Origin of the sequence: Sorangium sp. So ce124 (assembly GCF_051525235.1) — a bacterium.
Classification (GTDB): Bacteria; Myxococcota_A; Polyangia; order Polyangiales; family Polyangiaceae; genus Sorangium; species Sorangium atrum.
The window spans coordinates 6,013,165-6,070,126 of record NZ_CP150312.1 but is presented as its reverse complement, the minus strand read 5'-3'; the positions used below and the strand labels follow the sequence as shown (position 1 = coordinate 6,070,126).

The following is a 56,962-nucleotide window of genomic DNA, read 5'->3' as shown; positions in this document are numbered from 1 at the left end:
GGCGGCGCGGGGCCCGCGCTCGATGCCTCTCCCTTGGCCGTTATGTTTGCGGTAAATAGGCTGCCTCATGCCTCGCCCGCGCGGAGCGCTCTTCTCCGGTCTACGACATGATTCGGCCTTCTGGCGCCGCGCCCTCACCGCGGGTGTCACGCGCGGGCCGGACCCCTTGGTGCGCCATAGCCCTCCGCTCTTCGGCGTGATCTTCGCGGCCGCGCTCCCCGAGTTGCGCCGGCGCGTCGAGGAGAACCTCCGCCGCGTTCGCGGGCCGCGGTCGCGCCTCGTCGACCTGCTCGACAGCAGCGCGGTGTTCGCCGCCTACGGAAGCTGCATCACCGAGGCGCTGCTGCTCGCGAGCGATCGCGGGTACACGGTGGTGCGGCGCTCCCGGGGCGTCGAGCACTACCACGCGTGCGCCGCGGCAGGCCGGGGGGTCATCATCGTCACCGCGCACACCGGGGGCTGGGACATCGCCGGCCAGATCCTCGGCGTTGTGCATCCGGCGGGCGTCATGCTGGCGATGCAGCGGGAACGGGACGCCGAGGCGCGCGCGATCCAGGATGCGGCGCGGCAGCGCGCTGGTGTCCAGGTGGTCCACATCGGCGAAGGGCCGCTGGACGCCCTGCCGCTCCTCAAGCACCTGCAGCGAGGAGGCGCCGTCGCGATGCAGATCGATCGCGTGCCGCCCGGGATGCGCAGCCGGGAGGTCACCTTCCTCGGCGGCCGCTGGCGAGCGCCCGAGGGGCCGATCGCGCTCGCCGCGATGAGCGGCGCGCCGATCTTGCCCGTGTTCACGCACCGCCTCGGCTTCCTCGATTACGAGGCGGTCGTGGCGCCGCCGATCCGGCTCGCCCGCCGGGCGACCGAGGAGGAACGGGACGCGGCGGCGGCCGAGATGATGGGCGCCCTGGAGCGCTTCGTCCGGGCTCACCCGACGCAGTGGTTCCACTTCTCCGGCGACGGCCCGGTCGCGCCGGCGGAGGGCGGGGCGGGTTGAGCTGAACAGCGGAGAAGAGCGCAAGTGGACCGATGAGCGCAAAGCACGCAAAGGAGGAGAGGAGGATACGAACCGAAAGAACGCCGGAGACATCGAGAGCAGAGATCCCTCTCCGTCTCCTCTTGACGCCTTTCTCTCTTGTTCCGGGGGCGCCTTGCGCGGCGCGGGCGCTGCTCTACAGCGGCCCTTCGGTCAGCCCGTGGACGAATTGCCTCACGCGCGGGTCGTCGCTCGCCTTCGCTTCTGCGGTGGTGCCGTCGAAGATGAGCCGTCCGCGGTAGAGCATCCCCACCCGGTCGGTGACCGTGAGCAGCCGGTCGAGATCGCTCGAGACCATCACCACGGTCGCGTTCATCGCCCTCTGCTCGGCGCGGAGCAGGTCGAAGATGCGCTGCGACGTGACCGGGTCGAGGCCGGCCGCGGGCTCGTCGTAAAGGACGATCTCGCCGCGCGCGATCGTGGCGCGGGCGACGCCCACGCGCTTCTTCTGGCCGCCGGACAGCCCCGCCGGCGTCCGCGCCTCGAAGCCCGCGAGAGACACCGCGCGGAGCCGCTCCGCGACCCGCTCCTCGATCTCGTCCTCGCTGAGATCGTAGAGGCGGCGCAGAGGGAACGCGATGTTCTCTCCGACCGTCATGTAGTCGAACAGCGCGTTGTTCTGGAACAGCATCCCGAACTTGAGGCGGAACGTCTGGAGCTCGAGCTCGCTGAGCGCGTGGACGTCCTTTCCATCGACGAGCACGCGCCCGTGATCCGGCCGCAGGAGCCCGGTGATCATCTTGAGCAGCACGCTCTTGCCCGAGGCGCCCGGCCCGATGAGCCCGTAGAGGCAGCCGGCCGGCACGTCGAGGTCGACGCCACGGAGGACCGGCATGCCCCCGAAGCTCTTCGTCAGCTGCTCGATCTGGATCATCGGTCGCGTGGACACGGTCGCCGGGGAGGGGCGCGCCGGCCTCGTCGTTCGGAGGGGGAGGGGCGCGCCGGTCTCCTTTACTTGAACGTCGTCCGGGCGACGTCGAGCCGCGGGTGCGACGGGAACGACATCCCGCGGATTTGCCCGGAGATGCACGATGCGATGCTCGGGTTCGACGGGCTCGTCGTGACGGTGACCCCCACGGCGCGGCCGTTCTGCACCGCGGCGCAGACGTTCACCTCCATGCTCGACGGCACGTTGCACGCATTCAGGTACGTGCCGCGATTCAGGACGTTGCCGTAGGCGCCCGCCGTGAGATCGGGCGCGCCGTTGTTGCCGATCTTGTACTCCTCGACGTAGCGCGCCTGCGCCGCCTCACAGCTCAGGCCGCCGCCGAGCGTCGGGTAGCTGCCGCCGCCGGCCGGCCGCGCCCCGCCCCCGGCGCGCCCCGTCTTGCCGCTGCCGAGGCCGGCGTCGACCTCGATCGCGACGCGGTCGGTGGCGCCCTGCACCGCGAGCTCCTGCTCCTTGTGGCTGCGCTCGCGGTACCACCAGCCCGCGCCCGCGGCGAGGATGACGCCCATCAGGGCCAGGCCGAGCAGCGCCTTGTACTGCGTGCCCTGCTTCTCGGCCGACACGACGGCGTCGAGCGCGCGCTTCTCCTGCACGATGTCCCGGTTCAGCTTCGCCTGCTCGGCGAACGGGGCGAACTCCTCCCAGTCCTGGATAGCGCGCTCCTCCGCGGAGAACGTGTCGCGCAGCACCTGATCCCCCGTGAAGGAGCCGGACGCGATCTGCTGGAGCAGCTCCACGGACGAGAACGGCCCATGGTCCATGCCGTCCTTGATGACGACGTACCGCGGCCGCGGATCCGACTCGAGGGCGGCCTTGAGATCCGCGAGCTTGCGGGTCGGATCGTTGCCGTGCAGGCGCTGCGGCTGGTTGACCGGGATGGCGACCGCGAACGGTCCATCCCCGGAGACCGCCTGGATCCTCGGCACGGACGGCGCCGACGGGACGCGCGCTTCCTCCTGGTGCCCGGTCGGGGGCATCATCGAGAGGTTGACGTCGACCTCGAACTCGCCGTCGGCATCGAGGTGCGACGTGTCGGCGCTCGGGGGCTGCTCCGACGCGGTCGGGACGATCTGATAGAGCGCCTGCGCGAGGGCGGCGAGATCCGCCGGGCGGTGCTTCGGATCGGCCACGAGCGACTTGCCGAGCACCGTTTCCAGCGCGGGCGGCAGGTCCGGGATCACGTCCGCCGGACGCCGCATCCCGGGGCCGACGCTGCTGTTCGTGAGCATCTCGTAGAGGATGGCCCCGATCGCGAAGACGCTCGCGCGCGCGTCGCCCTCGTTGCCCTTGCGCTCCTCGGGCGCCAGGCAGGCGCGGTCGCGCGGCAGGAGCGGAGGGGTGTGGGCGAGCTCCTCGATCAGCTGGATCGTGCCGTTCGCGCCGTGACCGAGGCACGAGGGGTGCACGAACATGGTCCGCCCCTGCGCGTGCAGCTCGTGCAGCTGGGTGCAGAGCGGCACGGCGAGGCCGATGGCCTCGCGGATGTCGAAGCGGCGACCGGTCGCGCGGCGCGACTCCATCTCGGCGCGGAGCGTGCCGGCGGGGATGGACATTCCGGCCGGCAAGGGTGTGAGCAGGGGCTGAACCTGAGAAGACATCGGGGACGAACACTACGACAACACGCCGGGTCCGCTCAACGCCGCACCGCAACGTTGCAGTGTCGACGTGCAGCGAAGCCTGGCGCGCACGTGGGACGAGCAGTGACGGCGTGCGCTTGCGGCGTCAGCGTCCGTCAGCGCGCGTTCAGCGCGCGTTTGCGCTGGTCTGCGCCCGCTGGTGTCGGTCAGCGTCTGTGCGCGTCCGTCGGCGCGCGTTTGCGTACGTTTGCGTGCGTCTGCGTCCGGGTGCGGCGGCCGGCGTCCGTCAGCGCGCGCTGGTGTCGATCTGCGCCCGGGGGCGCTCAGCGGTCTCGGGCGACGGAGTCCGCGCCGAGCGCCAGGACGTGCCCTGCGAAGAAGCGGAGCAGGTCGGTCTCGCGCGACTTCGGCCAGCGCGCGTGGTTGATGGCGCCCTTCTTCGCGGAGCAGCGGTTCCGGAGCGCGCAGTGGGGCTCGTCCCTGCTGGCCTCGTCGAGGCGCAGGAACGAGGTGTTCGCGGAGAGCGCGTCGCGCGCGCGCAGCCATCGCTCGACCGACTCACACGGGAACATGTCGTCGCACGCGCGGTAGACCGCCATCGCGGGCGGGGGAGGGCCGGGGCACGCCCACTCGGCGGGCGGCGCGTCGCTGCCGAAGGTGGCGAACGCCGCGACGCGGTCCGCGCGCATCATGGCGTACGTCGCCGCCATGTGGCCGCCGTAGGAGCCGCCGAGCGCGTAGATGCGCCGCCTGTCGACGAGCTTCTTCTCGATCAGCTGGTCGACGAAGGCGTCGACGGTCACGACGTCGACGTTGCCCTCGCCGGTGAACTCGACGTCGAACGGCGCGGTCGCCGTGTACATCTTCGTGCCGCGCTCGCGCTCGGCCTGGCTCGGCGCCTTGAACGCGCGGCCCTGGGGCGCGAGCACGATGAAGCCCGCGTGGGCGGGGTCGCCGGTCAGGTTCCACGTGGCGCCGAGCTTGCGCAGGCCCGTCTCCTTGTCGACGCTCGTCGGGTTGTCGCCGTCGGCGTGGAAGAAGACGATGAGCGGCAGCGGCGCGCGCGTCTCCACGCCGCTCGGCGCGATCACGCAGGCGTAGCGGGGCGATCCCTCGGCGTCGCGCGTCTCCAGCACCTGGGCGCCGCGGCACGGCGGCCTGCCGAGCGTCTTGCGGAGCTCTCGTCCGGGGCGCCCCTGCTCGGCGACGCAGCTCCCTTCGCTGGGCGGCCTCGCCGCGGGCGGCTTCGTCGGCGGCGCGGCCGCGCTGGCCGGACCGGCCGCGCGGGCGCCGGCGTCCTGCCGGGCCGCCGAAGGCCGCGGCTGCCCGCCGTCGGCCGCGGCTGCGCCGGCGTCCTGCTCGAAGACGCCGAGAAGGTCGCCGCCGTCGACCCCCGACGACGGCGTGGAGCACGCGGCCGCGAGCCACGCCGCGGCGCCAGCGAGCGCGGCGGCGAGGAGGATCCGGCCGCGCAGGGGGACGGGGAGGTCGAGCGTCGAGGTGCGTCGCGGGCGGGTGCCGGGTCGAGGTCGAGGCACGCGCGCACTCTAGTACGACGTCGGTGGAGCTCCGCCCGGGATTTCTCCTCGGATACCGCCGGTGAGCTCCGGGATCGCGCTTGCGCGATGCGCCGCGGCGCTGCCGGCGACGGGCTCGGCTGTACTGCTGGCAGCGAGCCGATCGCGCGCGCGGCAGTGGCGTCCCTCGGCAGCCCCGAACGGCTAGAGCGACCAACGGGTTGAAACCGCCTGAAAAGCGCAGAGTTTCGAACAGCCAAGAACGCCACAAGACGCCAATATATTGTGTTATTCATGGCGTCTTGTGGCCTCTTGGTGGCTCATTTCTCGCCTGAACAACGTGATCGGTGTCCTCGCGCATCGATCACGTTGGAGTCCCGAGGAATCAACAGAAGGGAAGAGAAACCGCAAGGGGCGCAAGGGGAAGGAAAGATAATATCTCGTCTCTGGTCCCTTGCGCCCCTTGCGCCCCTTGCGGTTTCTCTCTTTCCCGCATTCCTTGCCCTTGGAGCTTGCTTTCTGGCAGCTCGGCAGGGCCTCGCAACTCATTGAGTCCAGGCAACCTGGCACCACGAAGAACCGCTCTTTCGGCACGTGGAGCCGCGCGAGCGTCGCTCCCACGAACTCTGTCGCTGGTCCGTACTCCTCAGAGGTCCCGTTGTCGGCGACATCACCCGTGAAGCGGACGAGAGCGATCGGGATCCCATCCTTCACGAGAGCATCGAGGTTCATCTCCCACGCCTCACCGAGCACGCGCCGCCGGCGCTGGCCCTGCGTTTCGCACGGTCCGCGCACGTGGAGATCTGAGATGTGCAGGACCCGCAACCTGTGCTCGTGCTCATGGGCCATGCTCGCTCCGACGAGGGTCGCAGGTCCGGCAGATTGGCCCCTTGTCTGGATACGGTCAGAAAGGGCAGGCGGCGGGTCGCAGGGGAGGCAGGAAGTGTCACCGGAGGTGATCGGCGCGAGTTGGAATGAGGCGAGGCGCTCCCGGGAGGCGATCGAGGTAAGAGGCCTTACTCCGAAACGCCGCCAGGAGGCGATCGGCGCGAGTTGGAATGAGGCGAGGCGCTCCCGGGAGGCGATCGAAGTAAGAGGCCTTACTCCGAAGCGCCGTCGGGAGGCGATCGGAGCGAGCTGGAATGCGGCGAGGCGCTCCCAGGCGGCGCCTTGAGTCGGCTGAGCGCGCGGCGAGCGTCGATCCCGACCGGCTCATGGACCGCTCATGAAACATCAGGCCGTGCCCGACGTGACGCAGCCGCGGACGGTCTCGATCGCGTTGCCCGCCCGCCGGTGCGTCGGCTCCGTGCCCGCCGGGGACGAAATCGCGACGGCAGGCCCCGCTGCCTTGCAGGGAGGCCCTTCATGGCTAGGCTGTCCGCGGCCCACCCATGACGCTCTTCGATATCCTCGTCGGTGCCGCGATCGCGGCGGTCCTTGCTTTCCAGGTCTACGTCACCGTGCGCGTCTTCCGGAGCCGCGTCTACGAGCCCAAGCAGAAGGTCTGGCAAGCGCAGCTCGTCTGGCTCCTGCCGATCATCGGCGCCGGCCTGGTGTTCACGATCCTCCAGGAGGAGGACCGGGCCCACCGCGACGCCTCCTCCCATCTCCGGAGCTGAGCCGGCGCCTCCCGGCCGCGCGGCTGCCTCGGGCCACGTGCGGTCGCGTTGAACGGCCGGCCTCGCTCCCTTCTCCGTCCTCTACGCCCATCTGGTCACCCCGGCCCCTCCCCAACGCGGGGGGACCGGTGGACCTGGGACGATCGAACAGGAAAATTAGGTTTCACCCTTCGGTCCAGCGGCCCCGTGCGCTATGGCTCAGGGAGCATGGCGGACGACGTCTTCGGCATCGTCGGGACCACGCAGGCGGGTAATTTCCACGTCGAGCAGGTGGTCGCGGAGGGAGGGTTCGGCGTGGTGTACCGCGCGCTCCACGCCGGCTTCCGCGCGCCTGTCGCCTTGAAATGCCTGAAGGTGTCCGAGGCGAAGACCCCGCGCGAGCGGCAGCTCTTCCTCGAGAAGTTCCGCGAGGAGGCCCAGCTGCTCTTCCGGCTCTCGGCCTCGATCCCGGAGGTCGTCCGCCCGCTCCACGTCGACGTGCTGCACCTGAAGCGAGGGGAGTTCGTCCCCTTCCTGGCCCTCGAGTGGCTGGAGGGCGAGTCGCTCGACAAGGTCATCGATCGACGGAGGCTCAAGGGAGAGCCGCCGATCCCGCTCCACAGGCTGATGAAGATGATGCGCCCCATCGCGCAGGCGATCGCGCGCGCGCACCGCTTCCCGAGCCCGAACGGCACGGTGTCGATCATCCACCGCGACCTCAAGCCCGAGAACATCTTCATCACGACGCAGGAGGGGACGGAGCGCCTCAAGATCCTCGACTACGGCATCGCGCAGGCGAAGACGCTCGCCGAGCAGGCGGTCGGACGGGTGACGAACGGCGACCCGCTGAACGCGTTCTCCCCGGCGTACGGCGCCCCGGAGCAGTGGGCGCCGAAGCGGTTCGGGCAGGCGGGAACTTGGACCGACGTCTGGGGTCTCGCGCTCACCATGGTCGAGGCGCTCGTAGGGCGGCAAGTGATCGACGGCGAGGCGCAGGCGATGATGGGGACGGCGCTGGACGTGAAGCGCCGGCCCACGCCCCGGGCCGAGGGCGCCAACGTCCCGCCGGAGGTCGACGCGGTGTTCGAGCGCGCGCTCGCGGTGAGCCCGCGCGACCGCACGCGCGACATCGAGGCCTTCTGGACGGAGCTGGAGGCGGCGATGGGGCTCCCGTCGACGTTCGGGCGGACCTCCGCGCAGGACGACGCGTACTCCGTCCCGCCGCCGCCGCCGTCGTCGATGCGCGCGGCCCCGCAGGTCAAGCGCGCCGCGCACGTGTGGCTCGACACGCCCAGCGACGCCGGGTCGCTCGAGCTCGATCTCGACGTGGCCCCGGCCTCGATGCGCGCGCCGAGGGGAGGGCGCCGCGAAGGTCCTGCGAGCAGCGTGCGCCCGCCGCCGCCCTCGGATTCGGCCGGGCTCGAGATGGACCTCCCCGAGGCGCCGCAGAGCCCGCACAGCAGAGGCGTGGGCGCGCTCGTCCCGGAGAACGTGCCGACGAGCGCGCGAGGTCGCGCCGGCTTCGCGGAGGCGACGCCCGTGGGCGCGCTCCCGCGCGGCGGCGGGATGGAGAGCGCCGCGCCGAGCATGCTCGCGCGCGGGGGCGGGATGGGCGGGATGGGCGGGATGATCGAGAGCACGCCGCCGCTGGAGATGGCGCTCAGCGTCGCGCCGCGCACGACGACGTCGGTAGCGCCGGCCGCGGTGCGCTCGCTGTCGGACATGCCGTCGAGCAGGTACCGGCCGACGGCGCGTCCGCCGGCGGACGCGCGGCCGCGCCCGCCGGATCCGAAGCCGCTCACCGGGCCGACGCTCCTCCAGCAACTCGCGCTGCCCGTGGTCTGCATCGTGTTCGCGTGCGTGGTCACGGTGGCCGACCTCATCATGAAGCAATCGGGCGAGGCGCTGAGCTTCGGCCCGGTGCGCTCGTTCTGGGTGGCCGGCGTGCTGCTCCTCTTCGGCGTCGGGCTGTTCTTCTGGCGCATGCTCGGAGATGCTGGAGATGCCTGAGCTGACGCACGGGAGCGCCGCCGCGGGCGAGCGCGCCGATCAGAGCGTGTCGGCCCGCTTCACGCGGCTGATGAACGCGTCGACCTCGCGGTGGGGCGTGCTCACCGATCCCCCGCTCGTGGCGCTCGCCTCCGGCGTCTTCCTGCTCGTCTTCCTCGGGGCGCTCGGCCGCGACGCGGGCCCCGAGGTCGCGCGCGCGCTCGGCGTCCTCGTGTTCGCGCCGATCTCGGTCGCGCTCGTCGTCAGCGTGGCGCTGCGCGGCGCGCGTCGCGCGGTCGTCGCGTGGCTCGCGCGCCAGCCGTTCCCGGTGGAGAACCTGAACGCCGTGCTGAACGGCCTGGGCGAGGCGCTGGAGGTCACCTTCGTCGGCGCGGCGCCGGAGGCGGCGGAGCTCAACGTCGAGCTCGACAAGGTGCACCCGGACGCGTTCGTGACGGGGGGGGTCGAGGACGCGCGCACGCTGGACATCCGCATCGGCGTCGTCGACTCGAAGCGCAATCCGGCCGCGACGAACCACCAGCGCTACGCGCGCGTCCGCGAGCTCGTCGAGCGCGTGCTCGTGCCGCTCGCGGAGCGCTACCCGATCCAGGTCGTCCGGGTGAAGTGAGCGCGCGCCGGACGCGCGCTTCCAGACGGCGGGGCGCCGCCCGAGGGCTCGCGCGGGCGCTTGCCATGCCGCCCCGTTCCCCTGCTATCGTCGCGGCTCATGACCGCCTCGACCTCCGAGAAGCTCCTCTCCGATCTGGAAGCGCGGGGCATCACCCGCGCGAAGATCGGCGGGTTTGACATCGACGGCATCCTCCGCGGGAAGTACGTCTCGCTCGAGAAGCTGAAGAGCGCGCTCAAGGGCGGCTTCGGCTTCTGCGACGTCATCTTCGGCTGGGACATCGCCGACGTCCTCTACGACAACGCCAAGGTCACCGGCTGGCACACCGGCTACCCGGACGCGCACGCCGTCCTCGATCCCAGCACGCTGCGCGACATCCCGTGGGAGCCGGGGACCGTCGCGATGCTCGCCGACTTCCGCGACGAGCGCGGCGGCCCGCACCCCGCGTGCCCGCGCTCGCTCCTCCGGAGCGTCATCGCGAAGGGCGAGCGGATGGGGTTCTCGGCGAAGTTCTCGTGCGAGTTCGAGTTCTTCCTCTTCGAGGAGACGCCGCGCTCGCTGCACGAGAAGCGGTTCGCCGGCCTGACGCCGCTCAGCCCCGGCATGTTCGGCTACTCGTGGGTCCGCGAGGGGCAGAACAAGAAGCTCATGGCCGCCATCCTCGATCAGATGCAGGCCTTCGACGTCGAGATCGAGGGCCTGCACACCGAGACCGGCCCGGGCGTGTACGAGGCGGCGATCCGCTACGACGACGTGCTCCGCGCCGCGGACAAGGCCGCGCTCTTCAAGGTCGCCATGAAGCAGATCGCCCACGAGCACGGCCTCGCGGTCACGTTCATGGCGAAGTGGAACGCCGAGCTCCCCGGCTCGAGCGGGCACCTGCACCAGAGCCTCTGGAAGGACGGCCGCAACGTCTTCGAGGACGCGTCGTCGCCCGATCGGATCCCGGCGGCGCTGCGCCACTACGTCGGCGGCCAGATCGCCCTGATGCCCGAGCTCACGGCGATCTACTCGCCGACGATCAACGCCTACAAGCGGTACGTGCCCGGCGTCTGGGCCCCGCTCACCGCGAGCTGGGGCGTCGAGAACCGCACGGCCGCGATCCGCCTCATCGGCCTCGGCACGCCCGGCGCGCGCGTCGAGTACCGGCAGACGGCCGCGGACATCAACCCGTACACCGCGATGGCCGCGTGCCTCGGCGCGGGGCTCTACGGCATCGAGCACGGCGTCGAGCCGCCGGCGCAGGCCTCCGGAGACGCGTCGTCCGCCGAGTCCTCGCGCTTGTCGCTGCCCCGTACGCTCGCCGACGCGACCCGGATGCTCGCGGGCAGCAAGATGGCCCGCGAGATCCTCGGCGAGAAATTCGTCGAGCACTATGTCCTGACGCGCGACTGGGAGGTGCGGCAGTACGAGCGCGCGGTCACGGATTGGGAGCTGAAGCGTTACTTCGAGGCGGTGTGATCATGAGCCAGTTCACGGTTTGGAGCTTTCCCACTCGCATCCTCTTCGGCGCCGGCGTCGTCGAGCAGACAGGCGCCGAGGCGCGCCGGCTCGGCGCTGCGCGGGCGCTCGTCGTCACGGACAAGGGCGTCGTCCGCTCGGGGCTGCTGGAGCCCGTCGCCGCGTCGCTGCGGAAGGAGGGCCTCGAGGTCGCCGTCTTCGACGACGTCCTCGGCAACCCCATCGAGAAGAACGTGCACGACGGCGTCGCCGCGTTCCGCGCGGCCCGCGCCGATCTCGTCGTCGCCCTCGGAGGGGGCTCGCCGCTCGACGTCGGCAAGCTCGTGCGCCTCGGCGTGAACCACGATCGGCCGCTCGTCGACTACGACGACGCCACGGGCGGCGATCGCTTCATCACGCCCAACGTGCCGCCGATGCTCGCGATCCCCACGACGGCCGGGACCGGCAGCGAGGTCGGCCGCTCGGGCGTCGTGACGCTCGACGTGAACCACCGGAAGACGGTGATCTTCTCGCCGCACCTGCTCGCGAACGCCGCGCTGCTCGATCCGGTGATGACGCGGTCGATGCCGGCCTTCCTCACGGCGGCGACGGGCTTCGACGCGCTCACCCACTGCATCGAGGCGTACGTCGCGAAGGGCGATCACCCGATGGCCGACGGGATCGCGCTCGAGGGGATCCGCCTCGCCGCCGCGCACCTCGCGCGGGCGGTCACGCACGGCGACGACCTCGAGGCGCGCGGCGGCATGATGAAGGCGGCGATGATGGGCGCCGTCGCGTTCCAAAAGGGGCTCGGCGCGTGCCACTCGCTCGCGCACCCGCTCTCGAGCGAGTGCGGCCTGCACCACGGCCTCGCCAACGCCCTCTGCCTCCCGCCGGTCGTCGAGTTCAACGTCGCCGCGGCCGCGCCGCGCCTCGCGCGCGTCGCGGCCCTGCTCGGCGCTCCCGAGGACGCCGCCGCGTGCGCCGACGCCATCCGCGCCCTGCGCGCCCGGATCGGGCTCGCGGCCGGCCTCGAGAAGGCGGGCGTCCCCCGCGACAAGCTCGACGCGCTGGCCGATCTCGCCGCTCAGGACGCGTGCCACACGAGCAACCCGCGCCCGTGCTCGCGCGACGATCTCCGCCATCTTTACGAGGCCTCCTTCGCGAGCTGATCGCGCGCGCATGCCCCGGGCGCGCCGCGCGGCTCGGGGCGGACGCAGGCTCGACCCGAGCGCGTCGCCGCGGAAGGATCGCGCCGGCGAGCGCTCACCGTGACGGGATCATGGTCATTTCCCGGCGTCCAGCGGGCCGTTGGGCGTCGGGCTACCGCTGGCCGACAATGGATAAATGCGGTACCAGGGGTGCACGATGACCGTCACCTCCACCGAGCGCACCGCGCGTCCAGCGACATGCCAAATGTTCGAGACGCCGCTCATCGAGCGGTTTTCGCGGATCCATCCGATCACGCCGTTCGTCTTCTGGCTGCCGGTCTACAGCTATCTGGGCGTCCGCGCCGCCCGGCATGGTGTCGGCCTCCTGACCGGGCTCGGGCTCGTGCTGGTCGGCCTGTTTCTATGGACGTTGGCCGAGTACGTCCTGCACCGATACGTGTTTCACTACGTCGGGCCGCGCCTGTGGCAGCGCCGGATGCACTTCGTTCTCCACGGGGTGCACCATGATTTTCCGCAGGATGCCGACCGGCTGGTGATGCCGCTCGGCGCGAGCATCCCCCTCGGCATCGCGTTCTACACGCTGTTCCGCGTCGTCTTTGGGCCTGTTCCGGCGGATCCGCTGTTCGTCGGCTTCGGCCTCGGATACCTGGCGTACGACGGGACGCACTATGCCATTCATCACTTCCGGATGAGCTCGCGCTGGGGGAAGTGGATCAAGCGCCATCACATGGTCCATCACCACACGGGAGAAAATGCCCGGTGGGGCGTGTCGTCGCCGCTCTGGGACTGGATCTTCGGCACGATGGGCACGTCGCAGGCGGGAAAAGGCAGCTGAGCCGGAGAGCGGCGCGCTCCGGAGCGCGCCGGTGCCGATCATCGACAGGGTGGGAATGCGCCCCGAGCGCGGCAGGTTGAGGGGCCATGAATCGGTCGCGCCCGGATGCTCGCGCCTGCGCGGGAGATGCTGCGCAGCGGCGCCGCGCGGGGCCGCGCGGCCGCGACAGCGTGGCGCACGCCCAGGCTCAGACGCGCGGCGGATGGATCGGCGCGACGCGCGGACCGAGGAGGTCGCGGCGCATCGGGGGCTTCACGGCGACGAGGTCGTGCCGGGAGGAACGAGCCCTGCCGCGGGCGATGCGCTCGCCGCAGGCAGTCGCCTCATGGCGCCCGCATCGAAGGTGCGGAGCGTGTTGCGCCCGCAGTAGGGGCACAACCACGCCACGTCGAACCGGTCGAGGTGAGCGTTGATGCTGTGCGCCGGCGCGAGCTCCTTGTCGGCTTCACCGGCGGCCGACCGGCCGCGGGGACTCCGGGTGGCCCACCCGGCGGTGACGTGCCGGTGCTCGTCCAGGGTGGCTGACAGGCTTGCCTGGCACTCGCAAGGAGTGGAGATGAGAAACCGACTCATGCGTGACCGTCCTTCGTAGATGTTTCCGTAGACCTTGCTGGCATGCCGCGTCGCGGCGTGGCTGTGAACCGAGACGACCGAGACGAGACGAACGAGAACCGAGACGAACGAGAACCGAGACGAACGAGAACCGAGACGAACGAGAACCGAGACGAACGAGAACCAAGAACCGGCGACGAGGAAAGAAGCGCGCCCTCATATAAAGGTTGGTCAGTTTGAGCTCAAGGGGTGTTAGCCTGGGGCACGGTTGCCCTGGTGTAGCTGAGGAAGGGGAGTCCATGACCGTTCGACGTGCACCTCGTGAGCGCGAGACGCCGCCCTCGGGCAGGTTGCAGGTCGTCGAGGCCCGCCGGCCTGGGCCGCGCTCGGTGCGCGGCTTCAGGATCCTGCTCGCGCACGACGCCCGCGCCGCGACCTGCGACGCGCTCGCCCGTGCGATCGAGGGTGCGCTGACGAACGTCGAGATCGTGGACGCCTCGTCGATCGCCGACGCCCTGCTCGCGTCGGCGACCGAACGGTTCGACGCGTGCCTCGTCTGCCTCGATCTTCCGCCGGCCCCGCTCGGCGGCGCGCGCCTCGCGAGCGAGCTCGTGGACAGCAACCACCCGGTCGTGCTCGTCACGCGGAGCCTGCGCTGGCTGCCGTCGGACAGGCCCATCCTGCACGAGCTCCCCTGGATCCCGCCGGACGCGGGTACGATCGAGATCTCCAGCGCGATCGCGGCGGCGACCAGCGACTGCGACAGCGCCATCCGCGCGCGCTCGCCGCTGCCGGGTGAGGCGCTCGACGCGCCTGCGCTCGGCGCGCGCGCGCGCCGGTAGCGGCGCGGCTGGGCCGCCAACGGCGCGGCTGGGCCGCTGGCGGCGCGGCTTGGAACGAACGTGGAGCGCGCGCCGAGCCCCGGCGGCCGTCGAACCAGGCGAAAACGTGAAGGCGTGAAGGCGTGAAGACGTCGGGATCGAAAACGAAATGAAGGGGTTGCTAAGCGGCCTCGGATTCGGTAGAAGCTTCCTCCACCTCGCGCGGGACTAGCTCAGTTGGTAGAGCATCAGCTTCCCAAGCTGAGGGTCGCGGGTTCGAATCCCGTGTCCCGCTCCGAGGATCGCCGACCCCCTTTTGCGCTGGCGATCCTCCTGCACTTCGGGTGCTTCGAGGTTGATGGGCGGCTCGCGTTGGAGCGCCGTTGCAAACGGCGCTTCGTGATCGAGTGGCGTCTCGGACGGCGCTTCGTGCCGAGCTCCAGCGACGGCGCTCGCTGAGCGGAGGCCGCGCGCGCGGCTGGGCAGCGCTCGCTGCGCGAGACGGACGCTCTCTGGGGGCGCACGACGCTCGAATGGGGGCCGATCCCGCTGCGCGGACAGCGGTGCCCGACAGCATGGGGAACACCAGGAGGTGTTCATGAAGGATGGCCGGCGCATCGCGCTGAACGCGGCGCTGATGCTCCTGAAGCAGGCGATCATGGCCGTCCTTGGCGTCGTGTTCGTCGGCTATCTCGCGCGGAAGGTGGGGGTCGCCGCCTGGGGGGAGTTCCAGGCGTCGCTCGCGATCGCGGGGATCGTCACGATCGCCGCCGGCGTCGGGGTGAGGGGATATCTGGCCCGAGAGGTCGCCGTGAAGCCCGAGCTCGGGCCGCGTCACCTCGGCGCAGCGCTCGCCATCAGGGGCGTGACCGGGACGGTGGTGCTCGGCGCGACCGTGGCCGTCGTGCTGGCGACGCGCTCGGGGCTCGGCGCGCAGCTCATCGTGCTCGCCGCGGCTTCCCAGCTCGCGACGCTGCTCTACTCGACCATGTGGCTCTCGTTCGAGGCCCACGAGCGGTTCCAGTACATCCTGTACGCGGAGCTCGGCGCGCGGCTGTTCGTCATCGCGCTCTCGGCCGCCTTGCTCGCGCTCGGCTTCGGCGTCGTCGCTGCGGCCGCGGCGTTCCTGCTCGGCAACGTGCTGGAGCTCGCCATCACCTCGCACTATCTCCGCTCCCGCCTCTACCGGCCCGAGCTCACGACGCCCCCCGCCGAGCTCTGGCAAATCGCGAAGCGCAGCCTGCCGATCGGCGCGCTCGGGGCGCTCTCGAGCGCGCTGCTCCAGATCGACCGCGTCATGCTCCGCGCCCTCTGCGACGAGAAGGCCGTCGGGGTCTTCAGCGCCGCCTGGGTGCTGAGCGAGAACTTCAGGATGCTCCCCGACGTCCTGCTCGGCGCCGCCTTCGCGGCGGGCATGCGCCTCTACGTCCAGGATCGCGACGCGTTCGGGCGCCTCTACGGCGGTTGCATGCTCGTCGCCGCGCTCTTCGGGCTGCCCGTCGCCGCCGGCATCTTCCTGCTCGCGCCAGACGTCATCCAGCTCGTCTATGGAGGGGCGGGCGACTACGCCCCGGCGGCCGACGTCCTCCGGATCCTCGCGTGCGGCGTCCCCGTGACGTTCGCGTTCCAGGTCGTGACGCTGCCGCTGCTCGCGGCGAAGCGCGAGGTCGCGATGGTGAAGCTGCTCGCGGCGGCGCTCGTCGTCGACGTCGCGCTGAACCTGCTCCTGCTGCCTCGCTACCGCGCCATGGGCGCCGCGTGCGCGACCCTGGCCGTGAGCGCCGGCGCGCTGGTCGCGTCGTGGGGCATCTCCGCGCGCTGGGCCCACGTCGTGCAGCTCGGCCGCATCCTCGCGGTCCTCGCCGCGACCGCGGCCATGGTCACCGCGGCCTACGTCGCGCGCGTCCTCGCGGGCATGTGGGCGTCGATCGCGGTGGGCGTCGCTGTCTACGCCGTCCTCCTCCTCGCGTTGCGCGTCGTCTCCTTCCGTGAGCTGCGCGCGCTGCTCGCACGCCGCGTCCGCGCCTCACCGGCCACCGTGGCCTGACCTGCGTTCCATCGCGGGCGGGCCCGGCGCTGCGCGCGCTCCTCTGCGCCGCTGTGTGGAACACGGGGCCATCGAGTTTTCCGCATTTTCCGCGGGGAGCAGCGCTCGCCGCGGCTCTCTGCGGCTGCCGACATGCGCTCTCATCCGGCGGGATCCACGCAGGACCGCGCGACGCCCATGGCTCGGAGGTGACGGTGCCGCGGCACTTTCCGTGGCATGCAGCGTGAATAGCGAAGGCGCGATGTGGCGGCGCGGGCAAGTCCGGGGGCTGGCCGGGGTGGGGCGACTCCGGCAGTGGATGGCGCGGCGGCCGTCCTCGCTTCGCGCGTTCGGGATGCCGGCGCGGAGCGAGGGGGGCGCGGCAGAGCTGCCGTGGAGGGGTCGAGAGATGGACCTGCCCATGGGCGACGGCGGCTATGCGTTGCTCGCGCGCCTGTCTGCAGGCGGCATGGCGGAGCTGTTCCTCGCGTGCCGGCGCGGGCCGGCAGGTATCGCCCACCCCGTCGTCGTGAAGCGCCTTCGGCCCGAGGCGAGGCGCGATCCGTCGATCGTGCGGATGTTCCTCTGGGAGGCCTGGATCAGCGCCCGGCTTCAGCACCCCAACGTGATCCGGTTCCACGACTTCGTCGTTCACGAAGGACGCCATCACCTCGTGATCGAGTACGTCCCGGGCTGCGATCTGGCCGCTGCGGCGCGCTCTCTCTTCGCGGAGGGGCGGCCGTTCCCGCTCGAGGCGGCCATCGAGATCGGCCTGGGCGTGCTGCGGGCGCTCGGGCACGCGCACGGGCTCCGCGACGACGGCGGGAAGCTCGTCGGTCTCGTGCACCGCGACGTGAGCCCGCAGAACGTGCTCCTCTCGCTCGAGGGGGAGATCAAGCTCATCGACTTCGGCGTCGCGCAGATGACGGCGATGAGCAGCGCGGAGGACGCCGGCCCCTTCGGCTCCCCGTGCTCGTCCGACGACGCGGCCCCGTCGAGCGGCGGCGGCACGGTGAAGGGCAAGCTCGGCTATGTGGCGCCCGAGCAGCTGCGCGGGCAGAGGGTCGACGCGCGGGCCGATCTCTTCGCGGTCGGCGTGATCCTCTTCGAGCTGCTGACGGCGCGTCGCCTGTTCCACCGCAAGGACGACGGCGCGACGATGGGCGCGGTGCTCTCCGGCGAGGTGCCGGCGATCGCGCCGCTCCGCCCCGCGTGCCCGGCGCTGCTCGAGGAGGCGATCCGGCGCGCGCTCGCGCGCGATCCGGAGGGCCGCTTCGAGACCGCGGCGCAGATGGAAGAGGCGCTCGCCGAGGTGCTCGCCTCGCTGCGCCGAGCGCCGAGCGGCGGCGACGAGCCGAGCTCGAGCGAGCGCGGGCTGCTCGCGGGCCAGGAGATCGCCGCGCTCGTGCGCGAGGTCGCGAGCGGGCGCGATCGGCACCGGTCGCTGCTCGTGCGGGGCTGCAGGCGATCCGCCGGGTCTCGCGGGCGCACGGGCGCGCGGCGGACCGCCGCGGGCCGCTCAGGGGACGATCGCGGCGAGGTGACGCCAACGCTGCGCGGGACGGACGCGCGCCCATGCGCGCCGGAAGAAGGGAGCGAGCGCAGCGAGGCCAGGAGCGCCGTCACGCCGCACTGGAGGGACGCGCGCCCGCTGCGGCGCGTTCGACTCCTTCCCTGGCTCGTGATCGCGGCGGTGACCTTCGCCGCCGGGGCGCTCGCGGGCAGGGCGATCGGCGCGTTCGACGGCGGCGTTGCGCCGGCGAGCGGCGGCGCGCCCCGCGAGTGACGAGCGCTCCAAGGCCGGCGCCGCAGCGCGGAGAGCCGTGAGCCCCCGGAGATCTCCATTCGGCGCCGCTGTTGTGAGTCGTCGAACGAGAACGGCCGTTGGCGTTGGCGCGGGTAGCGACGGGCTCGCTAGCCTTGTCCGCCCTGATGCCCGTCCGGAATCTCCTGAGCCGTTCCCTCCCGATCGCTGCGCTGGCCGTCTCCCTCCTTGCCAACTCCACGAGCGGGAGCGCGCTGCCGTGCACGGTCGCCGGTGATCCGGCGGAGCCGACGGAGCTCGGCGCGGCCATCGAGCGGCAGCCCGTCTGTGTCGGCTCGACGGTCGCGAGCGCAGGCGAGCTCGGCGACGTCCTGTACTACCGCAGCTCGGTCGGAGAGCGCGGTGAGGTCTCCGTCGGCTATTACGCGTTCTTCTCGGAGGAGCGGCCGTGGGGCAACAACTGGCTGACCTGGACCGTGCTGCCCGCGCTCGCCGTGGACCTCGTCTACACGCACGCTCTGCTCTTCGCTCCGGGAGTCCAGCGCGCCGTCTACGGCAAGGGCGATGTCGAGGGGTTCAGGATCGTCTACAGCGTTGGCGACGGGGGGCGGCTCACCGCAGAGCGCGGCGCAGCGGACGGCGGCGATCACGGCGATGTGCGGCTCGAGCGCGCGGATCTGCTCTCGGTCGATCCCGAACGCCCTACCGTCTACTCGCGGTGGTGGAGCCACCAGCTCGGCGGGCGGGGCGCGGGGCCGGGCGATCTCGTCTATCACCGCTGCTACGGCGCGGGCGCCATCCGGCCGCTGCCGCCGGACGTCGCGCTCGATTTCCGCCTGGATCGGCGCGCCGCGCCGGCCCGCGTGGTGCCCGCCGCCGCGCTGCTCGGGCAGCTCTCTGCCTCGCGGCGGGGCGAGCCCGTCGATGGCGGGAGCGATCAGGGCCTCATCGTTCGCCGGCCGATCGTCGCGTTGTAGATGGCGAGGATGACGATGGCGCCCAGGATCGACGTGAAGAAGCCGCCGCTCGACTGATACGACGGATAGAGCCCTATCGCCCGGCCGATGAAGCCGCCGAGCAAGGAGCCGGCCACGCCCAGCAGCGCTGTGACCACGAAGCCACCCGGGTCGCGGCCAGGGGTCAGCAGCTTGGCGATGACGCCGACGATGAGGCCAAACAGGATCCACAACAGCACGGACATGGTTCGCTCCTCTCGACACCGCGTGACGCCGAGGGCCGTCCTCCCGCGTCGACGCGGAGGCCAGCGTCCAGCGTTTCGCCCGGCGCCAGCGTCTGCGCCAGCGTCTGCGCCAGCGTCTGCAGACGACGTGCCGCGCGCGGTGAGCTACGTTCGCACCGCCATGAAGCGGAGACCCGGTGGCCAGCGTGAACTGCGTCGCCATCGAGCGCGCTGCGCTGGGCATCGGCTGTACATCGGCGCGCGGCGGCGCTGGCTGGATCGAGGATCGCGGCGCGCTCGGCGCGCTCCCGGCGTGGGGTGAGCGCTTCGTTCGCACCGCGCGCCTCGGCCCTCGCCGTCGGTCTGCTTCGCGTCGTTCCTCGAGCGCTCCGAGCCCGATCCGGGCGTCGCGTGAGCGGGCGCGGGCGCGTCGCCCGCGCCCGTCGGCCCGCCGTGCCCCGGGGCGTACCCGGCGTGCGGCCCGGCTGGGGCGTTCACCGCGGCGGTCCCGCAGGGCAGGTGGGGTCCGGCTCTGGCGCGCGCGCCGGCCATGCGCGTCCCTCGGCGGTCGGGGGCGCCTCGCCCTCGCGCTCCGGCGATGGCGAGGTGAGCGTGGCGAGCGCCGCGCCTGCAGCGTTGAAGAGCAGGCACAGCGATCCGCCGAGCACAGTGGCAGCGACGGTGCCGATCACGACCGGCGCGAGGCGCCCGCGCCGGCGCCGGCGGAGCGCGACCAGGCTCCGCGATCCGCAGGGGCGGTGCGCTCGAAGCAAGGAGAGCGGCTCGATCGCCGCGTCGAGCGCCGGTGCGCGCTGGGCGCTGGCCGGAGCGTGCGCGGGAGGTGACGGCTCGGCGGGCGGGGGTGCCGCGTCCACCGGCGGCGCGCCAGCCGGCGCGGGGGGCGAGGCCGTCTCGACGAGCGCAGCCGGGGGACAAGGCGTGGAGCGGTGGCCGACCCACGTTAAAGCGGACGACTCGTCTCGCTGCGCGGTCGGCGGAGAGCCGGGGCGCTCGAGGTGCGCGCTCTCCGGCAGAGACGGCGAGCGATGGCCCACCCACGTCGAGGCTCCCGCCGAGCGCGCCGTGGCGGCGTCGTCCGCGGAGGACCTCCGGCGCGACGAGGACGGCGTCGCTGGGCGCGCGCTCTCCGAGGGGCGCGGAGAGCGGCTGACCGCGGCGTGCTCGTCGGCGGCGGAGCGCGCCCGGCGAAGCGCGATGTGCCCGAGCGCCTCGCGCAGCGCGCGCGCGCTCTGCGGGCGGTCCTCTGGATTTTTGCGCAGGCACTGGAGGATAAGCGCCTCCAGATCGGGATCGAACGCCGGATGAAGCGCGCTCGGTCGGGGCGGCGGGGACTCGACGTGCGCGGCGGCGAGCGCGACGGGCGTCGGGCGCTCGAAGGGGAGCCGCCCCGTGGCCATCTCGAAGAGCAGCACGCCGCACGCGTAGACGTCGCTCCGCGCATCGACAGGCTGCCCTGCGGCCTGCTCCGGGCTCATGTAGGCCGGGGTTCCGATGACGAGCCTGCCGTTGTCCTCGTCGGGCACGGGGAGCAGGGGCGAGCCGCCGAACGCGCCGGATCGGTCGTCGTGGAGCAGCTTCGCCGTCCCGAAGTCGAGGAGCTTCACCTGCTCGAACGGCGCCCCGTCGTCGTCGACGCGGGGCACCAGGCGGATGTTCTCGGGCTTGACGTCGCGGTGGATGACGCCCGCGTCGTGCGCGTGCTGCAGCGCGGAGCACAGCTGGCGCATGATCGAGACGATGCGCTCCGGGGGCAGGATCGGGGCGGCGTTCAGGAGGTCGATGAGGTCCTCGCCGTCGAGGTGCTCGGTGACCAGGTACCAGAGGCTGGGCGGCTCCGCCTCGTGTCCGCCGGCGCTCGCGCCGAGCGCGCCGTGTAGGCTCACCGGCTCGCAGCCGAAGTCGAGGACGCGCACGATGTTCGGGTGATCGAGCCGGCTCGCCGCGAGCGCTTCGACATGGAACCTCAGCACGGCGTCTCCGGCGCGGACGCCGCCGGAGCGCGACCTCTCTTCGGAGCGCGACCTCTCGCTCACGCCGCTCGATCCTCGGTGGCCGGCGCCCTCGCCGCGCGGCGACGCGGCGACGCGCGTCGTGCAGACGCGGTGGCTCGCTCTGCCGCTCACGCGCGGCGCGGCGACGCGCTCGTGGATGACCTTCACCGCGCACGCGCGCCCGAGCCCGAGGTGCCGCGCCCGGTAGACGCGCCCCATCGCGCCGGCGCCGATCATGTGCTCGACGAGGTACCGCCCCCCGAGAAGGCGTCCCCTGAGGAATCGCTCCGAGGACGGGAGTCCCGCGTCGAGGGGCGCGGAGGAGCGGAGGCAATCCATGGCGCGTTCCACGCAGCAGAATGGGTGCCATCGCGCTGTGCGGACGGTTCACAGGGGCCGCGAGGCGGAGCGTCGGGCGCGGCCGCGCCGCGGGCGCCCTGCGCCGGCGCTCGCGGCGCTGGGCCGAGCGGCCAGCACGCCGCGCGCGTTTCGCGAGCGAAAGCGCCGCCTGCGCCCGTGCAAGGGCGCCGCGAGGGCTGATTTGTTCCGTTGTCGACGGCGTGTGATAGCGTGGCGCGCGAGGAGGCCTGAGTGCTCTTGAGACGATGCGTTCCGTTCGCTGCGGCGCTGTTCCTGCTGCTCCCGACGGGCGAGGCACTTGCGCAGTCGGACCAGGACAGAGCAGCGGCGCGGTCGCTGGCCACGCAGGGCGCCGAGGCGTTCACGTCCGGCCGCTTCGAGGAGGCGATCGATCTGTTGGGTCGCGCCGAGGCGCTCGTGCACGCTCCGACGCACCTCCTGCTGATCGCGCGCGCACAGGTGCGCCTCGGCCGGCTCGTCGCTGCGAAGGAGACCTACTTGAGGATCGTCCGCGAGGAGCTCCCGCCCACCGCGCCGTCTCCGTTCAAGAGGGCACAGCAGGACGCGAGGGAGGAGCTCGCCGCGATCGAGCCCAAGATCGCGTCGCTGCGCATCGCGCTGGAGGGCGCCGCCGGCCGGAAGATCGGCGTGAAGCTGGACGGCCAGCCGGTCGCGGACGCGCTGCTCGGCGTGCATCGCCCGATCGATCCGGGGAATCACGTGGTCACCGTGGCTCCGCCGGGCCTCGCGCCGATCGAGCAGGGGGTCACCATCGGCGACGGCGAGCGGAAGGAGCTGAAGATCCCGGTCCCGGAAGGCCCCGCCGTGGTCCCCCCGCCGGGAGGCTCGGTCGAGGGGCAGGGCACCTGGGGCGGTGGGCAGACCGAGGTGCCCCCTGTCGCCCCGCACGGCACCCAGGAGCGAAAGACGAACGCGGCGATGCTGGGCGGGGGCATCGCGGCCACGGCGCTCGGGCTCGGCGGTGTCGTGATGGGCTCGGTGTTCCTGGCCAAGAGCAGCGGTACGCAGAAGGAAGCGAACGATCTCAGCGCCTCGCGCGGGTGCGAATCGCAGAGCGGCGTCGGCGCGGAGTGCGGCCCGTTGATCCAGGCCAAGATCAAGTCGCTCGACTCCGATGCTGCGTCACAGCAGACGATCGGCGCGGCCGGCCTCATCGGGGGTGGCGTGCTGCTCGCCGGCGGCGTGACGCTGCTCGTGCTGGAGCTGACGTCCAAGCCGGAGCCCACGAGCTCCGCCTGGATCGCCCCCTACGTGACGCCGACCGGGCTCGGGCTGCGCGGCGCGTTCTGATCCGAGCGCTCTGCGCGGCGCGGGCGTCAGTAGCCGAAGTCGCCCGGTACCCCCGGCTTTTGCGGCTTCTGGGGTGACGTGCTCGGCTTCGTCGACGGGGCCGTCTGCGGCGGCCTCGTGACTGGCAACGGCTTCGTCTGGGGAGGCTGTGGGCGCGGCGGGAGCGGCTTCACCTGGGCCGAGGAGGCCGTCGGCGCCGCGACGTGCTCGGCGGTGACGGACGGAGCAGGCTCGGCGACCGTGGCGCTCGCGGTGACGATCGGCTCGGTCGGCGGGGCGGTCGGCGGTGCGGGAGGAGGGGGCGAGGGCGCCGGGATGGCGGTCGCGCCGACAGCGCTCGGATCCGCGCTGGCCGCGCCCGTCGTCCCGCTGTGTCCGAAGGCGAGCCAGACGGCGACGCCCGCGCCGAACAAGCTGGCCGCCCCGGCGATCGCGGCGAGGAGCGGCATCCTGGAAGCCGGGCGCGTCGAGCGGCCCGTGACCCCTGACGAGGCGCCCCACGAGTTCGCGGTCAGCTGCGGCGTTTGGCCCATGCCGGGCACCGCCGTCCCATGCTGGCCACCCCATGGCGGCTCGGTGCGGGTCGGCGGAGGTGTGGTCGTATCGGGCTGGGACGGCAGCGACAGCCGGGGGAAGGACGTCCGTCCCGTGGTCAGCAAGGCCAGGCTGGGCCGCGCTGCGGCCCAGGCGAGGAGCGTGTTCTTGAACTCCGCGCAGCTCTGGAAGCGGCCCCCCGGCTCGCGCGCCATCGCCTTCTGGATGATCCCGGAGAACTCGGCGTCGAGGTCGGGCACGAGCTGCTGGGGCAAGGGGGCCGGCTCGAGCACGATCTTGAAGAGCAGCTCGTTGAACGTCGCCGCATCGAACGGCACCTGACCGGTCGTCGCCTGAAAGAGCAGAACGCCCATGGCGTAGATGTCGGTCCGCTGATCCACGGGGCTGGAGCCGCGGGCCTGCTCGGGCGACATGTAGTACGGCGTCCCGACCACCGCGCCCGTGCGCGTCATGCTCATCTCCGAGCCGGCGAGCTGCGAGAACTTCGAGACGCCGAAATCGAGCACTTTCACGAAGTTGCTGAGGCCGGCCTTCGACGGGATGACGAAGATGTTGTCGGGCTTGAGATCGCGGTGGATGATCCCCGCGGCGTGCGCGGCGCCGAGCGCCTCGAGCACCTGCACCATGATCGGCACGGTGATCTCGGGCCCGAGCCGCCCCATCCGCTCGATCTTGGCCCCGAGGGTCTCTCCCTCGAGGTACTCCATGACCATGTACCGCGTGCCGTCCGGCAGCACGCCGAGGTCGAGCACCTCGCAGATGTGATCGGAGCCGATGCGGGCGGCGGCCTGGGCCTCGCGCTCGAAGCGCGCGACGGACTCGGCCTGGCTGGAGATGTTCGCGTGCAGCAGCTTGATGGCGACGCGGCGCCGGATGCGCAGGTTCTCGCCTTCGAAGACCGCGCCCATGCCCCCCTGGCCGAGCAGCCGGACGATCCGGTACTTGCCGTCGATGATCTCGCCGACCAACGGATTCATGACAGCGTTCCCGGTCCGGAGAAGCAAATCACGCCGCCAGGCTAGCACGGTCGCCTGAGCCCGGCCTACGCCCTCGCAGGGCGACGACGGGCGTCGCCTTCACCCGCCGCCGTGCGGCGTGGACACCCCACAGGAACAGCGATGGCGCGAGCGCGCGGCCGCCGGAGCGCCCGATAACCAACGCCCTGCCCCCGCGATCCCCGGGCCGGCGCAGGGGATCTTCGTGATAACGTCGCCCACGTATGCCGGTTTACGAGCTGTCCGTCGATGGTGCGCTGGTTCGCGAGGCGGAGAAGATCGTCTCCCTCGAGGGCCGCGCGTTCCCGACGCTCGTCATGCGCTGGGAATCGCGCCTCTTCGACCAACCTTGGCTCACGACGCTGGTGCTCGATTACGTGATCGCGTTACCGCCGCTCATCGTCGGGCAGGCGACGTTCAACGAGGTCAGGATTGCCGCGTTCACCGGGGGCGCCGGCACGAAGTTCATGTACTTCGGCACCGAGATGAGCGCGAGCGTGCCTCGCATCGCGCCCGAGATGGAGAACACGATCGCCCCGACCGCGCTCTACCAGGAGTTCCGCCTGGACGAGCAGACTTGCCCGATCCCCTACCTGAAGCTGATCCAGGTCAGTCCGCGCATCTACGGTGAAGGGCTCCAGAACTACTACTCGCCGCCGATCAAGGTCGAGCGCTACGACGGGGTGGCGTCGCCGGAGCACATCGCGGACTTCTTCCCCAAGGTCGTCGCGAACCTCGATCCGGTGAAGGGGACGACGCTGGTCGATCCCGCGCAGGGCTTCTGGACCGGCGCGCGCTTCCTCGGCGCGACGTCCATCGCCATCGTCCGACAGGGCCGCGTGGTCGGGCTGCACCGCCGCACCGGCAAGACCGACAAGGACCCGATCCCGCCCGAGGTGAAGCGGCGCGATCCCCGGCTCGACGTGCGGGCCGACTGGGTCGCCGTGGACGTCGGCGCGGCGTCGACGGCCGTCGCCGTCCGGGGCGAGCGCGGCGGCGCCGAGTTCGTCCGGATCGGCGCCGACGCGCCGGTCCGGGTGTCTGCCGACAACGAGAACCCGAGCGAGGTCGCGTTCGAGGCGCTGGCCCGGACGACGAAGGCCTGGCGCGATCGGGTGATCCTGCCCATGACGCGCTGGGGCGACGTGCTCGTCGGGCATGCAGCGCGCGACATGCGCCTCCGGCCGGGCGCCGACGTCCATGAGCGCGCCGCTGCCTCCCTGCCGGCCCTCCCGCTCCTGCGCGAGCGGACCGAGCGCGGCGAGCCGTTCCGCCTCCGGGGCAGGAGCGACCCCGACACAGCGGAGGCGCTGAAGAAGCCGGCGCTGCCCACCATCGACGAGGAAGGGATCGGCGCGCACGACCCGTTCGATCCGCTCGAGCTCTACGCGTACTACGTCGGCCTGCACCTGAACCAGCGCTCGCGGGGGCTCTCCACGCGCTACGCGATCACGATGCCGACGGGCTGGTCGCCCGAGCGCCGCGAGAGCGTGCTCATCGCCTTCCGCCGCGGCCTGTTCAGGAGCCTGCCCGCGGGCCTCTGCGAGTACCACGACCTCGACGGCCTGCAGGTCGTCGACGGGGGGCCGTCCGCGATCGCCTATGCGGTCCAGGCGTTCCGGATGTTCGGGATCCAGCCGCGGGACGGCGGCGTCCCGTTCTGCGTCGTCGACGCAGGGGCCAGCGAGGCGGGGCTCGCCTTCGGCATCCTGCGGAGCGCGAAGGCGCACGAGGCCGCGCAGGGGCTGGAGCGGATGGTCGAGTACCTCGAGCCCACGGCGATCCCCTGGCTCGGGGGCGAGCGGCTCCTCCACCGGATCGCCTACAGGGTGTACTCGTCCAGCCAGGCCGCGATGCTCGATCACCGGATCCCCTTCGAGCGACCGCCCGAGGAGGACCCGATCGACGGCGCGGAAGATCTGCTCGTTTCGTCCCCCGATGGGCGCGCCAACGCGTGGGCCCTCAAGGAGCTGCTGCGGCCTCTCCTCGAGGGGGGGCCGAGCGCGGCGGTCGCGGAGCGGCTCTCGCTGGTCGGGCTCGACGGGGTGCCGGCCGTCGTGCCGCTCTCGATCGATCGCGGAGCGCTGAGCGGCGCGATCGACGCGTGGTTCCGGGACGGGGTCGAGGTGGTCCGCCGGCACCTCGAGGGCGCGGTGGCCAAGATCGGGAGGGAGCCGGATCCTTACCAGGGGCTCCGGATCCTGCTCGGCGGGCGCCTCGGGATGAACCAGCGCTTCGCGGAGCTGCTCGCCGGCGTGCTGCCGGCAGGCGTGCAGGTGCACCGCTTCAAGGAGCCGGACAAGGCCAACCTGGGCGCGCCCACCGTGAAGATGGCCGCCGCGCTCGGCGCGCTGTCGCTCCGGTTCGATCGGATCGGGGCCACGCTCCGCGCGGAGAAGCGCGACGCGTTCCGCTACCGCGTCGGGCGCGCCCGCCACGGGCAGCTCGCCGACGTCCTGGATCCGTCCGTCGACTACGACGTCTGGCGGGAGGTCGGCGCTTGCTTGAAGCCCGAGGTCGAGCTCCTGTTCATGGCCGCCGACGACGAGGGAGAGGTCGCGGCGGACGATCCGCGCGTGCGCCGCGCGGTCTGCGCGCTCGGGCGCGGCGCCGTCGGACAGCGGCTCTATGTCCGTGCCGTCGGGCCGGCCCGCGCGGAGGTCAGCGTGGGGCCGCCCGGCGGTGAGCCGGCCTCCGGCGCCGTATGCTGGACGGTGCACCTCGAGAGCGGCGCCGCAGAGAAGACCGGCGGCTGAGCGCATGGGGGCTCCGCGGCTTCACGTGCCACACGACGATCTCGATCCCGAGGGACGGGCCTACGCCGGCGCAGCGCCGGGCGGCCTCGCCGAGGTCCATCCGGCCGAGGGCCGGCAGGCCGAGGCCCGGCTGGCCGCGCACCTCGCGACGACGAGCGCGCTGTGCGGGGCGGCCTCGCTCGCGGAGGCTGCTCCGCGCGTGCTCGCCGCGCTGATCGACCACCTCGGCTGGGACGTCGCCGCGCTCTGGCTCGCGGAGCCGGAGCCGAGCGCCGCGGGCGACGCGCCGCGATCCGCGGCGAGGGCGGGCGCGCTCCGCTGCGTCGAGGCCCGGTCGGCGGCGCACGTCGATCGCGAGGCGCTCGCGGAGGTGCTCCGCCTCGGGCCGACCCTCGCCGCCGAGTCGGATCTCGTCGGCGAGGCCTTCCGGCGCGGCTCGCCGGTGTTCCGCGCCAGCGCGGGCGTCGTCGACGTCGGCGAGCATGCCGCGCGCGCGCCGGACTGGGAGCGCGCGGCGTGCGCCGTCCCGATCCCGTGCGGCCCCCGCGTCGCCGGGGTGATCGAGCTGAGGAGCCGCACCCCGCACCGCGGCGACGAGCAGCTGCTCCGCGTCCTCGCGTCCGTGGGCAGCCAGATCGGGCAGAGCATCGAGCGGTGGCGCGCCGAGCGGGAGGGCGCGCGCGCCGCGGGCGAGCTCCGCGCGCTATTCCACGCGATCCCCGATCTCTGCTTCCGCCTCGACGCCGAGCTGCAGATCGTCGACTTCAACCAGCCGCGGCTCTCCGAGCTCCACGTCGCGGCGGAGGCGCTGTCGGGCAAGCGCATGGCCGAGGTGCTCCCGCTGGATCTCGGGGAGCGGCTCGAGCGGGCGAGCCAGGAGGCCCACGAGGCGGGCGCCGTCGTCGCGCTCGAGCACGCCGTCGCGAGCGCCGGCGGAGAGCGGCACGTCGAGGCGCGGGTGATGCCGTTCCTCGAGGGGCACGTCCTCGTCCTCGTCCGCGACATCACCGAGCGGCGCCGCACCGAGGAGGCGCTCCGGCAGCGCGAGGAGCGCTCGCGCGAGTCGCAGAAGATGGAGGCGCTCGGGCGGCTCGCCGGCGGCATCGCGCACGACTTCAACAACATGCTCATGGTGATGCTCGGCTACGGCGAGCTCCTCATCCGCCGCCTCGGGCCCGACAGCGCGCTGCGGCGCGACGCCCTCCAGGTCACGAAGGCCGGGGAGCGCGCCGCGGCGCTCACGCGGCAGCTCCTCGCGATGAGCCGCCGCAAGGCGCTGCAGCGCGAGGCGCTCGACATCAACGCGGTGGTGCTCGACATGCAGACGATGCTGCAGCGCCTCATCGGCGAGGACATCGATCTGCAGACGAACGTCGACCGGGATCTCGGCTCGATCAAGGTCGACAAGAGCCAGCTGGAGCAGGTCATCCTGAACCTCGTCGTGAACGCGCGCGACGCGATGCCGAGGGGCGGCAAGCTCGTCGTCGAGACCTCCCTGGGCGAGCCAGGCGAGAGCCCGGCGGCGAGGTCCTTCGCGCCGGCGGAGCGGGACGACGACGACGCGCCCGCCGCGGGGGGCCCTCCCTACGTGGTGCTCTCGGTGACCGACAGCGGCAACGGGATGGATCACGACACGCTCTCGCACCTGTTCGAGCCGTTCTTCACGACGAAGGCGCGAGGCAAGGGCACGGGGCTGGGCCTCGCCACGGTGTACGGGATCGTGAGCCAGAGCGGCGGGCTCATCGAGGTCGAGAGCGAGCCCGGGCGCGGCACGACGTTCCGCGTCTACTTCCCGCGCGTCGAGGAGCGCGCCGAGGTGGCGCCCGCCCGCGCGCGGCCGTCGCCGGCGGGCGGCGACGAGACGGTGCTCGTCGTCGAGGACGACGACGCCGTCCGCAAGCTCATCGTCGATGTGCTCGAGCGGCGCGGCTACGGCGTGCTCTCGGCCGCGAGCGGTGAGGAAGCGCTGGCGGTGCTCGCGCGGGAGGGAGAAGACGCCGTGGACCTCCTGCTCACCGATCTCGTGATGCCGGGCATGAACGGCCGCGAGCTCGCCGAGCGCGCCGTCGCGATCCACCCGCGCGCCCGCGTGCTGTACATCTCCGGCTACGCCGAGGACGTCCTCGCGGGCGCCGAGCCCGATCGCGAGCTCGCGCTGCTGCAGAAGCCGTTCACCCCCGAGACGCTCGCGCAGCGCCTGCGCGACCTGCTCGATCGCCGCTAGTCGCGGCGAGGGCCGGTGGTCACCGCCCGCCGCGATCGAGGACGTCGCTCTCGGGCGCCGGATCGGCGATCCCGAGCGGCGCCGGCGGCCGACGGCGTCGCAGGTAGAAGAAGTCGCGCTGCGCCGGCTCCGCGACGTACTCCTCGGGCTTGAACTGCACGTCCGGGATCAGCGCCGAGCTGGCGCGCGGCCCCGCGCCGTCCGCGCCGCGGGCGTACAGGAGGAAGCGCGGGTAGGCGTGGTTGACGTCGAGCTCCGCCACGTCGTGCGCGCCCGCGGCCTTCATCCCGCGGGCGAGGCTGCGGGCCGTGACGGCCTCGCCGAGCCCGTAGAAGAGCAGCTTGCCCGTCGCGTCGACGCCGAGCGCCGAGCGCCGGATCACCGTCTCGCCGCTCACCGTCGCACCCCAGTCCCGGTTCGAATCGTACAGCGCGTGGTGGAGCTCGCCCTGCTCGACCAGGCAAGGCGGCGTCTGCCGGTACGCGGCCATGCGGGCCTCGCCGTCGCGCAGCTCGGGCCAGGTCCGGATCCGCACCGCGCCGCTGCGGTAGAGCGCGATCGTGCACGCCCTGTCGCGCGGCGGCAGGAACGTGTCGCCGTCGAGCATCATCCCGTAGTGGCCGTGCATCGCCTTGAAGCCCCCGTTGAAGGCGGCGACGAGCTCCGCGGCGTGGCCTCCTGGCACGAGCCCAGGGCGCCGCTCTGCCGGGATGTCCGGCGAGAACGGCTCCTTGGTGCCCGCGACGAGCCGGAGGTCGACGCGCCCGAGATCGATCGCCACCACCGCGATGGCCGCGAACACGCGCTTCGGGTCGGGGTGCACGACGCTCTTCCAGAGCACCTGAGCTTCGCCGGGCCGGGCGGCGCTGTCGGCGATCGGCGTCCAGACGCCATCACCGGTGGCCGCGACCTCGGGGAAGGGCGGCTGGAACGAGGCGGGCGACGTGACCGGCTCCGCCTCCGGGCCCTCGGCGCTCTTCACGGCCTCCGCGGCGACGGCGGCGGGCGGGGGCTCCCAGAAGGTCTTCGGCGCCGCGTGGCGGTAGATGGCTCGGTTCAGCCGATCGGCGACGCCGTAGGCCACGTCCTCGGCCCACGCGACAGGCGCAGGACCGACCACGGCGCGCACGCCGTCGGCGAGGGCCGGGCCGAAGCCGCGGACCTCGTGGATGCCGTACCAGAGCGCCTCGACGGCGATCGCGCAGATCGCCGCGCAGCGTAGCGCGCGCTCGGGCAAGCCAGCGCGGGATCGCCGCCTGCGCAGGGACCCGCTCGCAGGAGGGGGCGAAGGGTTGTCCAAGGCGATACCGAGGCTACCCGATCGCGCGGGCAGCCCCAAGTTTCGGGCTTCGAGCGAGCGCCGCGGCGCTCGTTACGGCTGCCCGTGCGCCATCGTGCGAGGGCCGTCCTTGAACAGGATCTCGATCTTGCCCCGATCGATGACCTTCGCGACCACGCCGTCGCCGAACTTGCTGTGGTGGATCAGCTCGCCCTCGCCGAAGGTCAGCGTGACGCGGTACGGCTTGAACGCGCCGGACGGCTGCCCCGCGATGGCGCGCTCCCACGCGAGCGTCTGATCGCGCTCGGCGCGCTGAGCGGCCGTGAGGCGCTCCACGCCGCCGCGCGGCGAGCTCGACGCCGCCCGCGGCTCGCTGCTGCTCCGAGCGGAGGCGCGGGCCGCCGCGCGGCTCTCCCGTTCGCTCTTCGGCTGGCGGTAGAGGTGGTGCGACATGCAGGTCTTGCACTCGACCTTCTTCACCACGTCGCCGACCATCGCGATGATCCGATGGGTAAGATCGAGGCGGCACTTGGTGCACCAGGCGTCGACTTCGCCGCCTGTCCTAAGCTTTTTCGTCGTCACTTCTCCTCACGGCGCCGGTCTCGCCCGGTCTCTTTGCTTCGGTCTTTGACGTTCACCTGAGCGGTGACCTCCGGCTTCGGCAACCCGGTCCTCGGCTCGTCCTGGCTGTCGTCTCGCTTCGCCGCTTCGTTGGGGATGAAGCGGATCTCGGTCTTGATCTCGAAGGAGAGCTTCGTCAGCACCTTCGTGATCTCGTCCGCAAACTGGGTGTGCTCGAGCACGTCCCGGATCTCCTTCGCGACGACCCGGTAGAGACCGTTCTTGGTCTCGTCGATCTGGGTATAGAGGTAGTGGAGGACCTCTTTGGGCAGCTTGAGGTCGCCCACGAAGTGCCGGAGGTTCTCGGGCCCCTCGCTGAGCTTGTCGATGCCGCTCTCGACGGCGCGCTCGACCACGCGCTTGAAGATCTCGGGGATAGCGCGCTCGAAGAGGCGTTTCTTCTCGCCTTCGCCTTCCACCTTGTCCCCTTCGTCCTCGCGGAGCGGCTCGGTGTCGTCGGCCATGGCTCGGGCTCCCCTAGCGGGACGGGGCGGCCACGTCAATGCAGGGGTGCGTGCAGGGTGCCGGCGTCGCGCCATGGTCCATGGATCTGCCGGATTTTGATGACGATGGGGAGCCTTTCGCGCGCGTCCGGCAGCCAGCAGAGCTCTTCCTTGCAGCTGTCGGCAGCGGACACTGCAGTGACCCGGACGGAAATCGTGACGCCGCGATGTCTGTGGCTCGGGCGATGGTCGAGAGGACACCAGCTCAGAGCTCCTCGTAGGTGTCCGTCTCGTTGTTCATTTCGTACGTCTCGTCCTCTCCCGCTTCGGTGCCGGCGTCGCCTTGGCGCGCTCGTTTGTAGGATTTCAGCATCCAGACCTCCGCTGCGAACCGGCCACTGCCGCGGCGGGCGCTGATCTCCACGGTGGCGTCGTCGTCCTCGAGCGGGCAGAAGGGCCGATCCGGCTGGACGATCGGCCATGCGTCCTCGGTGCCGTCGCTCGCGATCATCGCCCCGCGGCTGCTCCGCACGGCGACGTCCAGGTTGAGGACCCCCGGTCCGCCGACGGCGAATACCCGGTAACAGGCGCCCCGGACCGCCTGCAGCTTCTCCGTGACGATCGCGCCGCCTTCGGCCACCTGACCTTCGATCGGCTTCGGCGAGATCCGGCGCATGCCGTTCTCCGGGCCGCAGAGCAGCGACAGGCGCGTCACGTCCTTCAGCGGATCGCCGCTGATCCTGAAGTTCCCATAGCAGCGTACCCAGGGACCGCCGACGCGCACCGGGGGGACCGGCAGATCGAGATCCGCGCGCGTTCCGGCGTCGCCGTCGCCCTGTCCCGCGTCGGCGTCCGCGAGCTCGCCGGTCCCGATCGTGGCGGCAGGTTGAGGCGGCGCTGCCGAGAGCACGACCGCGGGGCCTGGCTTGCCCTCCCAGGGGCGCGGCTCGTCGCGGCACCCGGGCGCGACGAGCCCGAGGAACAGCGCGGCGCAGAGGCGCGCTGCCCGAGGGAGCAGCTGGGGTGGGCAGGGGCGCCGGGACGACACCGCGGTCGGCTCTTGCGCTAGAGTCCCGCGCGATGGAAGCGTTTTCTGAGCACCGCGAGCGGCAGCCGCGCAACCTCAGCGATCCGTGCGACCTCGGCGATCCGCGTCGAGAGCGCAGAGGCGGGGTCTTTCGCGCGTGAGCACGACGTCGCGGCCGCCCGCGCGCAAGCGCGTGGGCGCAGACCAGCAACAACCCGCGCGCAGCCGTGCGAGCGCAGACCAGCAACAACCCGCGCGCAGCCGTGCGAGCGCACGCGAGGATGATCAGGAGCGGCAGCGCTCTCTGCGTCGCCGTGCCTCGTCCCGCGAGCAGGGCGCGGGCGCCCCTCCGCCGGCAGCGCCGGACCCGGGCGAGCGCGACCGGGAGATCGCTGCCGCCCTCGAGGCCTGGTTCGGCCGCGTCGCGCGCGATCTGCCGTGGCGGAGGACGCGCGACCCCTACGCGATCTGGCTGAGCGAGGTGATGCTCCAGCAGACCCGGGTCGAGACGGTGATCCCGTACTACGAGCGCTTCCTCGCCCGCTACCCGACGGTCTTCGCCCTGGCTTCCGCCGAGATCGACGACGTGCTCTCGCTCTGGAGCGGCCTCGGTTACTACCGCCGCGCCCGCGTGCTCCACCTCGCCGCGCGCGAGGTCACCGCGCGCCACGACGGGGCGCTCCCTCGCGACGTCTCCGCGCTGCTCGCCCTGCCCGGCGTCGGCGCGTACACCGCGGGCGCGATCGCGAGCATCGCGTACGATCAGCCGGTGCCGCTCGTCGACGGCAACGTCGCCCGGGTGCTCTCCCGCATCGAGGGCATCGACGACGACATCCGCAGCGCCTCGGGCACGCGTAAGCTCTGGTCGACAGCCGAACGCCTCGTGCGGGGCGCGCCGAGCAGCGTCCATCCCGGACGCTTCAACCAGGCCTTGATGGAGCTCGGCGCCACCGTATGCACGCCCCGGAACCCCCGCTGCGATGCCTGCCCCGTCGACGGCGCGTGCGTCGCGCGCGCCACGGGGCGGCAGACGGATCTGCCGGTGATCGCCCCGAAACGCGACGTCCCGGCGGTCGCGATGGTCGCCGCCGTTGTGCGGTCGGGCGATCGCGTGCTCTTCGTCCGGCGCGCCGAGGGAGGTCTCTTCGGCGGACTCTGGGAGCCGCCCATGGTCGAGGCGCGCGCCCTCGCGGACGCCCGCGCGCTCCTGGAGCTGGTGGGCGTCGCGCGTGACGCGCCGCTCCGCGAGATCGGCCGCGTGCGCCACATCCTCACGCACCGGCGCCTCGACGTGACGGTGGCGCGCGCCGAGGTGGCGGCCCCCTGGCGCTTCCGGGCAAAGCTTGCCTCCCCCTACGAGAAGGCGGCGTGGCTCGATCCGGGCGCGCTGGATATCGGCGTTTCCAAGCTCGCGCGAAAGGTCCTGTCCGCGGCATCGGCGCCGGACGTCGGAACGGCGCGAAGACCGCGATGACCGCGCGCAGGCGGGCTGAACGCCTGCGCGCATCGGCCGTCGGCGAGGCCGGAGACGGCTCGAAATCGCGGTCTTGCGGCGCTCCGGGCGCGCCGCGCTCCGCTGCGGGCGGGGAGCGGCGCCGCTCGCGGCTGAGCCGCAGCGACGCAGCGGCGCGGGCCAGGGCGAAAGCCATATGTCGCCGTGGAACGCCGCGGGCTCCGGCGCTGCTGCGCCAGCGTTGTGGCATGGAAGGCGCTTGGTGAGATGACGGGCAGGCCCTCTAGCCTCGCGGCGCCGGCGGTGGCCGGAGCTCGACTCAAGCCTGGGAGCTCAAGCGACATGGATGCGCGACGACGGACCACAGAGACGCTGCCCACGGCGAGCGCACCTGTGCGATCCATGACGGTGATGGCGGACGACGGAGCGCTGTACGTGCTGCCGCTGTGCGAGCGGATCGTGCTCGATGTGCTGGCCTACGAGGACGAAGGCCTGCTGGCCTTCATCCGCATCGACGGAGAGGTGGTGGCGGAGCTGCCCGTGCTCGGTCAGGCGTGACCGGGCCAGACCTCGTCGCGCGCCGCGCGTGGCGGCGCGCCGCGACCTCGCGCCGTCGCGCGCTGCCCGTCAGCCCGCGTGCCGCCGCATCCGCTGGGTCACCGGTTGCTCGTCCTCTCCTTCGGCGTCTGGCTCGACGGACTCGACGTCCTCGTCTTCCAGGAGATAGGGCAGGTCGCCGTCGTCCTCGTCGTGCGACATCACGACGTCGCTGACGTCCTGGCCCCTCGTCGCGCCTTCCAGGAACTCCGCCCCGAGGTCGCTCGCGAGATCGGCGGCGGCGTCGGCGGCGTCGGGGTTCACCTCGAACTCGGTGCAGCCGGCGTCGTTCGGGTGGTGGTGGTAGCCGCGGACCTCGTCGTCGAGCGTCGGGATCACGTCGCTGATCTCGCTGCGCGGGTTCACCTTGCCCCGCAGCGGGGGCGCCGCCGCGGCGTCGAGCATGTCGACGAACGGCTCGTCCAGCTCGCCCGCGCCGGTCCACGCGGCTTCCTGGGCCGGGTCGCGCGGCCTTCCCGGTTCGCTGCGATCTTCTCGTTCTCGACGCCGCGTCGCGCTGGCGCGCGGCGCGCGCAGCGGCGACGGCTGTGCGGCGGTGCCTTGCCTGCCTCGGGTGCTTGAATTGCTCACGGTGGTCTCACCATGCAGGGTCCGGTCCGCAGGTGAAGCGGGCGGATACGCAGCGGTGGCGAGCACCGTGCCGGGGGCACGCGGCGCGCCGTCGCCGGGCGGCGATGCCGCCGCGAGGCTCGCGCGGCGTGCGGGCGGGACGCAATTGAGCGTGCCAGCGGGCGCTGCCTCGGGGTAGAAGGCTCGTGGCAATGCTGGAACTCCGGACCGGGCTTGCGCTGGTGGCGGTTCTGCTCGGGGCATCCTGGGGGCGCGCCGCCACGGCCCAGCCTGCCGCAGACCGCGGCGCCGAGGGGGCCGCGGCGTCGCTGTCCGGCGAGGATCGCGGCGGCGCCGAGCTCGATGCGTACCGCGCGCTCGCGCGGCCACCGGGGACGGCGGGGCGGGTCGTGTCGACCGTCGCGATGGGGAAGGGGATCCGCTTCAACAACCCCTACCGGCTGCAGACGCAGCTCGGCGATTCGGCGGAGTCGCTCTCGCTCACCGCGGGGTACCTCGATCTCGGGGTCGCGCTCGCGCTGGGGCCGGCCGACGGCGTCCAGCACGGCGGGGCGCTGCGCTTCTCGGTCGCCGTCGGCGGCGTCCCGCAGGAGTCGCTCACGCCGAGCTACTTCGTCGCTTACCGCGGCCTCACGCGCGTGCTCGGGTACGGGCGGCTCGGCGCGGCGATCCTGATCGAGCCCGACGTGAACGTCGGAGGCGAGCTCGCCCTGGGGCTCGGGTACTCCCTGCTCGCGGGCGTCGCGCTCTCGGGCGAGATCGTCGGGGATCTCTTCTATGGCGCCGCGACGTACGACGCGGCGTACACCGTCTACCCCGTCGTCTCGGCGCAGCTCGGGCTCATGATCGATCACGAGCTCCTTCCATGAGCTTGCCGGAGCGCGAGCGTCGAGGCGGGCGCCCACGGGCGAAGGAGATCGCCGGCGCGGCGGCGCTGCTGCTCTTCGTGGGCATCGCGCCGGTGGTCGGGGACATCGGCAGCTGCGGCCAGGCGCCGGAGGAGCTCGACCCCTACAAGTTCTTCGCCCTGAAGGCGCAGATCGACTGCGCCCGGTGCGACGAGTGCGGCCTGCGCACGCGCGCCTGCGACGCCGCCTGCGGCTTCGAGGTCGCGCCGGAGCTCCCGACCGGCTGCTATCCGCTGGTCCACGACGGCGAGGTGTGCCTGCACAAGCTCAAGTTCGCGAGCTGCGACGAGTACCGCGGCCACATGGCCGACGAAGGCGCGTCGACCCCGACGGAGTGCAATTTTTGCCCATTGGAAGAGGCGCCATGAGCGGGCGTGGCGCAGTCGCCTCCCGCCGACGCCTTGCGACTTCCGCTCGGATGTTCTCGTGCGCGGCGCTCGTCGCCGTCCTGTCCGGGTGCGCCTCGACGCCGGCGCTCCTGGCGGGCTACGACGACTACGCGGCGTACCGGGCGACGCGCGTGTCGAGGACCCTCGAGGGGCGGCTCGCGGCGGCGTCGGCCTACCTGGAGCGCCATCCGCGCGGGGCCTTCGCCGACGAGGTGCGCGCCTACCTCACGCGCGCCGAGCCGATCTATTACGCAGCGAAGCGCAGGACGGCCGCGGGCCTCACCGCGTACCTCGCGACGCTGCCCAGGGGCGCGTTCCGCGATGAGGCGGCCCACCGGCTGCGCGAGCTCGTCCGCGAGCGCAACACAGGCGACGTCCTCTCGCGCGCCGCTCAGCAGACGGAGGCGCAGCTCGCGACGCAGCGGGCGGAGCGCGCGCGGATCGGCGAGGAGGTCACCGCGTGGCTGCGCCGGTTCCTGGACAGGCGAACCTGGGGGCGGCCCCTCGCAGAGGCGCCGGCGGAGGTGATCGTCCCGTTCAGCCTGGCGCTCCCGCCTCCCCGCTGCGCGCCCGCCGACGAGCGCGCGGGCCCGGGCGCGGCGGTCTGCGCGAAGCGGATCCCGCTCTGGTTCGTGGTGACGGCCGAGGGGGAGAGCGCGCCGCGGCAGGCGGAGATCGAGGTCGCCGTCCTCGAGGACGCGGCGGGCCGCCCGATCGAGGTCGCGATCCGCGGGCCCGCCCTCTTCACGCGCCTCGAGGAGGCGCGCTCGGCGCGCGAGGTCGCCCCGGACGACGCGATGGGCCGCATCGGAGGCATCGCCCTGGCGGTCGAGCTCGCGCGCAGCGCCTTCGCGGCGCGCGTCTCGAGCGATCCGTCGTGCGGCCGCCAGGCGGTGGCGCCCGTCGTGCTCCACCTCGAGTGCGAAGGCGCCCGCCTCGTGGCGCGCGCCGGGATCGAGGCGGGCGAGGACGACGTCGTGACGCTCACCGTCGCCCCGCCGGCGCGCTAGCGCTGCTGCTCTGCGGCGCGGCGCTCCGCTCCGCGCGCTAGCACCGCTTGTTGCTCTTCTTCCCCTTGAGCTTCGCCGTGTTCTTCGGGCACACGTCCTTGATGGCCGCGGAGCGCTCCTTGTAGAGCGCCTTCATCTCCTCGAAGACAGGCGCCTGCGCTCGCTTGAGATCCTTGGTCTCCCCCGGATCCGCGACGACGTCGAAGAGGTCGAACGCGTCGTCGTCGCCGTACGCGATGAGCTTGTACTGCCCGTGGATGAGCGCCCTGCGCCGGTCGTTGTCGCTCGTGCGCGGAAGATCGACGATGACGTCGCGCGGCTCCGGCGTCGCGCCGTGGAGCTCGGGCACCAGGCTCTTGCCCGGGAAGGACGGCTCTGCCGGGGCGCCGGTCAGCTCCAGGATCGTCGGCGCCAGGTCGATCGAGCTGCGAGGCACGTCGATCCGGCGCGGGGTGATCCCGGGCGCCTGGATCATCAGCGGCACGTGGGCGAGCACGTCCCATACCTCGAAGCCGTGGCGGAACATCTTGTGCTCGCCGAACGCCTCGCCGTGGTCCGCGGTCACGATGATCGCCGTGTCCTTGGCCCACGGCTGCTGCGCGACGAAGTCCAGCAGCTTGCCGACGTGCATGTCGGTGAACCTGACCTCCCCGTCGTACTTGTCGCGGGCCCGCTTGCCGAACTGCGGGATCCCCTCGTGCGTCATGTACACGTCGTGCGGATCGAGGAAGTGGAAGTACGCGAAGAAGGTGCCCGACGTGTTCGCCTTGTCGGAGAGCATCTTCATCGCGAGCTCGAGGTGCCCCGGGCTCGTGACGTTCCGGTCGGTGGTGTTGTCGGCCGAGAGCCCCGGCACGATCTCGTACACGTCGAAGCCCTGACGGAAGCCCGCCTTCTGGTCGAAGTAGAAGTGCGCGTGCGCGCTCATCGTCCGCACCCCGGCCTTCTGCAGGAGCTCCGGGAACATGAGGACGCTGTCGGGGTAGTTGCCGAAGAAGTAGCCGCTGCGATCGACCTCGCTCGGGTACCGGCCGGCGAGGAATCCGCCGACGCTCATCGAGGTGTACGACGAGATCGCGTAGTGGCGCGTGTAGCTGACCGCCTTCTTCTCGAACGCGGTGAGCGCGGGCGCGATGTCGCGCTCGTAGCCGTTCCACGGCATGTCCGCGCGCAGGCTGTCGATCGAGACCACGAGGACGTTCAACCTCTCGCGCTGACCTGCCGGCGGCGCCGCCGCGCCGTCCTTCCTGTCCGTCGCGGCGGCCGCCCCGGCGCCCTCTGCCGTGGCGGCCGGCGCCGCCGCGGAGGGCTCCTGCCGCGCCGCGGGCTCCGGCGTGCGCGCGGGCGGCGGCTGGCCGTCGCCGTCGCGAGAGCAGCCCGCTCCAGCGCTGGCGAGCGCGAGCGCGAGCGCCGCCGCGACGCGCCGGCGAACCAGGCGCGGGGGCGCCATGGGCGAGGGGGCCGGCGAGGAGGGCGCCCGAGGGCCTTCCGGTCCCCCGGCGCACATCAATGAAGCGAGCGTGTGCATGGCCGCCGTCTTACTCCGACTCGCGCCGCTCCGCCAAAACCGCACACCACGGACCAGTTCCGCTATGCTGTCGGGTCATGGCCCCGGTCCCTCGGAACCCTCCGCCGCTGCCGCCCTCGGGCCGATCGCAACCGGGGGGGAGGCCGGCGCCCGAGCCGCCGAGGCCGCTGCCGCCCGACGCGCCGCGGCGGGTCGGCGAGCACGTCAGCCAGGCGCTGAAGGACCACATCACCGAGATGGCGCTCGGCCTGCTCGAGGAGCAGATGCAGGCCCGCATCGTCCACTACCGCGCCGATCTCGAGACCAACCCCGAGCTCGACGCCGTCACCGCGCAGGTCGTCGCCCAGCTGAAGGTGATCCAGGCGTCGGCGGGCGCCGCGGATCGCGGGGCGAAGAACCGCGACGCGATCCGCGACGCGCACGAGAAGACGCTCTGCGCCCTGCTCGAGCGGGTCATCCGCGAGGACGGCATCTCGCTGCTCGTCGAGCGGCGGCTCAAGAAGATCCACAGGAACCTCGCCCGCCTGTTCTTCCAGTCCGAGCTCCACGAGAAGACGCGCGGCCGCGACGGCGCGCCGAAGGTGATCCACCACGGCGAGCAGGCGCTCTTCTACGTGCTGACCCGCTACAAGAACCGGATCGAGGCCGAGCTCGACGGCTTCGAGTTCGCGTCCGAGGACGCGCGGGAGCAGTCGTTCGAGCTGCTCGCGAAGCTCACGAAGGACATGCAGGACGCCTTCCTCTCGCGCCGATCCAGCGAGCTCAGGCGCATCGTCTCGGTGGTGCACGCCGTGCTCGTCGACTTCTTCAGCGTGCAGCTCGCCCAGAGCCTCGGCGAGATCTCCGCGCGGGTCGTGCAGGACGCGCGGACGTTCGAGGGCAGGGCGTACGCGTACAAGCTGACGAGCGAGGCGTTCCCCCGCTTCCGCAGCGCGTTCGAGCGCCACCTCATGGTGATGCTCGTCGGTTTCGCCGAGGACGAGCTGGTCGCCCAGCTCGCGGACACGGCGGGCGCCGAGCGCGACGAGACGATCCTCTTCATCACCGATCCCCACCTCTTCAGCATGATCTGCGGCGAGGTCTGCGAGGGGCTCTACGAGTTCCTCTGCAACGAGGGCTTTCTCGACCTGCCGCCCGACTGGCGCCGCGCCTCGACGGCGCCCTCCGACAGCTGACTCAAGCGAAAACCCAGGGACATTCATGAGACGGTACGACGTCGCGAGCGCGGGCTCCGGCCTGCTCCTCGCTCTCACGCTGCTCGCCGGCTGCGCGCGCGGCCCCGATGTGGACGCCTCGGGGCTCGCGCTGCGGCGCGTGGTCATCTACAGGAACGGCGTCGCTTATTTCGAGCGCCGGGGGCTCATCGACGCCGATCAGGTGACCTTCCGGGTCCGCAAGGAGAAGGTCGGCGATTTCCTCGCGACGCTCGCGGTCATCGAGGCCGGCGGCAGCAGCGTCCGGAGCGCGTCGTTCCCGGTCGAGGTCGACGACGGATCCGGCGAAGACGAGGCGCCGGATGAGCTCGGGCCCGATGTGACGCCGACGCCGCCGCCGAAGGCCAAGGGCGCGGCGGCGGGGGAGAAGAAGCGCGACGACGAGCACGAGAAGGTGAAGCTCACCCTCGACGGGCGGGAGCACGATCTCGTTGTCGGCTACGTGGCGGAGACGCCCGTGTGGAGGCCGTCGTACCGGCTCGTGATGGGCGCGGGCGGGGCGCAGGGCGCAGCGCCGCGCGCGGACGCGAAGCAGGCGCACCTCCAGGCGTGGGGCATCGTGCAGAACCTCTCGGGCGAGGACTGGAAGGGGGTGAAGCTGTCGCTCGTGGCGGGCGCGCCGCTCGCGTTCCAGGCGACGCTCGATCAGGCGGCGATCCCGCCGCGCCCCGTCGTCAGCGACCAGGGCGAGGTGATCGCGTCCGTGCCGACGAGCGAGACGACGCTGGCCACCGAGGCCGCGCCGCCGCCACCGCCGCCCGTCGCGCCTGCGCCCGCGGCGCCGGGCGACGACGGGGAGGGGTACGCGTTCGCCGATGAGGCCGAGCTCGAAATGGAGAAGGGCGGCGGCAAGCTGCGGTCCGCGAGGCGGAGCGCGGTTGCCACGGTACCCGCCGCGAAGCCGATGCCGAGGCTAGCCGACCGCGAAGAGGCGCGCGCCGGCGGGCAACACGCGGGGCCGCAGTTGAAGCGGTCAGCGCCGGCGGCGGCGCAGGCGCCGCCGCCCATGGCGATGAACCCCTCTCCGCCGCGCAACATGAGCGCCCTCGCCGCGGTCGCGATGGAGGCGGGCACGACCCGCTACGACATCCCGTTCCCTGTCGACATCCCCGACAAGAGCGCGACGATGGTCCTGCTGCTGGCCAGGCAGGTCCCGGGCGAGTCGATCTTCCTGTTCGCGCCCGACGGCGGCGTGCCCGCGTCGAGCTCACACCCGTTCCGGGTGGCGCGCTTCACGAACGACACGAAGGGGCTCCTCGAGCGCGGCCCCATCGCCGTCTTCGAGAACGGCGCGTTCCTCGGCCAGGGCATGGTCGAGCCGCTGCCGCCGGGGGCCACGACGACGGTGCCGTTCGCGCTGGAGCGGGGCCTCGCCGTCGACACGACGCGCGAGGAGAGCGCGGAGGGCGCGCGCATCGCGAAGATCGAGGCCGGCGCGCTCGAGATCGAGCGCGACTGGGTCACGCACACGAAGTACGCCGTCCGCAACGGCGGCGACCTCGCCGCGAGGACGCTCGTGAAGCACCCCCGCTTGCACGGGACGCGCCTGCACGCGCCCCCGAAGGGCACGGAGGACAACGTCGGAACGGGCAGCGCCCTCGTGCCGGTCGACGTGCCGCGCCGGGGGACGGCCGTGCTCGACGTGGACGAGCGGCGGCTCTTCCGGCAGCAGATCGACTGGCTCGACCAGCTCGCCGACGACGCGGTGCAAGGCTACCTGAAGGACCCGCGCGCCGACGCGGCCGTGGCCAAGCAGCTCGGTCAGGCCTGGGACATCCGGGGCAAGCTCCGCCCGGCGATCGACGAGCGTGACAGGATCCTCGCCGAGCAGCAGCGCCTCGAGCAGCAGAGCCACGAGCTCCGCCAGAACCTCAGGGCCATCGAGAAGAACAAGACCGCCGACGAGCTCCGCCGCGACCTCACGGATCGGCTCGCGAAGGCGTCGGCGCGCCTCGACGAGATCACGAAGCGCGTCATCGTCCTCGAGATGCAGATCAACGAGCAGCAGATCCGCTTCCGCGATCTCACGAACGAGATCAAGCTCCTCGCCCCGCTGGCCCCCGTGCGCGCGGCTCCCTGAGCGCTGCTCTCCCGCTCCCCGGTCCCCGGTGGAAGGCGGCTCCCGCTCTGTGGGGGCGGCCTCGCCACCGGGATCTCGGCCCGGCTACCTCGCTGGTTTGCTCGAGCTGGCCGGCTGCCGCACGGTGCCCGCGTGGGTCCAGCTCCGCTCCATGCCGGTCGCGAGCCAGGCCACCTCGACGCGCTCGCTCCCGAAGATCGCCGCGACGCGATCGCCCCACTGCGCGGGGGCGGGGAGCTCCACGCTCTTCTGCTCCTTGATGCTGCCGAGCGCCTCCGTGCCGACGAGGAACGTGGCGATCCCCTCGCTCGCGAACGCCGACACCGCGGTGCTCGGGACGAAGGGCGCGACCACCGCGCGCACCGTCGAGAGATCGGTCGCGCGCTCCGCGACCGCCCGCACCTCGTCGAGCGTCGACAGGACGAGCGCCACGCCGCCGGCCGCCTTGCCCTCCGCCGGCGCGGCCTGCCCCTGCTGATCCGCGGCGGCCGCCGCGGGCGCCTCGACCGGGGCAGGGGCGGCGCGCCCGGGTGCCCCGACCGCCGCGTGTCCGTTCACCTTCGGCACGCCGGCGAGCACGTCGAGCGTCAGCGGCCCCTTCCACGGCACCGCCGCGGGCGCCGGCGGCGGCTTCTTCGTGCTCACCTGCTCCCCCTTCTTGTCGCGGAGGATCAGCACGTCGTCGGTCGGCAGCGCCCGCGGCACGGTCACCCGCACCGGCCGCTTGAACGACCGCGGATCGCCGACGGCGCCGGTGGCGACCGCGTAGGCGAGGGTCTCCGCCGAGGCCACGACGAACGACGGCGCCCCGGCGATGCGCGGCTCCGGATCCGCCGTGCGCAGCGACAGGCTGCCGGGCGGCGGCGGGTAGATCTCCGACGTGACGACGCGCCTGTCCGGCTCGACGATGCGCGCGCCGGTCGCGACGAGATCGACGAGCGCGCCCGACTGCGCGAGCACCTCGAGCACCTGCCGCGACGGCGGCGCGACGAGCAGGTCGAGCCGCGACGGCACACGCTTCGACTTGAGCAGCAGCGCGGCCGCGAGCATGTCGCGCAACGTCACGCCGGAGTCGCCGCCGAGGACGACCTGCGCCACGGGCTTGCCGGCGAGATCGCGGACGGGCCTGACCACGCCCTCCTCGTCCATGAGCAGCGGATCGACCGTGCCGAGATCGATCGAGACGACCTCCTCGCACGGCGCGCCCGGGTCAGGCACGAGCGCGCGGTGGGCCTTCGACCTGCGCTGATCGCGGAGGAAGACCTCCGTCTTCTCGTCGCTCACGAACAGCGCCGCCGCCGCGCCGACCTGCGGCGCGATGCCGCAGAGCACCGCGCGGTCGCCCACGGAGAGGAGCCGCGCGCTCGGCCCGGCGAACTCGAGGATCACCGGCGCGTGGTGCTCGCCTTCGATGCGGCGCACCACCTCGTCGAGGTTCCTGCGGAGCAGCTCGAGGGCGACGTCCCTGGCGCAGACGAAGGGCCGCACCCTGCCCGAGAGGTGGATCTGCACGCTGCGGGGCGGCCGGAGCCAGATCGAGCCCGTGGCGAGCGCCTGCCCGAGCTGGCTCGGCGAGACGACGAGCGACAGCATGCCGATGCCGCCGACGGTCGTGAGGCGCGGGTCGTCCGTGAGGGCGAGCCGCGCCGGCGCCGCGAAGCGCTCCAGGTGAACGGGCGCAGGGAAGCCGATGCCGGGCCGCGCGATCGGGATGTTGTAGGTCGGGAACTCGGGCGACACCGAGTGCGGGCTGCCCTCGTCGATATCCGCGAGCGAGCTCGCGTCGGCCACGCAGGTGCCGTCGTAGGCGACGGCGACTTCGACCGGCGTCTTCTTCATGCCCGTGGCGATGGCCTCGGCCAGCGCGCGCGACGGCGCCCTGGAGAGGATCACCTGGTCGACCTTGACCTGGACGAGATCACCGCGCAGCTGAGGATCCGCCGCCCGCCCGGCGAGGATCTTCTGGGGCATCGTGCGGGGGGGATCCCCGGCTCGAGCACGCATAGATGTTGGGCCGTCCTTGTTTTTCTTGATGAGATGGCGGGTACGGCGCACGCCGCTCCCGACCACGTTTGACGTCGGCCCCCCGGCGAGACGCGCCGGTGGGATCCGCCTCCGGGCCTTGCCGCGAGGCGAAAGAACGGCCGCACGTTAGCCGCTCGCCTGGACGAGGGTCAAGGCGTGCTTTGGAGCGGGCCCCCAGGGGCGGGAATCGCCCGGCTGGGACCAGGATGCAAGAGGCAAAGCGCCCGCCCGGTCCAACGTTTCGCAGCGCTTCGTCTGTCGCGTCTCGTGGCGTCTCGTGGCGTCTTGTCGCGTCGGTTGCGTGGTTGCGTCGGTTGCGCTCGTCCCGCTGGTCCGGTGGCAGGCGGCCGGATCGAGCTTTCGTGGCGCTGCGCCCGCGCTCCTTCGCGCCGCTGCCGCGCAGCGCCATCCGCCACCGCCGCGCGCGGCCGGTCGCCATCGGCTCCGCTCGCGCGCGGCCGAGCGGGTCGGGCGACGATGATGAGCGCCGGCTCTCCCGGGCTGCGGCGCGAGATGCCGGCCCAGGTTCGTTTGTTTTCCCGATCGTGCCGCGCTTGGGTAATCTCGGCGCATGTTCCAGGCCGTGCTGAAGGAAGTCGTAGAGAACACCGAGGGCGGCATCGCGACCCTTCTCATGGATTTCGAGGGGATCCCGGTCGACAGCTATTCCAAGCCGGGGGCCGCGTTCGACATCACCACCATCGGCGCGGAGTTCAGCGTCGTGTTGAAGTCGATCCAGCGCGCCGCCGAGATGCTCGACGCGGGCAATGCCGCCGAGATCGCGATCCAGGCGGAGAAGGTCACGACCCTGATCCGCGTCGTGAACAACTCGTACTTCGTGGCCTTCTCGATGACGCCCGACGCGAACATCGGCAAGGCCCGGTACCTCCTGCGCACCAAGGTGCCGGTGCTGCTGAAGGAGCTCGCCTGAGCGGCTTCAGCATCTCGGTCATCTCCGGGCCGAACCTCGATCGACTGGGCAAGCGCGAGCCAGCGATCTACGGCAAGGCCACGCTGGATGACATCCACCGCGCCGTCGAGGAGGCCGCGAAGGGCCACGGCGCCACGGTGTCGTGCATGCAATCGAACTGCGAGGGGGAGCTCGTGACCGCGATCAGCCACGCTGGCGATCGCGGCTTCCACGGCATCCTCCTCAACGCCGGTGCCTACACGCACACCTCCATCGCGCTCTATGACGCGATCCGCGCGAGCGCCCTTCCTACCGTCGAAGTGCACATCTCCAACCCGGACGGCCGAGAGCCGTTCCGCCGTCGCTCCCGCATCGCGCCTGCGTGCATGGCGCGCGTCGCGGGCTTCGGTGCGAGCTCGTACGTCCTTGGGCTGATCGGCCTGCTCGGGCATCTGGAGAAGCTGCGATCCGACGAAAGAGGTTGAACATGCGCCGTCACTCTGGTTGAAAGGCGGCAAACATCGATGGCCGAACGTCCTTCCATGAACATCAACCTCAAGCAGTTGCGGGCGCTGGTACGCATCTTAGAGAAGCGCAACGTGAGCGACTTCGAGTTCGAGGACGAACACGTTCGCATTCGCCTCACGCGCGGAGGCGTCATCCCGCAGGGCGCGGCGCCGCACCTCGCGCCCGCCGCCTTCCAGATCCACAGCGCGCCGGTCGTCGCGCCGGCGTCGCCGCCCGCGGCGGCACCTGCGCCGGCTGCAGCGCCCGCGCCGGCGGCCCCTGCCGCGCCCGCGGCGGCGAGCGACGAGGGGATCTCCTATGTGACGTCGCCGTTCGTCGGCACGTTCTACCGATCGCCGTCGCCCGACGCGCCCCCGTTCGTCGATGTGGGCAGCGCGATCCGCGTGGGTCAGGCGCTCTGCATCATCGAGGCGATGAAGCTGATGAACGAGATCGAGGCGGACTCTCCGGGCACGATCGTCGAGATCCTCGTCGACAACGGCAAGCCGGTCGAGTTCGGGCAGCGTCTCTTCAAGGTGCGGAGCAGCTAGCGCTGCCCGGGCGAGGGTGCCGTGTTCCAGAAGATCCTGATCGCCAATCGCGGCGAGATCGCGATGCGTGTCATCCGCGCCTGCCGCCTGCTCGGCATCCGCACGGTGGCCATCCACTCCGAGGCGGACGCCGCGGCGCTGCACGTCCGGTTCGCGGACGAGGCCGTGTGCGTCGGCCCGGCCGAGGCGTCGAAGAGCTACCTCAACATCCCCCAGATCATCGCGGCCGCGGAGGTCACGGGCGCCGACGCGATCCATCCGGGCTACGGGTTCCTCTCGGAGAACGCGAAGTTCGCCGAGCTTTGCAAGAAGTGCCGCCTCACCTTCATCGGGCCGACCGCGGAGGCGATGCGGACCTGGGGCGACAAGGTGTCCGCGCGCGAGGTCGCCAAGCGCTTCGGCATCCCCATGCTCAGCGGCACGGGCGTGCTCAAGAGCGCGGCGGACGCGGCCGAGCAGGCCGAGCGCGTCGGCTATCCGGTGATCCTGAAGGCCTCCGGCGGCGGCGGCGGCAGGGGCATGCGCATCGTCCGCGAGGCCGGCGAGGTGCAGCGCTCGTTCGAGATCGCGACGCAGGAGGCCCTGAGCGGCTTCAAGAACCCGGACGTCTACCTCGAGCGCTACGTCGAGGCGCCGCGCCACATCGAGTTCCAGGTGCTCGCGGATCAGCACGGGGGCGTGTGGACGCTCGGCGAGCGCGAGTGCTCGCTCCAGCGCCGGCACCAGAAGGTGATGGAGGAGTCGCCCAGCCCGGCGATGGACAACGAGAAGCGCTCCCGGATGGGCGACATCATCAGGGGCGCGATCCTCGAGACCGGCTACACCGGCCTGGGCACGCTCGAGTTCCTGATGGATGAGCGGGGCGAGCTCTTCTTCATGGAGATGAACACCCGCGTCCAGGTCGAGCACCCGGTCACCGAGATGGTGACCGGCGTCGATCTGGTCGCGCAGCAGATCCTCGCCGCTGCCGGCGAGCGCCTCTCGCTGCCCGACACGCGGCCCTGGAGCTTCCGCGGCCACGCCATCGAGTGCCGGATCAACGCCGAGGACGCGCGCTCGTTCGTGCCGTGGCCGGGCCTCATCACCGAGTACCACTCGCCCGGCGGCGTCGGGATCCGCGTCGACTCCGGCGTGTACGGCGGTTTCCGCGTGCCGAGCTCCTACGATTCGCTGGTGGCCAAGGTGATCGCGCACGGCGCGAACCGGGCCGAGGCGATCGCCAGGCTCCGGTGCGCGCTCGACGAGTTCATCATCGGCGGCATCCGCACAAACATCCCGCTGCACCAGGCGCTGCTGCGCGATCCAGAGGTCGTCGCGGGCAACATCTCGACGCACACGATCGAGCGCGTCGTCTCGCAGGGGTTCTGACGCTCCGCGCTGCCGGTCGCCACGTCGCTGAGCGCGCAGCCGTTGCGCGTTCGTCGAGCTGACAGACGCAATCCGATTGCGATGATTGTTGCCCGAGCGACAGGTCGAAGGTGCGCCAGGTGCTACCTTACGTCGCTCTCGAGGCCGCGTGGGCAGGCCATCGTCGGGTGAGCGAACCCTCCTTGAAATAGAAAGCATTTGTCGCGGGTATGGAAGCGAACGCTGGAGTGCAGGCTGACTTCTCTTCGTGGGTGCAGGCGACCTCGGATGCCTCCGAGCTCGAGCTCGGGCTCCCTGGTTTCGGCTACGCCGACCTCTTCGACCCCGCGAAGCTCGCCGAGCTGACGGAGCGCTTCGAGGAGTATTTCCACGCGGCGGACGAGGGCGCCTACGCGCGCTTCGACGCGTACAGGGCCTCGCTGCGCGCGGCGCAGGCGGAGGCCTCCGGCGCCGAGGGCGGCGCGAGTCGGCCCGCGCTCACGCCGGAGCAGGTCTCGGAGGCGCTCCTCGCGGCGGCGCCCCACGTCGGCCGCTTCGTGGCGATGCTCTTCCGGGTCGAGCGGGAGACGCAGGCGCAGATCGACGCGACCCTCGAGCGGAGCGCGCTCTGGGACTTCAAGCGCGAGTTCTCGAAGAAGCGCCTGTTCAAGCCGAACCCGGGGAAGGCGTGGCGGGGCACGCACGTCGAGGCGGCGCACGCGGCGCGGCGGTCGCTCGCGGCCGTGGGCGCGCCTGCGAGCGCGCTCGACGGCGGCTCCGCCGCGGAGGAGCTCGCGATCGCGCGCGCGACGCTCGCCCTGATCGAGGTCGACGAGATCGCCCGCAAGGCCGCCAAGGCCGGCGGCGCGAAATGGACGGACGAGCTCCGCGAGCGGGCGGCGAAGGTGCGCGCGGCGCTACGGGAGGACCAGGCGCTCGCCGAGAGCGTGGCGCCGGCGGCGGCGGTCGCCGGCGCGGAGCCGACGGAGGCCGAGGACGGGGCGGTCGTGGCGCTCGCGCTCGACGCCGTCGAGGCGTGGCTCGCGGCGCGCCGCGCGGACGAGCACGATCCGGCGCGGCGGTGGCCGACGCTGAAGGCGCCGCGCACGCTGGACTACCAGGAGCTCGTCCAGCTTCAGAGGAAGGGCGCGAACGGCAGCCCGGGCTCGGCCGAGCTCCTCGTCGGCCCCGAGCACGAGCGGAGGGATCGCGACGGCTTCGCGCTGACCGACCGCCGCGCGCCGCCGCGCGAGGTCGAGAGCCAGGTCGACTACTGCCTCTTCTGCCACGATCGCGACAAGGACTCGTGCTCGAAGGGCCTGCGCGACAACAAGACCGGGGCGATCAAGGCGAACCCGCTCGGCGTCGAGCTGAACGGCTGCCCGCTCGACGAGAAGATCAGCGAGATGCACACCATGCGGGGGCGGGGCGAGTCGATCGCCGGGCTCGCGCTCGTCTGCGTCGACAACCCGATGTGCCCCGGCACCGGTCACCGCATCTGCAACGACTGCATGAAGGCGTGCGTCTTCCAGAAGCAGGAGCCGGTGGACATCCCGCAGATCGAGACCGCGGTGCTCACGGACGTGCTGTCGCTCCCGTGGGGCCTCGAGATCTACGGGCTCCTCACGCGCTGGAACCCGCTCGACGCGCTGCGGCCGCACGCGCTGCCGTATAACGGGAAGAACGTGCTCGTCGTCGGCCTCGGCCCGGCCGGCTACACGCTGTCGCACCACCTCACGCGGCAGGGCTTCGCGTGCGTGGCGATCGACGGGCTGAAGATCGAGCCGCTGCCCGTCGAGCTCACGGGCGACGAGTCGCGCCCGCCGCGCCCGGTCAAGGATTTCAAGCGGCTCTACACGGAGCTCGACGAGCGCGTCCTCCTCGGCTTCGGCGGGGTGAGCGAGTACGGGATCACGGTGCGATGGGACAAGAACTTCCTCACCGTCCTATACGTCACGCTCGCCCGACAGCGGCTGCTGCGGATCCACGGCGGCGTGCGGTTCGGCGGGACGATCGATCTCGACGACGCCTTCCGGCTCGGGTTCCACCACGTCGCGATCGCGGCGGGCGCGGGGCGTCCGACGATCATCCCGCTCAAGAACAACCTCGCGCGCGGCATCCGCAAGGCGTCGGACTTCCTGATGGCGCTCCAGCTGGCCGGGGCCTACAAGCGCTCGGCGCTCGCGAACCTCCAGGTGCGCCTGCCGGCGGTGGTGATCGGCGGCGGCCTCACGGCGATCGACACCGCGACGGAGCTCGCCGCGTACTACGTCGTGCAGGCCGAGAAGACGGCCGATCGGCTCGACGCGCTGGTCGCGGAGCGCGGAGAGGTGGCCGTCCTCGCGATGTTCGACGAGGAGGAGCGGGAGTTCCTGGCCGAGCAGCGGCGCCACGCGGAGGAGATCCGCGACGAGCGCGCGCGCGCCGCGCGCGAGGGGCGCCCGCCGCGGTTCCAGGGCCTGATCGACGCGTGGGGAGGCGTCTCGCTCGTCTACCGGAAGCGGCTCATCGATTCGCCGGCGTACCGGCTGAACCACGAGGAGGTCGCCAAGTCGCTCGAGGAGGGGATCCGCTACGTCGAGAACCTCGCCCCGGTCGAGGCGGTGCTCGACGAGCGCGGGTGCGTCTCCTCGCTCGTCTTCGATCGGCAGGAGATCGTGGACGGCAAGTGGCGGAGCGCGGGGCAGGCGGTCTCGATCCCCGCCCGCACCGTGTGCGTCGCGGCCGGGACGAGCCCCAACGTCACGTACGAGAAGGAGCGCCCGGGCTCGTTCGTGTTCGACAAGTGGCGGCAGTTCTTCCAGCCGCACCGCGCCTACGTCGACGAGGGCGGCGCGCTCAAGGTGGAGCCGGCCAAGCCGCGGGAGGGCTTCTTCACGAGCTACAACGACGGCGAGCACGCGGTGAGCTTCTACGGCGACAACCACCCCCACTACGCGGGGAGCGTCGTGAAGGCGATGGCGAGCGCCAAGGACGCGTACCCGTCCGTCGTCGCGCTGTTCCGCCACGACATCGCCCGGCTCGGCGAGGAGCCGCAGGCCGCGCGCGACGCGCGGAGGCGCGACCTCTTCGCCCGCATCGATCACGACCTCGGCGCGGTGGTCGAGCGGGTCCAGCGGCTCACGCCGACGATCGTCGAGGTGGTCGTGCGCGCGCCCGCGGCGGCGCGGAAGTTCGAGCCCGGGCAGTTCTACCGGCTGCAGAACTACGAGGTGCGCTCGCCCGTGATCCGCGGCACGCGGCTCGCGATGGAGGGCCTCGCGCTCACGGGCGCGTGGGTCGACAAGGAGAAGGGGCTGCTGTCGCTCATCGCGCTCGAGATGGGCGCGTCCTCGCGCCTGCTCGCCGCGCTGCGCCCGGGCGAGGAGGTCGTCGTGATGGGGCCGACCGGCACGCCCACGGACATCCCCGAAGGAGAGACGGTGCTGCTCGCCGGCGGCGGGCTCGGCAACGCCGTCCTGTTCTCGATCGCGAAGGCGCTCAAGGCGCGCGGCGCCCGCGTGATCTACTTCGCCGGCTACAGGCGGGGCGAGGATCTCTTCAAGCAGGACGAGATCGAGGTGGCGACCGACCAGGTCATCTGGTGCACGGACGGCGGCGCCGAGGTCACCCCGCGGCGCGCGACCGACCGCCACTTCCGCGGCAACATCGTCCAGGCGATGCGGGCCTACGCCGAGCGCCAGTTCGGCGGCGAGCTGGCGGCCCTCTCGGAGGTCCGGCGCATCATCGCGATCGGCTCGGACAAGATGATGAACGCCGTGCGCGAGGCGCGGCACGGCGTGCTGGCGCCGCACCTGGATCCGAAGCACGTGGGCATCGCGAGCATCAACTCGCCGATGCAGTGCATGATGAAGGAGGTCTGCGCGCAGTGCCTCCAGCGGCACGTGGACCCGGAGACGGGCAAGGAGACGCTGGTCTTCTCGTGCTTCAACCAGGACCAGCTCATCGACCACGTCGACTTCAAGAACCTCGCCGCGAGGCTCCGGGCCAACACGGTGCAGGAGAAGCTGTCGAACGCCTGGCTCGATCACCTGCTGGCCGAGCGCCCCACGCTCCGGCACGTGTGACGTCGGCTCCGGGGCCTCGGCGATCCGAGGCCTCGCCGCCGCGGCACGTGGGAAGGCGGCCTCGGCGGCGTCTCGTCGACGTCTCGTCGAGTCGATGCGCCCGAGGCCGCCCATGGGGTGGGCGCGCGCTGCGGGCGCTTGCGCTCAGCTGCCCGCGGGCAGCTTGATCTTCGGCTCCTTGGGGTGGCGCCTGTACAGCAGGATCGTCCGTCCCAGCGTCTGCGCGACGGCGGCGCGGAGCTTCTGGGAGAGGGAGTCCGCGACGTCGTCCAGCTCGTCCGGGCACTCGGTGCCCAGGCGTATCTTCACGAGCTCGTGCCGCTCCAGGGCGGCGTCGACGGCCGTGACGACGCCGTCGGTCAAGCCGGCCTTGCCGAGCTGCACGACCGGGTCGAGGTGATGCCCCAGCGCGCGGAGGTGGCGGCGCTGCTTTCCTGTCAGATCCAAAGCGTTCGGCCTTTCTTGAGGCGCTCGCGCGACTCGGGCGCTCGATGGTGGATGGGACGTCCCTGTCGCGGTCGCGCGCGCGGTCATACTGGCCTCCGGGCCGAGCGAAAAGGGCGCGCCGCGCGGGCTCGGGCTCTTCGCGCAACGCCCGGATCGCCCAGGCCCGGAGCCGGAAAACCGGAGGATGCAGCGTACGTGGGTAGCACGTGGGTTTGCATGGGTAGATGTGCGACACGGGCCAGCGGGGCGCAAGCGGGCGGAGCTCTCAGCGGGCCCGGGCCGCTCTGGGTTTTGCTTGACGTGGCAGTGCAACAGGCATCCCCTTGATCTAGCGGCCGGGAGCTCGATGGGGGATCGAGCGCTCGGATCGACACCGACATGGGCTCATCGAGCGAGCGAGATTCGGTAGCGGGGCAGGACGCCGAGCTCCCTCGGCTGGACGAGGGAGCGAACCCTATCGAGCTCACGGTCCATGACGAGGTGAGCCCCTGTCCGTACCTGCCCGAAGCCGAAGCGCGGATGCCGCTGCGCGTGCCCATCCGCCCGCTCACCCGTGCGGAGTTCGACCAGAGGCTCGTCGCGGGCAACCGTCGCCATGGCAAGCTGCTCTACCGCACCCAGTGCCCCTCGTGCCGCGCGTGCGAGCCGATCCGGATCGTCGTTCGTGACTTCGTCCCCGGCCGCACGCAGCGCCGGGTGCTCCGCCGTGGAGAGCGCGTGGTGGACGTGGAGATCGGCCCGCCCGTGACCACGCGAGAGAAGATCATCCTGTACAACCGGCACAAGCACGGCCGGGGGTTGATGCGCGACGATGGCCCGCTCGGCGCCGCGGGGTACGAGGCGTTCCTCGTGGACAGCTGCTGCGAGACGTTCGAGATGCGCTATCGCGTCGGCGGCCGTCTCGTCGGGGTCGCCGTCGTGGATCGGGGGCAGGATTCCCTGTCCGCGGTCTACTCGTTCTATGAGCCCGAGCTGGAGCCGCTGAGCCCCGGTGTCTTCTCGATCCTGAAGCAGCTCGAGCTGTGCCGCTCCTGGGGCCTCCGGTACCTGTACCTCGGCCTGTACGTCGAGCGCTGCTCGCGGCTTGTCTACAAGGCGCAGTACCTGCCGCACGAGCGGCTCATCGATGGCCGCTGGCGGCGCTTCGAGCGGCAGCCGCGCGCGGCGCCATGACAGAAGCACGTCGCTGAATTTTGCGAGCGCGCCGCCCGGCGTCCCGTGGCAAGGACGTACCCATGTGGAATCGCGCTCTCGCTTTCACCTCGTGCGCTGTGCTCTGGGCTCTGCTCGTCGTCGCGTGCGGCGACACGCGGCCGATCTTCGACGCCGTCGGGGGCGCCGGGGGCGCCGGCTCGTCGGCGGGCGGGGAGGGCGGAGCAGGCGCCGGATCGTCCGGCGGCGGCACGGCCGGCGGTGATGGCACGGCCGGCGGCGGCACGGCCGGCGGCGGCACGGCCGGCGGTGATGGCACGGCGGGCGGCGGCGGTGATGGCACGGCGGGCGGCGGCGGCGGCACGGCCGGCGGCGGGGCAGGGTAGGTAGGGCGACGCCGCGTCGGCCGCGGGCCGGTTGTGTTCCGGCATCGCCGGGCCTAAGCCGCTCGCGTGCATCCGCTCGCAGACAAGGTCCTCGCCCGCGAGACGCGCGCGACGGCGCGGGCCTGCCGGCTCGTCGACGACCGCGTCGGCGACTATGCCGCGATCCTGAAGGATCTCTTCCCCCATACCGGCCGCGCCTGGATCCTCGGCGTGACGGGGAACCCGGGGGCAGGCAAGAGCACGCTCACGGATCGGCTGATCGGCGTGTTCCGGGGGCAGGGCCGCCGCGTCGCCGTGGTGGCGGTCGATCCCACGAGCCCGTTCACCGGCGGCGCGATCCTCGGTGATCGCATCCGCATGCAGGCCCACTTCAGCGATCCCGACGTGTTCATCCGGTCGCTGGCGACCCGGGGCGCGCTCGGCGGGCTGTCGCGCTCGGTGGTGGACGTCGTGCGGGTGCTCGACGCCTGGGGCGCGGACGTCGTGCTGGTCGAGACCGTCGGCGTCGGGCAGGACGAGCTCGAGATCACCCGGATGGCGCACACCACCCTGGTCGTCGCCGCGCCGGGGATGGGCGACGAGGTGCAGGCGATCAAGGCGGGCATCCTGGAGTGCGCCGACGTCTTCGCCGTGAACAAGGCCGACCGGGACGGGGCCGACGCGGCGGTGCGCGATCTGGAGCTCATGATCGCGCTCGGCGGAGAGGTGGCGGCGGCCTCCGGGCGGGCGCGCGGGCACAGCGCCGCGGCGCTCCACGCCCGCGCGCAGGGGGCGCCACCTCCCGGAGGAGAGCCAGTCGAAGGGCCGTGGGAGCCCGTGATCGCGCGGACCGTGGCCACACGTAACGAGGGCGTGGCGGCGCTCGTGGACAAGCTGGAGGGGCACCGAGCGTGGCTGTTCGGGACCGAGGCCGGCGCTGCGCGCCGTGAGGAGCGCCTGCGCGAAGCGATGCACGTGCAGCTCCGCGACGCGCTCACCGACGCCGCCGTCGCCGCGCTCGGCCCTGCGCTCGAGGCCGCGGTGCACGCCGTCGCGCGGCGCAAGGTCGACCCCTACACGGCGTCGGAGCAGCTCGTCGCGGCCTTCCGCAGCGCTGGCGCCGTCGTGCCCGGCGCCGCCGTCGCGCCCGGCGGCGGGACCTGAGCCGGCTGCCACGAGGCCGGGCGGCCGGCTCAGGTAGGGCGCCCGGTGCTACTAGTCGATGCAGCGATTCAGAGCGTCGTTCTCGTACTTACAGGACGTACTCCATTTATCGTCGCGGTTGCAGACCCCGGTGTCGTCCTCGCACTCCAGGAGAGCGTCGTACTCGTCGACACAGTCGCGGCGGTCGGCGTCTACGTACCTGTGATCATAGCGATCGAGGCAGTCGCCGTACTCGCGGTCGCTGCACCCCTCGCAGTCGCACTTGTAGTCGCAGAGATCGTCCTCCAGAGGGCTGCACGCGGCGGTGACGAGGCAAGCGAGGGCGAGGATCAGGTGCGGAGCCTTCATTGGCCCAAGTTTATCCCGCGCCCTCGGCTCCAGCGCGATAAACAGCTCGCTGGGCGCCGGGCGACGATGCGCCGCGTTCGCCTGCTTTCACCTTCCATCGGTGCGCTCGACACCCAGCTTGTGCGCCGAGGCGCCGAGCGCGGCTGACGTTCACGGCGCGGCGCCGCGGCGCCGCGGCGGCTTGCGCCCCACGTTCTCTGCGTGGAATGCGCTCGGGCACGCGTCGCTGATCCCGCAGCCTCCGCACGCTGGCTTCTTCGCGAAGCAGATCCGGCGGCCGTGAAAGATCAGCGTGTGGGACAGCATGTCCCAGTCGCGCCGCGGGAAGAGCGCCACGAGGTCGCGCTCGATCTGCTCTGGCTTGTCGCTGGTCGTCCACCCGAGCCGCTGCGACAGGCGCTGCACGTGTGTGTCGACCACGACGCCCTCCGGCGCTCCGAAGGCGACGCCGAGCACCACGTTCGCCGTCTTGCGCCCGACGCCGGGCAGCTTCACGAGCTCGGCGAGCGTCCTCGGCACCTCGCCGCCGTGCCGCTCGATGAGGCCTCGCGCGAGCCCCACGATGTTCGTCGCCTTCTGGTTGAACATGCCCATCCCGAGCCGCCGGAGGAGCGCGCCCACCTCGGCGGTGTCGGCGCTGGCGAGCGCGCGGGCGTCGGGATACGCGCCGAACAGGTGGGGTGTCACCTTGTTGACCAGCACGTCCGTCGTCTGGGCGCTGAGCACCGTCGCGACGAGGAGCTCGAACGAGGAGCGATGATCCAGCTCGCAGTGGGCGTCCGGGTGCAGCGCGCGCAGCCGCGCGAAGGTGGCCTGCGGCGCGCTCGGCGCTGCGCGCGCCGGCGTCGGCCGAGCCGCGTCGGCGACCGCTGCCTTCTCGGGCCTCGGCGCGCGCGTCTTCGCCGCCCTGAGGGCACCCCCGGGAGCCGCCTTGCTCGGCCGCTTCACCGGTGCGGCGACGCCCTCGTCTCGATGTGGACCTGCGGGATGGACAGCGACCGACGCGGGCGGTCGGCGCGCGCCCCGCCCAGTCAGGGCGAGGTCTCGCGCGCGACCGCCCTCTGCCGTCTCAGCTGACGAAGGCGCGCTTCCGCGTCTCATGCTCATCGAGGAGCTTCTCGACGCTCGCGAGCGCGTTTTCCACCGACTCTTGCACCATCTGCAGCACCGTCGTCGCCGAGCCCTTCAGCGCCTCGTAGTAGCGCTGCCGCTCGGTCGAGTGGATGATCGACGGAGGCAGGCCCGTGCGGAGCAGCAGCATGTTCATGAACAGCCTCGCGACCTTGCCGCTGTCGTTCGGGAACGGATAGACCCGCAGCAGATCGTAGTGCGCGCGCGCGGCGATCCGGATGCCGTTCCGCGTCTTCCGCGTCTCGGGGTCGTTCAGCCAGTCGATGATCTGACGCACCTTGTAGGCGATCTTGTCCGGCGGAGCGTACTCGTGGAAGTAGAGCCGATGCTGGGGGATGTCCTTGCGGTATTTGACCGTCTTGAGATCCCCCTCCTCCGGATGGAGGATCAGGTACAGCTTCTTCATGCAGTCGAGCGTGAGCGGGGCCCGCTTGTTCTCGCCCTGCTCGCGCACGTACGCGATGGCCTCCTTGTGCCGCCGGATGTCATCGTACGTCGGCTGAAGGCTCGAGT

47 protein-coding genes and 1 tRNA gene (1 of these 48 cut by a window edge) are annotated in these 56,962 nt (G+C 72.1%); 30 read left to right on the top strand and 18 right to left on the bottom strand.

What is annotated here, in order from left to right; genetic code table 11:
- Nucleotides 1-67 precede the first annotated feature (67 nt).
- A complete protein-coding gene (locus tag WMF19_RS22715) occupies nt 68-994 on the top strand; it encodes a lysophospholipid acyltransferase family protein (protein WP_437330640.1) in 927 nt (308 codons plus the stop codon).
- Nucleotides 995-1,169: 175 nt separating this feature from the next.
- Here WMF19_RS22715 and WMF19_RS22710 read toward each other — a convergent pair whose 3' ends face one another.
- The 3 genes from WMF19_RS22710 to WMF19_RS22700 all read right to left on the bottom strand — a co-directional run bounded on the left by WMF19_RS22710 (nt 1,170) and on the right by WMF19_RS22700 (nt 5,097).
- Entirely contained in the window at nt 1,170-1,907 is a 738-nt protein-coding gene (locus tag WMF19_RS22710; protein WP_437900982.1) for an ABC transporter ATP-binding protein, read from the bottom strand.
- 77 nt (nt 1,908-1,984) lie between these two features.
- Nucleotides 1,985-3,535, bottom strand: a complete 1,551-nt coding sequence (locus tag WMF19_RS22705; protein ID WP_437330638.1) for a hypothetical protein — start codon at nt 3,533-3,535, stop codon at nt 1,985-1,987.
- A 347-nt stretch (nt 3,536-3,882) separates the two neighbouring features.
- Nucleotides 3,883-5,097, bottom strand: coding sequence for a prolyl oligopeptidase family serine peptidase (locus WMF19_RS22700; protein ID WP_437900981.1), 1,215 nt, complete (start codon nt 5,095-5,097; stop codon nt 3,883-3,885).
- A 1,370-nt stretch (nt 5,098-6,467) separates the two neighbouring features.
- On the opposite strand from WMF19_RS22700, the gene WMF19_RS22695 reads away from it, so the two are divergent.
- The 6 genes from WMF19_RS22695 to WMF19_RS22670 all read left to right on the top strand — a co-directional run bounded on the left by WMF19_RS22695 (nt 6,468) and on the right by WMF19_RS22670 (nt 12,738).
- Nucleotides 6,468-6,695, top strand: coding sequence for a hypothetical protein (locus tag WMF19_RS22695; protein ID WP_272099857.1), 228 nt, complete (start codon nt 6,468-6,470; stop codon nt 6,693-6,695).
- Nucleotides 6,696-6,902: 207 nt separating this feature from the next.
- A complete protein-coding gene (locus WMF19_RS22690) occupies nt 6,903-8,684 on the top strand; it encodes a serine/threonine protein kinase (protein WP_437900980.1) in 1,782 nt (593 codons plus the stop codon).
- The gene (locus tag WMF19_RS22685) at nt 8,677-9,291 is read left to right on the top strand and encodes a hypothetical protein (protein ID WP_437330634.1); all 615 of its coding nucleotides are present in this window, start codon (nt 8,677-8,679) and stop codon (nt 9,289-9,291) included. The genes WMF19_RS22690 and WMF19_RS22685 overlap by 8 nt, the downstream gene beginning before the upstream one ends.
- 99 nt (nt 9,292-9,390) lie before the next feature.
- Nucleotides 9,391-10,752, top strand: coding sequence for a glutamine synthetase family protein (locus WMF19_RS22680; RefSeq protein ID WP_437330633.1), 1,362 nt, complete (start codon nt 9,391-9,393; stop codon nt 10,750-10,752).
- Nucleotides 10,749-11,903, top strand: coding sequence for an iron-containing alcohol dehydrogenase (locus WMF19_RS22675; RefSeq protein WP_437330632.1), 1,155 nt, complete (start codon nt 10,749-10,751; stop codon nt 11,901-11,903). Before WMF19_RS22680 ends, WMF19_RS22675 begins: the two co-directional genes overlap by 4 nt.
- Nucleotides 11,904-12,099: 196 nt before the next feature.
- Nucleotides 12,100-12,738, top strand: a complete 639-nt coding sequence (locus WMF19_RS22670) for a sterol desaturase family protein (RefSeq protein ID WP_437803481.1) — start codon at nt 12,100-12,102, stop codon at nt 12,736-12,738.
- 252 nt (nt 12,739-12,990) lie between these two features.
- Here WMF19_RS22670 and WMF19_RS22665 read toward each other — a convergent pair whose 3' ends face one another.
- Entirely contained in the window at nt 12,991-13,311 is a 321-nt protein-coding gene (locus tag WMF19_RS22665) for a hypothetical protein (RefSeq protein WP_012236580.1), read from the bottom strand.
- A 278-nt stretch (nt 13,312-13,589) separates the two neighbouring features.
- Between WMF19_RS22665 and WMF19_RS22660 the strand changes: the two genes are divergently transcribed.
- The 5 genes from WMF19_RS22660 (at nt 13,590) to WMF19_RS22640 (ending at nt 18,879) form a co-directional block, all read left to right on the top strand.
- Entirely contained in the window at nt 13,590-14,132 is a 543-nt protein-coding gene (locus tag WMF19_RS22660) for a hypothetical protein (protein ID WP_437900979.1), read from the top strand.
- A 201-nt stretch (nt 14,133-14,333) separates the two neighbouring features.
- Nucleotides 14,334-14,406 (top strand) — tRNA-Gly (locus WMF19_RS22655).
- Nucleotides 14,407-14,709: 303 nt separating this feature from the next.
- The gene (locus WMF19_RS22650; RefSeq protein ID WP_437900978.1) at nt 14,710-16,158 is read left to right on the top strand and encodes a flippase; all 1,449 of its coding nucleotides are present in this window, start codon (nt 14,710-14,712) and stop codon (nt 16,156-16,158) included.
- Nucleotides 16,159-16,546: 388 nt separating this feature from the next.
- Nucleotides 16,547-17,923 carry a serine/threonine-protein kinase gene (locus WMF19_RS22645; RefSeq protein WP_437900977.1) on the top strand — a complete coding sequence of 459 codons (1,377 nt, stop codon included), beginning with the start codon at nt 16,547-16,549 and terminating at the stop codon, nt 17,921-17,923.
- A 146-nt stretch (nt 17,924-18,069) separates the two neighbouring features.
- On the top strand, nt 18,070-18,879 hold the full coding sequence (locus WMF19_RS22640; protein WP_437900976.1) for a hypothetical protein: 810 nt from the start codon (nt 18,070-18,072) through the stop codon (nt 18,877-18,879).
- On the opposite strand, the gene WMF19_RS22635 is transcribed toward WMF19_RS22640, so the two are convergent.
- Both WMF19_RS22635 and WMF19_RS22630 read right to left on the bottom strand, forming a co-directional pair.
- Entirely contained in the window at nt 18,840-19,103 is a 264-nt protein-coding gene (locus WMF19_RS22635; protein WP_272099836.1) for a GlsB/YeaQ/YmgE family stress response membrane protein, read from the bottom strand. The two genes, WMF19_RS22640 and WMF19_RS22635, sit on opposite strands and share 40 nt — an antisense overlap.
- 473 nt (nt 19,104-19,576) lie before the next feature.
- A complete protein-coding gene (locus WMF19_RS22630; protein WP_437900975.1) occupies nt 19,577-21,433 on the bottom strand; it encodes a serine/threonine-protein kinase in 1,857 nt (618 codons plus the stop codon).
- A 252-nt stretch (nt 21,434-21,685) separates the two neighbouring features.
- Here WMF19_RS22630 and WMF19_RS22625 point away from each other — a divergent pair, with 252 nt between their 5' ends.
- Nucleotides 21,686-22,765: a tetratricopeptide repeat protein gene (locus WMF19_RS22625; protein ID WP_437900974.1), complete on the top strand. Its 1,080-nt coding sequence runs from the start codon at nt 21,686-21,688 to the stop codon at nt 22,763-22,765.
- 26 nt (nt 22,766-22,791) lie between these two features.
- Here the strand turns inward: WMF19_RS22625 and WMF19_RS22620 are convergent, their stop codons facing one another.
- A complete protein-coding gene (locus WMF19_RS22620) occupies nt 22,792-24,297 on the bottom strand; it encodes a serine/threonine-protein kinase (RefSeq protein WP_437900973.1) in 1,506 nt (501 codons plus the stop codon).
- A gap of 242 nt (nt 24,298-24,539) precedes the next feature.
- Between WMF19_RS22620 and WMF19_RS22615 the strand changes: the two genes are divergently transcribed.
- Nucleotides 24,540-27,071, top strand: a complete 2,532-nt coding sequence (locus WMF19_RS22615; RefSeq protein ID WP_437900972.1) for a hypothetical protein — start codon at nt 24,540-24,542, stop codon at nt 27,069-27,071.
- A 25-nt stretch (nt 27,072-27,096) separates the two neighbouring features.
- Nucleotides 27,097-29,295 carry an ATP-binding protein gene (locus WMF19_RS22610; protein WP_437900971.1) on the top strand — a complete coding sequence of 733 codons (2,199 nt, stop codon included), beginning with the start codon at nt 27,097-27,099 and terminating at the stop codon, nt 29,293-29,295.
- A 19-nt stretch (nt 29,296-29,314) separates the two neighbouring features.
- On the opposite strand, the gene WMF19_RS22605 is transcribed toward WMF19_RS22610, so the two are convergent.
- The 4 genes from WMF19_RS22605 to WMF19_RS22590 form a co-directional block, all read right to left on the bottom strand.
- Nucleotides 29,315-30,532, bottom strand: a complete 1,218-nt coding sequence (locus WMF19_RS22605; protein ID WP_437900970.1) for a phosphodiester glycosidase family protein — start codon at nt 30,530-30,532, stop codon at nt 29,315-29,317.
- A gap of 135 nt (nt 30,533-30,667) precedes the next feature.
- Complete coding sequence (locus WMF19_RS22600; protein WP_437900969.1) at nt 30,668-31,156, bottom strand: hypothetical protein; 489 nt, start codon at nt 31,154-31,156, stop codon at nt 30,668-30,670.
- Nucleotides 31,153-31,659 carry a hypothetical protein gene (locus WMF19_RS22595; protein ID WP_012236567.1) on the bottom strand — a complete coding sequence of 169 codons (507 nt, stop codon included), beginning with the start codon at nt 31,657-31,659 and terminating at the stop codon, nt 31,153-31,155. The genes WMF19_RS22600 and WMF19_RS22595 overlap by 4 nt, the downstream gene beginning before the upstream one ends.
- Before the next feature lie 244 nt (nt 31,660-31,903).
- Nucleotides 31,904-32,686 carry a hypothetical protein gene (locus WMF19_RS22590; protein WP_437900968.1) on the bottom strand — a complete coding sequence of 261 codons (783 nt, stop codon included), beginning with the start codon at nt 32,684-32,686 and terminating at the stop codon, nt 31,904-31,906.
- Between the two features lie 136 nt (nt 32,687-32,822).
- On the opposite strand from WMF19_RS22590, the gene mutY reads away from it, so the two are divergent.
- Together mutY and WMF19_RS22580 are read left to right on the top strand one after the other, a co-directional pair.
- Nucleotides 32,823-34,139, top strand: coding sequence for an A/G-specific adenine glycosylase (mutY, locus tag WMF19_RS22585; RefSeq protein WP_437900967.1), 1,317 nt, complete (start codon nt 32,823-32,825; stop codon nt 34,137-34,139).
- Nucleotides 34,140-34,520: 381 nt separating this feature from the next.
- A complete protein-coding gene (locus WMF19_RS22580) occupies nt 34,521-34,676 on the top strand; it encodes a hypothetical protein (RefSeq protein ID WP_020736650.1) in 156 nt (51 codons plus the stop codon).
- Nucleotides 34,677-34,745: 69 nt separating this feature from the next.
- Here WMF19_RS22580 and WMF19_RS22575 read toward each other — a convergent pair whose 3' ends face one another.
- Nucleotides 34,746-35,306 carry a hypothetical protein gene (locus tag WMF19_RS22575; RefSeq protein WP_437900965.1) on the bottom strand — a complete coding sequence of 187 codons (561 nt, stop codon included), beginning with the start codon at nt 35,304-35,306 and terminating at the stop codon, nt 34,746-34,748.
- Between the two features lie 191 nt (nt 35,307-35,497).
- Between WMF19_RS22575 and WMF19_RS22570 the strand changes: the two genes are divergently transcribed.
- From WMF19_RS22570 to WMF19_RS22560, 3 genes are read left to right on the top strand one after another with little or no spacing between them, the layout of a single operon-like run.
- Nucleotides 35,498-36,175, top strand: coding sequence for a hypothetical protein (locus tag WMF19_RS22570; RefSeq protein ID WP_437901659.1), 678 nt, complete (start codon nt 35,498-35,500; stop codon nt 36,173-36,175).
- Nucleotides 36,172-36,582: a hypothetical protein gene (locus WMF19_RS22565; RefSeq protein ID WP_437330613.1), complete on the top strand. Its 411-nt coding sequence runs from the start codon at nt 36,172-36,174 to the stop codon at nt 36,580-36,582. The genes WMF19_RS22570 and WMF19_RS22565 overlap by 4 nt, the downstream gene beginning before the upstream one ends.
- A 50-nt stretch (nt 36,583-36,632) precedes the next feature.
- Nucleotides 36,633-37,613, top strand: coding sequence for a hypothetical protein (locus tag WMF19_RS22560; protein WP_437900964.1), 981 nt, complete (start codon nt 36,633-36,635; stop codon nt 37,611-37,613).
- Between the two features lie 37 nt (nt 37,614-37,650).
- Here the strand turns inward: WMF19_RS22560 and WMF19_RS22555 are convergent, their stop codons facing one another.
- Entirely contained in the window at nt 37,651-39,141 is a 1,491-nt protein-coding gene (locus WMF19_RS22555; protein WP_437900962.1) for a sulfatase, read from the bottom strand.
- Nucleotides 39,142-39,218: 77 nt separating this feature from the next.
- On the opposite strand from WMF19_RS22555, the gene WMF19_RS22550 reads away from it, so the two are divergent.
- A complete protein-coding gene (locus tag WMF19_RS22550; protein WP_437330610.1) occupies nt 39,219-40,316 on the top strand; it encodes a hypothetical protein in 1,098 nt (365 codons plus the stop codon).
- 25 nt (nt 40,317-40,341) lie between these two features.
- Nucleotides 40,342-42,435, top strand: a complete 2,094-nt coding sequence (locus WMF19_RS22545) for a hypothetical protein (RefSeq protein WP_437900961.1) — start codon at nt 40,342-40,344, stop codon at nt 42,433-42,435.
- An 84-nt stretch (nt 42,436-42,519) separates the two neighbouring features.
- On the opposite strand, the gene WMF19_RS22540 is transcribed toward WMF19_RS22545, so the two are convergent.
- Nucleotides 42,520-44,406 (bottom strand): aconitase family protein, encoded by a 1,887-nt coding sequence (locus tag WMF19_RS22540; protein ID WP_437330608.1) that lies wholly within the window; start codon nt 44,404-44,406, stop codon nt 42,520-42,522.
- Between the two features lie 637 nt (nt 44,407-45,043).
- On the opposite strand from WMF19_RS22540, the gene WMF19_RS22535 reads away from it, so the two are divergent.
- The 5 genes from WMF19_RS22535 (at nt 45,044) to WMF19_RS22515 (ending at nt 51,842) form a co-directional block, all read left to right on the top strand.
- Entirely contained in the window at nt 45,044-45,391 is a 348-nt protein-coding gene (locus WMF19_RS22535; protein ID WP_272099801.1) for a roadblock/LC7 domain-containing protein, read from the top strand.
- Nucleotides 45,388-45,855 carry a type II 3-dehydroquinate dehydratase gene (locus WMF19_RS22530; protein ID WP_437901658.1) on the top strand — a complete coding sequence of 156 codons (468 nt, stop codon included), beginning with the start codon at nt 45,388-45,390 and terminating at the stop codon, nt 45,853-45,855. Before WMF19_RS22535 ends, WMF19_RS22530 begins: the two co-directional genes overlap by 4 nt.
- 39 nt (nt 45,856-45,894) lie before the next feature.
- The gene (accB, locus tag WMF19_RS22525; protein WP_437900960.1) at nt 45,895-46,428 is read left to right on the top strand and encodes an acetyl-CoA carboxylase biotin carboxyl carrier protein; all 534 of its coding nucleotides are present in this window, start codon (nt 45,895-45,897) and stop codon (nt 46,426-46,428) included.
- A 21-nt stretch (nt 46,429-46,449) separates the two neighbouring features.
- Nucleotides 46,450-47,796 (top strand): acetyl-CoA carboxylase biotin carboxylase subunit, encoded by a 1,347-nt coding sequence (gene accC, locus WMF19_RS22520; protein WP_272099797.1) that lies wholly within the window; start codon nt 46,450-46,452, stop codon nt 47,794-47,796.
- A gap of 209 nt (nt 47,797-48,005) precedes the next feature.
- On the top strand, nt 48,006-51,842 hold the full coding sequence (locus WMF19_RS22515; RefSeq protein WP_437900959.1) for an FAD-dependent oxidoreductase: 3,837 nt from the start codon (nt 48,006-48,008) through the stop codon (nt 51,840-51,842).
- 144 nt (nt 51,843-51,986) lie between these two features.
- Here WMF19_RS22515 and yhbY read toward each other — a convergent pair whose 3' ends face one another.
- Nucleotides 51,987-52,289, bottom strand: a complete 303-nt coding sequence (gene yhbY, locus WMF19_RS22510; protein WP_437900958.1) for a ribosome assembly RNA-binding protein YhbY — start codon at nt 52,287-52,289, stop codon at nt 51,987-51,989.
- A gap of 378 nt (nt 52,290-52,667) precedes the next feature.
- Between yhbY and WMF19_RS22505 the strand changes: the two genes are divergently transcribed.
- The 3 genes from WMF19_RS22505 (at nt 52,668) to meaB (ending at nt 54,970) form a co-directional block, all read left to right on the top strand.
- The gene (locus WMF19_RS22505; RefSeq protein WP_437900957.1) at nt 52,668-53,462 is read left to right on the top strand and encodes an arginyltransferase; all 795 of its coding nucleotides are present in this window, start codon (nt 52,668-52,670) and stop codon (nt 53,460-53,462) included.
- A gap of 62 nt (nt 53,463-53,524) precedes the next feature.
- Nucleotides 53,525-53,827, top strand: a complete 303-nt coding sequence (locus WMF19_RS22500) for a hypothetical protein (protein ID WP_437900956.1) — start codon at nt 53,525-53,527, stop codon at nt 53,825-53,827.
- Nucleotides 53,828-53,893: 66 nt separating this feature from the next.
- On the top strand, nt 53,894-54,970 hold the full coding sequence (meaB, locus tag WMF19_RS22495) for a methylmalonyl Co-A mutase-associated GTPase MeaB (protein ID WP_437900955.1): 1,077 nt from the start codon (nt 53,894-53,896) through the stop codon (nt 54,968-54,970).
- 51 nt (nt 54,971-55,021) lie between these two features.
- Here the strand turns inward: meaB and WMF19_RS22490 are convergent, their stop codons facing one another.
- The 3 genes from WMF19_RS22490 to WMF19_RS22480 form a co-directional block, all read right to left on the bottom strand.
- Nucleotides 55,022-55,318, bottom strand: a complete 297-nt coding sequence (locus tag WMF19_RS22490) for a hypothetical protein (RefSeq protein WP_437900954.1) — start codon at nt 55,316-55,318, stop codon at nt 55,022-55,024.
- Between the two features lie 150 nt (nt 55,319-55,468).
- Entirely contained in the window at nt 55,469-56,266 is a 798-nt protein-coding gene (gene nth, locus WMF19_RS22485; RefSeq protein ID WP_437900953.1) for an endonuclease III, read from the bottom strand.
- Between the two features lie 121 nt (nt 56,267-56,387).
- On the bottom strand, nt 56,388-56,962 hold the 3' portion of the coding sequence (locus WMF19_RS22480) for a Fic family protein (protein WP_437900952.1). 610 nt of this gene lie beyond the right edge of the window; the window shows 575 of its 1,185 coding nt (coding positions 611-1,185); its start codon lies off the right edge, out of view — the gene reads right to left on this strand; the stop codon is at nt 56,388-56,390.

Excerpts from the sequence above, each read along its gene's own strand:
- WMF19_RS22715 (WP_437330640.1), top strand. The coding sequence starts at position 68 with ATGCCTCGCCCGCGCGGAGCGCTCTTCTCCGGTCTACGACATGATTCG.
- WMF19_RS22710 (WP_437900982.1), bottom strand. The coding sequence starts at position 1,907 with ATGATCCAGATCGAGCAGCTGACGAAGAGCTTCGGGGGCATGCCGGTC.
- WMF19_RS22705 (WP_437330638.1), bottom strand. The coding sequence starts at position 3,535 with ATGTCCATCCCCGCCGGCACGCTCCGCGCCGAGATGGAGTCGCGCCGC.
- WMF19_RS22695 (WP_272099857.1), top strand. The coding sequence starts at position 6,468 with ATGACGCTCTTCGATATCCTCGTCGGTGCCGCGATCGCGGCGGTCCTT.
- WMF19_RS22690 (WP_437900980.1), top strand. The coding sequence starts at position 6,903 with ATGGCGGACGACGTCTTCGGCATCGTCGGGACCACGCAGGCGGGTAAT.
- WMF19_RS22685 (WP_437330634.1), top strand. The coding sequence starts at position 8,677 with ATGCCTGAGCTGACGCACGGGAGCGCCGCCGCGGGCGAGCGCGCCGAT.
- WMF19_RS22680 (WP_437330633.1), top strand. The coding sequence starts at position 9,391 with ATGACCGCCTCGACCTCCGAGAAGCTCCTCTCCGATCTGGAAGCGCGG.
- WMF19_RS22670 (WP_437803481.1), top strand. The coding sequence starts at position 12,100 with ATGACCGTCACCTCCACCGAGCGCACCGCGCGTCCAGCGACATGCCAA.
- WMF19_RS22665 (WP_012236580.1), bottom strand. The coding sequence starts at position 13,311 with ATGAGTCGGTTTCTCATCTCCACTCCTTGCGAGTGCCAGGCAAGCCTG.
- WMF19_RS22660 (WP_437900979.1), top strand. The coding sequence starts at position 13,590 with ATGACCGTTCGACGTGCACCTCGTGAGCGCGAGACGCCGCCCTCGGGC.
- WMF19_RS22650 (WP_437900978.1), top strand. The coding sequence starts at position 14,710 with ATGAAGGATGGCCGGCGCATCGCGCTGAACGCGGCGCTGATGCTCCTG.
- WMF19_RS22645 (WP_437900977.1), top strand. The coding sequence starts at position 16,547 with ATGGACCTGCCCATGGGCGACGGCGGCTATGCGTTGCTCGCGCGCCTG.
- WMF19_RS22640 (WP_437900976.1), top strand. The coding sequence starts at position 18,070 with ATGCCCGTCCGGAATCTCCTGAGCCGTTCCCTCCCGATCGCTGCGCTG.
- WMF19_RS22635 (WP_272099836.1), bottom strand. The coding sequence starts at position 19,103 with ATGTCCGTGCTGTTGTGGATCCTGTTTGGCCTCATCGTCGGCGTCATC.
- WMF19_RS22630 (WP_437900975.1), bottom strand. The coding sequence starts at position 21,433 with ATGGATTGCCTCCGCTCCTCCGCGCCCCTCGACGCGGGACTCCCGTCC.
- WMF19_RS22620 (WP_437900973.1), bottom strand. The coding sequence starts at position 24,297 with ATGAATCCGTTGGTCGGCGAGATCATCGACGGCAAGTACCGGATCGTC.
- WMF19_RS22615 (WP_437900972.1), top strand. The coding sequence starts at position 24,540 with ATGCCGGTTTACGAGCTGTCCGTCGATGGTGCGCTGGTTCGCGAGGCG.
- WMF19_RS22595 (WP_012236567.1), bottom strand. The coding sequence starts at position 31,659 with ATGGCCGACGACACCGAGCCGCTCCGCGAGGACGAAGGGGACAAGGTG.
- WMF19_RS22580 (WP_020736650.1), top strand. The coding sequence starts at position 34,521 with ATGACGGTGATGGCGGACGACGGAGCGCTGTACGTGCTGCCGCTGTGC.
- WMF19_RS22570 (WP_437901659.1), top strand. The coding sequence starts at position 35,498 with ATGCTGGAACTCCGGACCGGGCTTGCGCTGGTGGCGGTTCTGCTCGGG.
- WMF19_RS22565 (WP_437330613.1), top strand. The coding sequence starts at position 36,172 with ATGAGCTTGCCGGAGCGCGAGCGTCGAGGCGGGCGCCCACGGGCGAAG.
- WMF19_RS22560 (WP_437900964.1), top strand. The coding sequence starts at position 36,633 with ATGTTCTCGTGCGCGGCGCTCGTCGCCGTCCTGTCCGGGTGCGCCTCG.
- WMF19_RS22555 (WP_437900962.1), bottom strand. The coding sequence starts at position 39,141 with ATGCACACGCTCGCTTCATTGATGTGCGCCGGGGGACCGGAAGGCCCT.
- WMF19_RS22550 (WP_437330610.1), top strand. The coding sequence starts at position 39,219 with ATGGCCCCGGTCCCTCGGAACCCTCCGCCGCTGCCGCCCTCGGGCCGA.
- WMF19_RS22545 (WP_437900961.1), top strand. The coding sequence starts at position 40,342 with ATGAGACGGTACGACGTCGCGAGCGCGGGCTCCGGCCTGCTCCTCGCT.
- WMF19_RS22540 (WP_437330608.1), bottom strand. The coding sequence starts at position 44,406 with ATGCCCCAGAAGATCCTCGCCGGGCGGGCGGCGGATCCTCAGCTGCGC.
- accB (WP_437900960.1), top strand. The coding sequence starts at position 45,895 with ATGGCCGAACGTCCTTCCATGAACATCAACCTCAAGCAGTTGCGGGCG.
- WMF19_RS22515 (WP_437900959.1), top strand. The coding sequence starts at position 48,006 with ATGGAAGCGAACGCTGGAGTGCAGGCTGACTTCTCTTCGTGGGTGCAG.
- WMF19_RS22505 (WP_437900957.1), top strand. The coding sequence starts at position 52,668 with ATGGGCTCATCGAGCGAGCGAGATTCGGTAGCGGGGCAGGACGCCGAG.
- WMF19_RS22500 (WP_437900956.1), top strand. The coding sequence starts at position 53,525 with ATGTGGAATCGCGCTCTCGCTTTCACCTCGTGCGCTGTGCTCTGGGCT.
- WMF19_RS22490 (WP_437900954.1), bottom strand. The coding sequence starts at position 55,318 with ATGAAGGCTCCGCACCTGATCCTCGCCCTCGCTTGCCTCGTCACCGCC.